The 55,955-nt window shown below is 67.7% G+C and carries 54 protein-coding genes and 2 pseudogenes (2 of these 56 cut by a window edge); 34 read left to right on the forward strand and 22 right to left on the reverse strand.

Annotation, left to right across the window (positions count from 1 at the left end; translation table 11 throughout):
• From AWC31_RS20710 to AWC31_RS20725, 5 genes are all read left to right on the forward strand, one after another.
• On the forward strand, positions 1 to 211 hold the end of the coding sequence (locus tag AWC31_RS20710) for a DUF8832 domain-containing protein (RefSeq protein ID WP_085145885.1). The gene continues 671 nt to the left of window position 1, outside the view; the window shows 211 of its 882 coding nt (coding positions 672-882); its start codon lies off the left edge, out of view; it ends in the stop codon at positions 209 to 211.
• Positions 212 to 222: 11 nt separating this feature from the next.
• Complete coding sequence (locus AWC31_RS20715; RefSeq protein WP_085145886.1) at positions 223 to 2,436, forward strand: heavy metal translocating P-type ATPase; 2,214 nt, start codon at positions 223 to 225, stop codon at positions 2,434 to 2,436.
• 44 nt (positions 2,437 to 2,480) lie between these two features.
• Complete coding sequence (gene lpqS / locus AWC31_RS38355; RefSeq protein WP_474626682.1) at positions 2,481 to 2,822, forward strand: putative copper homeostasis (lipo)protein LpqS; 342 nt, start codon at positions 2,481 to 2,483, stop codon at positions 2,820 to 2,822.
• A 96-nt stretch (positions 2,823 to 2,918) separates the two neighbouring features.
• A complete protein-coding gene (locus AWC31_RS20720; RefSeq protein WP_085145887.1) occupies positions 2,919 to 4,016 on the forward strand; it encodes a PLP-dependent cysteine synthase family protein in 1,098 nt (365 codons plus the stop codon).
• The gene (locus AWC31_RS20725) at positions 4,013 to 5,263 is read left to right on the forward strand and encodes an MFS transporter (protein WP_085145964.1); all 1,251 of its coding nucleotides are present in this window, start codon (positions 4,013 to 4,015) and stop codon (positions 5,261 to 5,263) included. The genes AWC31_RS20720 and AWC31_RS20725 overlap by 4 nt, the downstream gene beginning before the upstream one ends.
• On the opposite strand, the gene AWC31_RS20730 is transcribed toward AWC31_RS20725, so the two are convergent.
• Together AWC31_RS20730 and AWC31_RS20735 are read right to left on the reverse strand one after the other, a co-directional pair.
• The gene (locus AWC31_RS20730; protein WP_085145888.1) at positions 5,260 to 6,831 is read right to left on the reverse strand and encodes a class I adenylate-forming enzyme family protein; all 1,572 of its coding nucleotides are present in this window, start codon (positions 6,829 to 6,831) and stop codon (positions 5,260 to 5,262) included. The genes AWC31_RS20725 and AWC31_RS20730 overlap by 4 nt on opposite strands.
• Positions 6,828 to 7,730: an AIM24 family protein gene (locus AWC31_RS20735; protein ID WP_234816931.1), complete on the reverse strand. Its 903-nt coding sequence runs from the start codon at positions 7,728 to 7,730 to the stop codon at positions 6,828 to 6,830. The genes AWC31_RS20730 and AWC31_RS20735 overlap by 4 nt, the downstream gene beginning before the upstream one ends.
• A gap of 117 nt (positions 7,731 to 7,847) precedes the next feature.
• On the opposite strand from AWC31_RS20735, the gene AWC31_RS20740 reads away from it, so the two are divergent.
• On the forward strand, positions 7,848 to 8,051 hold the full coding sequence (locus AWC31_RS20740; protein WP_067850974.1) for a hypothetical protein: 204 nt from the start codon (positions 7,848 to 7,850) through the stop codon (positions 8,049 to 8,051).
• Positions 8,052 to 8,121: 70 nt separating this feature from the next.
• Entirely contained in the window at positions 8,122 to 8,640 is a 519-nt protein-coding gene (locus AWC31_RS20745; RefSeq protein WP_085145889.1) for an ATP-binding transcription factor AbmR, read from the forward strand.
• Here the strand turns inward: AWC31_RS20745 and AWC31_RS20750 are convergent.
• The 4 genes and pseudogenes from AWC31_RS20750 to AWC31_RS20765 all read right to left on the reverse strand — a co-directional run bounded on the left by AWC31_RS20750 (position 8,637) and on the right by AWC31_RS20765 (position 12,662).
• The gene (locus tag AWC31_RS20750; RefSeq protein ID WP_234816932.1) at positions 8,637 to 8,798 is read right to left on the reverse strand and encodes a hypothetical protein; all 162 of its coding nucleotides are present in this window, start codon (positions 8,796 to 8,798) and stop codon (positions 8,637 to 8,639) included. The genes AWC31_RS20745 and AWC31_RS20750 overlap by 4 nt on opposite strands.
• Before the next feature lie 29 nt (positions 8,799 to 8,827).
• Positions 8,828 to 8,968, reverse strand: a pseudogene (locus AWC31_RS20755) (hypothetical protein); the annotation flags it as partial.
• Positions 8,969 to 9,036: 68 nt separating this feature from the next.
• Positions 9,037 to 10,929 carry an ABC transporter ATP-binding protein gene (locus AWC31_RS20760; protein WP_085145890.1) on the reverse strand — a complete coding sequence of 631 codons (1,893 nt, stop codon included), beginning with the start codon at positions 10,927 to 10,929 and terminating at the stop codon, positions 9,037 to 9,039.
• Positions 10,926 to 12,662 carry an ABC transporter ATP-binding protein gene (locus AWC31_RS20765; protein WP_085145891.1) on the reverse strand — a complete coding sequence of 579 codons (1,737 nt, stop codon included), beginning with the start codon at positions 12,660 to 12,662 and terminating at the stop codon, positions 10,926 to 10,928. The genes AWC31_RS20760 and AWC31_RS20765 overlap by 4 nt, the downstream gene beginning before the upstream one ends.
• 118 nt (positions 12,663 to 12,780) lie before the next feature.
• Here AWC31_RS20765 and AWC31_RS20770 point away from each other — a divergent pair, with 118 nt between their 5' ends.
• A complete protein-coding gene (locus tag AWC31_RS20770; protein ID WP_067850982.1) occupies positions 12,781 to 13,374 on the forward strand; it encodes a DUF3558 domain-containing protein in 594 nt (197 codons plus the stop codon).
• Positions 13,371 to 13,931, forward strand: coding sequence for a DUF3558 domain-containing protein (locus AWC31_RS20775; protein WP_085145892.1), 561 nt, complete (start codon positions 13,371 to 13,373; stop codon positions 13,929 to 13,931). The genes AWC31_RS20770 and AWC31_RS20775 overlap by 4 nt, the downstream gene beginning before the upstream one ends.
• 73 nt (positions 13,932 to 14,004) lie before the next feature.
• Here the strand turns inward: AWC31_RS20775 and AWC31_RS20780 are convergent, their stop codons facing one another.
• Complete coding sequence (locus AWC31_RS20780) at positions 14,005 to 14,517, reverse strand: SixA phosphatase family protein (protein WP_085145893.1); 513 nt, start codon at positions 14,515 to 14,517, stop codon at positions 14,005 to 14,007.
• Positions 14,518 to 14,619: 102 nt separating this feature from the next.
• On the opposite strand from AWC31_RS20780, the gene AWC31_RS20785 reads away from it, so the two are divergent.
• The gene (locus AWC31_RS20785) at positions 14,620 to 15,771 is read left to right on the forward strand and encodes a metallophosphoesterase family protein (protein ID WP_085145894.1); all 1,152 of its coding nucleotides are present in this window, start codon (positions 14,620 to 14,622) and stop codon (positions 15,769 to 15,771) included.
• Positions 15,768 to 18,401 (forward strand): AAA family ATPase, encoded by a 2,634-nt coding sequence (locus AWC31_RS20790; RefSeq protein ID WP_085145895.1) that lies wholly within the window; start codon positions 15,768 to 15,770, stop codon positions 18,399 to 18,401. Before AWC31_RS20785 ends, AWC31_RS20790 begins: the two co-directional genes overlap by 4 nt.
• 9 nt (positions 18,402 to 18,410) lie before the next feature.
• Here the strand turns inward: AWC31_RS20790 and AWC31_RS20795 are convergent, their stop codons facing one another.
• Both AWC31_RS20795 and AWC31_RS20800 read right to left on the reverse strand, forming a co-directional pair.
• Positions 18,411 to 19,763, reverse strand: coding sequence for an LLM class flavin-dependent oxidoreductase (locus tag AWC31_RS20795; RefSeq protein ID WP_085145896.1), 1,353 nt, complete (start codon positions 19,761 to 19,763; stop codon positions 18,411 to 18,413).
• A gap of 79 nt (positions 19,764 to 19,842) precedes the next feature.
• Positions 19,843 to 21,057 (reverse strand): acyl-CoA dehydrogenase family protein, encoded by a 1,215-nt coding sequence (locus tag AWC31_RS20800; protein ID WP_085145897.1) that lies wholly within the window; start codon positions 21,055 to 21,057, stop codon positions 19,843 to 19,845.
• Positions 21,058 to 21,159: 102 nt separating this feature from the next.
• On the opposite strand from AWC31_RS20800, the gene AWC31_RS20805 reads away from it, so the two are divergent.
• Positions 21,160 to 22,404, forward strand: coding sequence for an alpha/beta hydrolase (locus AWC31_RS20805; protein ID WP_085145898.1), 1,245 nt, complete (start codon positions 21,160 to 21,162; stop codon positions 22,402 to 22,404).
• Here the strand turns inward: AWC31_RS20805 and AWC31_RS20810 are convergent.
• The 4 genes from AWC31_RS20810 to AWC31_RS20825 are packed head-to-tail and all read right to left on the reverse strand — an operon-like array spanning position 22,394 to position 27,865.
• Entirely contained in the window at positions 22,394 to 24,070 is a 1,677-nt protein-coding gene (locus AWC31_RS20810) for an oligopeptide ABC transporter substrate-binding protein OppA (protein ID WP_085145899.1), read from the reverse strand. The genes AWC31_RS20805 and AWC31_RS20810 overlap by 11 nt on opposite strands.
• A 39-nt stretch (positions 24,071 to 24,109) precedes the next feature.
• On the reverse strand, positions 24,110 to 25,966 hold the full coding sequence (locus AWC31_RS20815; protein ID WP_085145900.1) for an oligopeptide ABC transporter ATP-binding protein OppD: 1,857 nt from the start codon (positions 25,964 to 25,966) through the stop codon (positions 24,110 to 24,112).
• A complete protein-coding gene (locus AWC31_RS20820) occupies positions 25,963 to 26,886 on the reverse strand; it encodes an oligopeptide ABC transporter permease OppC (RefSeq protein ID WP_067859586.1) in 924 nt (307 codons plus the stop codon). The genes AWC31_RS20815 and AWC31_RS20820 overlap by 4 nt, the downstream gene beginning before the upstream one ends.
• Before the next feature lies 1 nt (position 26,887).
• The gene (locus AWC31_RS20825) at positions 26,888 to 27,865 is read right to left on the reverse strand and encodes an oligopeptide ABC transporter permease OppB (protein WP_085145901.1); all 978 of its coding nucleotides are present in this window, start codon (positions 27,863 to 27,865) and stop codon (positions 26,888 to 26,890) included.
• A gap of 123 nt (positions 27,866 to 27,988) precedes the next feature.
• Between AWC31_RS20825 and AWC31_RS37475 the strand changes: the two genes are divergently transcribed.
• The 3 genes from AWC31_RS37475 to AWC31_RS20840 all read left to right on the forward strand — a co-directional run bounded on the left by AWC31_RS37475 (position 27,989) and on the right by AWC31_RS20840 (position 28,974).
• Complete coding sequence (locus AWC31_RS37475; RefSeq protein WP_165766011.1) at positions 27,989 to 28,234, forward strand: hypothetical protein; 246 nt, start codon at positions 27,989 to 27,991, stop codon at positions 28,232 to 28,234.
• An 84-nt stretch (positions 28,235 to 28,318) separates the two neighbouring features.
• A complete protein-coding gene (locus AWC31_RS20835; RefSeq protein WP_207626395.1) occupies positions 28,319 to 28,573 on the forward strand; it encodes a hypothetical protein in 255 nt (84 codons plus the stop codon).
• A 161-nt stretch (positions 28,574 to 28,734) separates the two neighbouring features.
• A complete protein-coding gene (locus tag AWC31_RS20840) occupies positions 28,735 to 28,974 on the forward strand; it encodes a hypothetical protein (protein ID WP_133060197.1) in 240 nt (79 codons plus the stop codon).
• On the opposite strand, the gene AWC31_RS20845 is transcribed toward AWC31_RS20840, so the two are convergent.
• Positions 28,971 to 29,405: a hypothetical protein gene (locus AWC31_RS20845; protein ID WP_085145967.1), complete on the reverse strand. Its 435-nt coding sequence runs from the start codon at positions 29,403 to 29,405 to the stop codon at positions 28,971 to 28,973. The genes AWC31_RS20840 and AWC31_RS20845 overlap by 4 nt on opposite strands.
• A 189-nt stretch (positions 29,406 to 29,594) precedes the next feature.
• On the opposite strand from AWC31_RS20845, the gene AWC31_RS20850 reads away from it, so the two are divergent.
• From AWC31_RS20850 to AWC31_RS20875, 6 genes and pseudogenes are all read left to right on the forward strand, one after another.
• Positions 29,595 to 30,299 (forward strand): response regulator transcription factor, encoded by a 705-nt coding sequence (locus AWC31_RS20850; RefSeq protein ID WP_067859624.1) that lies wholly within the window; start codon positions 29,595 to 29,597, stop codon positions 30,297 to 30,299.
• Positions 30,277 to 31,925, forward strand: a pseudogene (locus tag AWC31_RS20855) (sensor histidine kinase). The gene AWC31_RS20850 and the pseudogene AWC31_RS20855 overlap by 23 nt, the downstream one beginning before the upstream one ends.
• 22 nt (positions 31,926 to 31,947) lie before the next feature.
• Positions 31,948 to 33,798: an ArnT family glycosyltransferase gene (locus AWC31_RS20860; RefSeq protein WP_085145968.1), complete on the forward strand. Its 1,851-nt coding sequence runs from the start codon at positions 31,948 to 31,950 to the stop codon at positions 33,796 to 33,798.
• A 55-nt stretch (positions 33,799 to 33,853) separates the two neighbouring features.
• On the forward strand, positions 33,854 to 35,137 hold the full coding sequence (locus AWC31_RS20865) for a bifunctional glycosyltransferase family 2/GtrA family protein (RefSeq protein WP_085145903.1): 1,284 nt from the start codon (positions 33,854 to 33,856) through the stop codon (positions 35,135 to 35,137).
• Between the two features lie 25 nt (positions 35,138 to 35,162).
• Positions 35,163 to 37,079, forward strand: coding sequence for an ArnT family glycosyltransferase (locus AWC31_RS20870; protein WP_085145904.1), 1,917 nt, complete (start codon positions 35,163 to 35,165; stop codon positions 37,077 to 37,079).
• A 111-nt stretch (positions 37,080 to 37,190) separates the two neighbouring features.
• Positions 37,191 to 37,682 carry a beta-class carbonic anhydrase gene (locus AWC31_RS20875; RefSeq protein ID WP_085145905.1) on the forward strand — a complete coding sequence of 164 codons (492 nt, stop codon included), beginning with the start codon at positions 37,191 to 37,193 and terminating at the stop codon, positions 37,680 to 37,682.
• A gap of 5 nt (positions 37,683 to 37,687) precedes the next feature.
• Here AWC31_RS20875 and AWC31_RS20880 read toward each other — a convergent pair whose 3' ends face one another.
• Positions 37,688 to 38,077, reverse strand: a complete 390-nt coding sequence (locus AWC31_RS20880) for a PaaI family thioesterase (protein ID WP_207626399.1) — start codon at positions 38,075 to 38,077, stop codon at positions 37,688 to 37,690.
• 89 nt (positions 38,078 to 38,166) lie between these two features.
• Positions 38,167 to 38,718, reverse strand: coding sequence for a TetR/AcrR family transcriptional regulator (locus AWC31_RS20885; protein ID WP_085145907.1), 552 nt, complete (start codon positions 38,716 to 38,718; stop codon positions 38,167 to 38,169).
• Between the two features lie 74 nt (positions 38,719 to 38,792).
• On the opposite strand from AWC31_RS20885, the gene AWC31_RS20890 reads away from it, so the two are divergent.
• From AWC31_RS20890 to AWC31_RS20920, 7 genes are all read left to right on the forward strand, one after another.
• A complete protein-coding gene (locus AWC31_RS20890; RefSeq protein WP_067859541.1) occupies positions 38,793 to 39,908 on the forward strand; it encodes an Rv3169 family protein in 1,116 nt (371 codons plus the stop codon).
• On the forward strand, positions 39,902 to 40,918 hold the full coding sequence (locus AWC31_RS20895; RefSeq protein ID WP_085145908.1) for a phosphotransferase family protein: 1,017 nt from the start codon (positions 39,902 to 39,904) through the stop codon (positions 40,916 to 40,918). Before AWC31_RS20890 ends, AWC31_RS20895 begins: the two co-directional genes overlap by 7 nt.
• A 68-nt stretch (positions 40,919 to 40,986) precedes the next feature.
• A complete protein-coding gene (locus AWC31_RS20900) occupies positions 40,987 to 42,318 on the forward strand; it encodes an MFS transporter (protein ID WP_165766014.1) in 1,332 nt (443 codons plus the stop codon).
• A gap of 581 nt (positions 42,319 to 42,899) precedes the next feature.
• Entirely contained in the window at positions 42,900 to 43,829 is a 930-nt protein-coding gene (cysD, locus tag AWC31_RS20905; RefSeq protein WP_085145910.1) for a sulfate adenylyltransferase subunit CysD, read from the forward strand.
• Position 43,830: 1 nt separating this feature from the next.
• Positions 43,831 to 45,681, forward strand: coding sequence for a sulfate adenylyltransferase subunit CysN (cysN, locus tag AWC31_RS20910; RefSeq protein WP_207626396.1), 1,851 nt, complete (start codon positions 43,831 to 43,833; stop codon positions 45,679 to 45,681).
• Positions 45,678 to 46,406 (forward strand): 3'(2'),5'-bisphosphate nucleotidase CysQ, encoded by a 729-nt coding sequence (locus tag AWC31_RS20915; RefSeq protein WP_085145911.1) that lies wholly within the window; start codon positions 45,678 to 45,680, stop codon positions 46,404 to 46,406. Before cysN ends, AWC31_RS20915 begins: the two co-directional genes overlap by 4 nt.
• A gap of 53 nt (positions 46,407 to 46,459) precedes the next feature.
• The gene (locus tag AWC31_RS20920; RefSeq protein ID WP_085145912.1) at positions 46,460 to 47,056 is read left to right on the forward strand and encodes a cysteine hydrolase family protein; all 597 of its coding nucleotides are present in this window, start codon (positions 46,460 to 46,462) and stop codon (positions 47,054 to 47,056) included.
• Here AWC31_RS20920 and AWC31_RS20925 read toward each other — a convergent pair.
• Positions 47,053 to 47,433 (reverse strand): winged helix-turn-helix transcriptional regulator, encoded by a 381-nt coding sequence (locus AWC31_RS20925; RefSeq protein ID WP_085145913.1) that lies wholly within the window; start codon positions 47,431 to 47,433, stop codon positions 47,053 to 47,055. The genes AWC31_RS20920 and AWC31_RS20925 overlap by 4 nt on opposite strands.
• 130 nt (positions 47,434 to 47,563) lie before the next feature.
• Here AWC31_RS20925 and AWC31_RS20930 point away from each other — a divergent pair, with 130 nt between their 5' ends.
• The 3 genes from AWC31_RS20930 to AWC31_RS20940 are packed head-to-tail and all read left to right on the forward strand — an operon-like array spanning position 47,564 to position 49,801.
• Entirely contained in the window at positions 47,564 to 48,568 is a 1,005-nt protein-coding gene (locus AWC31_RS20930) for a zinc-binding alcohol dehydrogenase family protein (RefSeq protein WP_085145914.1), read from the forward strand.
• Between the two features lie 55 nt (positions 48,569 to 48,623).
• On the forward strand, positions 48,624 to 49,289 hold the full coding sequence (locus tag AWC31_RS20935; protein WP_085145970.1) for a pyridoxamine 5'-phosphate oxidase family protein: 666 nt from the start codon (positions 48,624 to 48,626) through the stop codon (positions 49,287 to 49,289).
• 41 nt (positions 49,290 to 49,330) lie between these two features.
• The gene (locus AWC31_RS20940; protein ID WP_067858774.1) at positions 49,331 to 49,801 is read left to right on the forward strand and encodes an Rrf2 family transcriptional regulator; all 471 of its coding nucleotides are present in this window, start codon (positions 49,331 to 49,333) and stop codon (positions 49,799 to 49,801) included.
• A gap of 9 nt (positions 49,802 to 49,810) precedes the next feature.
• On the opposite strand, the gene AWC31_RS20945 is transcribed toward AWC31_RS20940, so the two are convergent.
• The gene (locus AWC31_RS20945; protein ID WP_085145971.1) at positions 49,811 to 50,194 is read right to left on the reverse strand and encodes a VOC family protein; all 384 of its coding nucleotides are present in this window, start codon (positions 50,192 to 50,194) and stop codon (positions 49,811 to 49,813) included.
• Between the two features lie 55 nt (positions 50,195 to 50,249).
• Here AWC31_RS20945 and AWC31_RS20950 point away from each other — a divergent pair, with 55 nt between their 5' ends.
• Together AWC31_RS20950 and AWC31_RS20955 are read left to right on the forward strand one after the other, a co-directional pair.
• Positions 50,250 to 50,774: a GNAT family N-acetyltransferase gene (locus tag AWC31_RS20950; RefSeq protein ID WP_085145915.1), complete on the forward strand. Its 525-nt coding sequence runs from the start codon at positions 50,250 to 50,252 to the stop codon at positions 50,772 to 50,774.
• Complete coding sequence (locus tag AWC31_RS20955) at positions 50,774 to 51,790, forward strand: nitronate monooxygenase (RefSeq protein WP_085145916.1); 1,017 nt, start codon at positions 50,774 to 50,776, stop codon at positions 51,788 to 51,790. The genes AWC31_RS20950 and AWC31_RS20955 overlap by 1 nt, the downstream gene beginning before the upstream one ends.
• A 2-nt stretch (positions 51,791 to 51,792) precedes the next feature.
• On the opposite strand, the gene AWC31_RS20960 is transcribed toward AWC31_RS20955, so the two are convergent.
• Complete coding sequence (locus AWC31_RS20960) at positions 51,793 to 52,566, reverse strand: AraC family transcriptional regulator (RefSeq protein ID WP_085145917.1); 774 nt, start codon at positions 52,564 to 52,566, stop codon at positions 51,793 to 51,795.
• Between the two features lie 82 nt (positions 52,567 to 52,648).
• Between AWC31_RS20960 and AWC31_RS20965 the strand changes: the two genes are divergently transcribed.
• Positions 52,649 to 53,398, forward strand: coding sequence for a sulfite exporter TauE/SafE family protein (locus tag AWC31_RS20965; RefSeq protein WP_165766012.1), 750 nt, complete (start codon positions 52,649 to 52,651; stop codon positions 53,396 to 53,398).
• 1 nt (position 53,399) lies between these two features.
• Here the strand turns inward: AWC31_RS20965 and AWC31_RS20970 are convergent, their stop codons facing one another.
• The 3 genes in view from AWC31_RS20970 to AWC31_RS20980 are tightly spaced (at most 32 nt apart) and all read right to left on the reverse strand, a layout consistent with a single transcriptional unit that may run on beyond the window.
• A complete protein-coding gene (locus AWC31_RS20970; protein WP_067858758.1) occupies positions 53,400 to 54,284 on the reverse strand; it encodes a DUF4097 family beta strand repeat-containing protein in 885 nt (294 codons plus the stop codon).
• Between the two features lie 32 nt (positions 54,285 to 54,316).
• Positions 54,317 to 54,961 carry a response regulator transcription factor gene (locus AWC31_RS20975; RefSeq protein ID WP_067858756.1) on the reverse strand — a complete coding sequence of 215 codons (645 nt, stop codon included), beginning with the start codon at positions 54,959 to 54,961 and terminating at the stop codon, positions 54,317 to 54,319.
• A protein-coding gene (locus AWC31_RS20980; RefSeq protein WP_085145919.1) for a sensor histidine kinase crosses the window boundary here: on the reverse strand, positions 54,949 to 55,955 show its 3' portion. The gene runs 301 nt beyond the window's last position; 1,007 of the gene's 1,308 nt are visible here — the last part of the coding sequence; its start codon lies off the right edge, out of view; the stop codon is at positions 54,949 to 54,951. The genes AWC31_RS20975 and AWC31_RS20980 overlap by 13 nt, the downstream gene beginning before the upstream one ends.

The raw sequence follows: 55,955 nt of genomic DNA on the forward strand, positions 1-55,955 counted from the left end.
GCACGTGCATCCGATGGGTGACCCCGCCGACCCGGCCACCCCGGCCGGTCCGGGGATCGGGTTCCACACCGGTTTCCCGAGCGCCGGTGAGTACCGGCTCTATCTGGACTTCAAGCACCGCGACGTGGTGCGAACGGCCGAATTCACCCTATCCGTGCCGGCCACCGGGCAGCAGGGAACTGCGCCCGACGGGCACGGCCACAGCCACTGAGAGGAGTCGCCATGACGGTCGAACTGCAGATCGGTGGGATGACCTGCGCCTCGTGCGCGGCCCGCATCGAGCGCAAGCTCAACAAGCTCGACGGGGTCACCGCGACCGTGAACTACGCGACCGAGAAGGCGCACGTCGACGTCGCGGGCGAGGTCACCCCCGAGCAGCTGATCGAGGCCGTCGAAACCGCCGGCTACACCGCGCAGCTGCCCGAAGCGGAGACAACCGCCGAGGCGACTGACGAGGACGACCCCACCGGGGCATTGCAGGCACTGCGCACCCGGCTCATCGTGTCGGCCGTACTGACCGTGCCGGTGATCGCCATGGCGATGGTTCCTGCGCTGCAGTTCACCAACTGGCAGTGGCTTTCGCTGACGCTGGCTGCGCCGGTGGTGGTGTGGGGTGCGCTGCCGTTCCACCGCGCGGCGTGGCTCAACCTGCGCCACGGCACCGCCACCATGGACACGCTGATCTCGATGGGCACGATCGCGGCGTTCGGGTGGTCGGTGTATGCGCTGTTCTGGGGCACCGCGGGGGTCGCCGGAATGACGCATCCGTTCTCCCTGGCGATATCGCGTACCGACGGCAGCGGCAACATCTACCTTGAGGTGGCCGCAGGCGTCACGACGTTCATCCTGGCCGGCCGGTACTTCGAGGCCAGGTCCAAGCGCCGCGCGGGTGCCGCGCTGCGGGCACTGCTCGAGCTCGGCGCCAAAGACGTCGCGGTGCGCAGAAACGGTGCGGAGCAACGCATCCCGATCGACCAACTGGCCGTCGGCGACGAGTTCGTGGTGCGGCCCGGTGAGAAGATCGCCACCGACGGCGTGGTGGTCGACGGGTCGTCAGCCGTGGATGCGTCGATGCTCACCGGCGAATCCGTGCCCGTCGAGGTGGCGCCCGGCGATCAGGTGGTCGGGGCGACCGTCAACGTCGGCGGCCGGCTCGTGGTGCGCGCCAACCGGATCGGGTCCGACACCCAGCTCGCGCAGATGGCCCGGCTCGTCGAGGACGCGCAGAACGGCAAGGCCCAGGCGCAGCGGCTGGCCGACCGGATCTCGGGCGTGTTCGTGCCGATCGTCATCGCGCTCGCGGTGGGCACCCTGGGCTTCTGGATCGGCACCGGGGGATCGGTCGCCGCGGCGTTCACCGCGGCGGTGGCCGTGCTGATCATCGCCTGCCCATGTGCGCTCGGACTCGCCACACCCACCGCGCTGCTGGTCGGCACGGGCCGCGGCGCGCAGCTCGGCATCCTCATCAAGGGGCCCGAGGTCCTGGAATCGACTCGCCGGGTCGACACGATCGTGCTCGACAAGACCGGAACCGTCACCACCGGCACGATGACACTGCTCGACGTGATCGTCGCCGACGACGAAGAACCCGGCGAGGTTCTCCGCCTGGCCGGTGCCGTCGAGGACGCCTCCGAACATCCCATCGCCCGCGCGATCGCCAAGGGCGCCAAGGACAAAGTCGGTGACCTGCCGCAGGTCGAAGGCTTCACCAACGTCGAAGGCCTTGGCGTGCAAGGGGTTGTCGACGGACACGGTGTCGTGGTCGGCCGCAGCCGCCTGCTGTCCGACTGGTCACAACCGCTCGGGCCGAAGCTCACCGACGCGCTGAACGACGCGCAGGCGCAGGGCCGCACCGCTGTCGCCGTGGGGTGGGACGGCAAGGCGCGCGGTGTCCTCGTGGTGGCCGATGCGGTCAAACCGACCTCGGCAGAGGCGATCAGCCAACTGCGCGCACTCGGGCTCAAGCCGATCATGCTGACCGGAGACAACGAAGCGGCGGCCAAGGCCATCGCCGGCCAGGTCGGCATCGACGAGGTCTACGCCGAGGTGCTGCCCAAGGACAAGGTCGATGTGGTCAAGCGGTTGCAGGCCGAGGGCGACGTGGTCGCGATGGTCGGCGACGGGGTGAACGACGCCGCGGCGTTGGCGCAGGCCGACCTCGGCCTTGCCATGGGAACCGGAACCGACGTCGCCATCGAGGCCAGCGATCTCACCCTCGTGCGTGGTGACCTGCGCGCCGCCCCTGACGCGATTCGGTTGTCGCGCAAGACCTTGGCCACCATCAAGGGCAACCTGTTCTGGGCCTTCGCATACAACGTCGCCGCATTGCCGCTGGCCGCGGCCGGTCTGCTGAACCCGATGCTGGCGGGTGCCGCGATGGCCTTCTCGTCGGTGTTCGTGGTCAGCAACAGCTTGCGGTTGCGTCGATTCAAATGAGCTCACTGCTGCGATTCGTGGTCGTAGCGGCGATTGCGTGCTGGATGTTGGCGATCGTAGGTGAGTGGAAGCCGGCGTCGCATGATCATGCGGTACACCATCCACACGCCGTCGCGGCGGCCATCGGCGACCAGGCCGCGGTGATCGTGGATCACCCGCACGCTGACGACAACAGTGCTCCACACGCACCGGAGACGTTCGCCAATGTCGTACTTCCACGTGCGGCGACGGTTCTGTCCCTACTCGTTCTGGTGGCCATCGGTATCGGTTGCGCTCTGCTTACGGGTTGCCTCGCCGTAGGACCGTCACGGGGGCCGCCCGACCGCCAGGCCCCCACCCTCACCGGCCGAGCTCGACTCGTCCGGTTCTGTATCTCGCGCCGCTGATCGGCAGCGCCGGGCACGTGCCAAGCGGCACACCGCCCAACGCTGTCCAGACGGGCTGCCACGCGCGCCGTGGCACGAATACAGAAACGATGACGCATGAACCACGTCCTGTTCAAAGACCACCGCACAACACATGCCGGCCTGCGGCGAAACCGCGGCCCCAACACCATGGTCGGACACACTCCGGCCCTCTGGATCTCCGCGCCCTTCACCGGCGACGGCCGCGGATTCTGGGCCAAATTGGAGGGTTACAACCCGGGCGGCATGAAAGACCGGCCCGCCATGCACATGGTGGAACGCGCCCGTAGCCGCGGCGACCTGAAGCCCGGCGCCAGGATCATCGAATCGACCAGCGGCACACTCGGACTCGGCCTGGCGTTCGCCGGAACCGTCTACCACCATCCGGTGACGTTGGTGACCGATCCGGGTCTTGAGCCGATCATCGCGCGCATGCTGACCGCCTACGGCGCCGACATCGAGCCGGTCACCAGGCCACATCCTAAGGGTGGATGGCAGCAGGCCCGCCGCGACAGGGTCGCCGAGCTGCTCGCGGCACACCCGGGCTCGTGGTATCCCGATCAGTACAACAACCCCGACAACGTCGACGCATATCGCCCGCTGGCGCTCGAGCTCGCCGCGCAACTCGGCCGGATCGATGTGCTGGTCTGCTCGGTGGGCACCGGCGGCCATTCCGCCGGGGTGGCCCGCGTGTTGCGGGAATCCAACCCCCGGCTCAAGCTGATCGGCGTCGACACGATCGGTTCGACGATCTTCGGCCAGCCGGCGGCCACGCGGATCATGCGCGGCCTCGGCTCGAGCATCTATCCCCGCAACGTCGACTATGCGGCGTTCGACGAAGTGCACTGGATCGCGCCTGCCGAGGCGGTGTGGGCATGCCGAACCCTCGCGTCGACCTACTACGCGAGCGGTGGCTGGAGTGTCGGCGCGGTCAGTGTGGTCGCCGGCTGGGCCGCGCGAAACCACCCGGCCGACACCACGGTCGCCGCGGTGTTCCCGGATGGCCCGCAACGCTATTTCGACACCGTCTACAACGACGACTACTGCCGCGAACACGGCCTGCTGGACGGTCCGCCGCCGCGGGAGCCCGAGGTGATCGACCGGCCGGGTGACCGGGTGGTCGGATCGTGGACGCGATGCACGACGGTCGTGGATCCCATGGCGGTGCCGCGATGACCGGTCTGATCACCCAGTTCCGCAGCTTCGACCTGCCCAGCCGGCTGTTGATGGTCAACCAGTTCGGCATCAACCTCGGCTTCTACATGCTGATGCCTTACCTGGCCGGGTATCTCGCCGGTCCGCTCGGGCTGGCCGCGTGGGCGGTGGGACTGGTCCTGGGCGTGCGTAACTTCTCCCAGCAGGGCATGTTCATCGTCGGGGGGACCTTGGCCGACCGGCTGGGGTACAAGCCGCTGATCGTGGCCGGCTGCCTGCTGCGCACCGGTGGATTCGGCCTACTCGTGGTGGCCGACACGCTACCGGCGATGCTGATCGCGTCAGCGGCAACCGGATTCGCCGGCGCGCTGTTCAATCCGGCAGTGCGGGCCTACCTCGCGGCCGACGCCGGCGAGCGCCGCCTGCAGGCATTCGCCACGTTCAATGTCTTCTATCAAGCCGGCATCCTGCTCGGCCCTTTGGTCGGAATGGCACTGCTGGCGTTCAATTTCCGCGTGACAGCCGGAGTGGCAGCCGGGGTTTTCGCGATCCTTACGGTGGCACAGTTGTTCGCGTTGCCGGGGCACCGGGCCGAACCTGTGGTTGAGCGCAGCTCGGTCCTGCAGGACTGGCGCAGTGTCGTGGCGAACCGGTCCTTCCTGCTGTTCGCCGTCGCGATGATCGGGTCGTACGTGTTGTCCTTCCAGGTGTACCTCGCGTTGCCGCTGCAGGCCGCGGCACTGTGGCCCGGATCCGAATCCGGCCTCGTCGCAGCGCTCTTCGTGGTGTCGGGTCTGGTCGCGGTGGCAGGGCAGTTGCGTATCACGCGATGGTTCTCGGCCCGCTGGGGGCGTGGCCGCAGCCTCGTGGTCGGGTTGTTGCTGCTGGCCGTGGCATTCGTGCCCCTGGCGGTGGTGCCCGACGCGGGGCGGTTCGGTTCACCCGTGGCCGTGGCGGCGCTGATCCTCGCCGCCGCGCTGCTGGCGCTCGGTTCGGCGGCGGTGTTCCCGTTCGAGATGGACACGGTCGTGGCGCTTTCGGGCGACCGTCTGGTCGCCACGCATTACGGCTTCTACAACACGATCGTCGGCGTCGGAATCCTGCTCGGCAACGTGGCGACCGGAACCGTCATCGGCGCCGCCCGTGCGGCCGGTCTGGCCGAGCTGGTGTGGCTCGGCCTGATGGGAGTCGGGGTGGCTTCTGCCCTGGCGCTGTATGCGCTCGACCGTGGGCGGCACCTGGACGCTCGACTCGCGGCGAGACTCTAACCGGTGGAAGGGAATTCGGCCGCCAAGGACTTCTTGTCGACCTTCTCACCGGCGAGTGTGGGCAGCGGCGCGGTACGGATGAGCCAACGAGTGGGGATGGCGAAGGACGACAACAGGCCGGACAGATGGTGGCGCAACACATCCTCGGTGGGCGGGGTGTCGCCCTCCCGGTAGACGACGACGGCCGCGAGCTCCTCCCCGAGGTCGGGATGTGGCAGCCCGATCGCCGCCGCTTCGACCACCGCGGGATGTGTCGTCAGCGCGGCTTCGACGTGCGGGCAGGCGATGTTCTCGCCGCCCCGTATCACGATGTCCTTGCGTCGACCGTCGATGTAGAGATAGCCGTCTGCGTCGAGATGGCCGAGATCGCCGGTGTGCAGCCAACCTTCGGCGTCGATGATGGGTTCGGATCCGCCCACGTAGCCGCGCATGACGGCGGGGGAGCGGGCCAGCACCTCGCCCGTCCCGGTCTCGTCGGGCGCGTCGATCCGCAGTTCGACGACCGGGTACGGCCTGCCGACCGTACCGGGCCGTTCCAAGAGGTCGCGCCCATCGGCGACGGTGAGAAAGCCGCCGGCTTCGGTCATACCCCACGTGTTGCTCAGGCCGCGTCGGCGCAGATTGGGCAGCTTCACCCGGATCCGGTCCAGGAGCTCGAGCGATACCGGGGCACCGCCCAGCGGCCACGAGCGCAGGCTCGTCAGGTCGAAGCGATCGAAGTCCGGGTGCTCCAGCAGGCGTACGGCCATGGTCGGGACCGCGCCCCAGATCTGGATTCTCTCGGCTTCGATCAGCCGCAGGATCTGTCCGGGGTCAAAGCGGCCCTGCGTCAACACGATCCGGCCTCCGGTGAGGAAGTGCGTGACGAGGCTTGACAGTCCACCGATGTGGAACATCGGCGTGGTGGCCAGGCTGACCACCTGTGGGGCGTCGGCCGGAATCAGATCCGGAAAGCGATTGGTGCGGCCCAGAATGTTCTGCTGGTTGCAGATCACCGAACGGCCGCTCAGTTCAACGGCTTTCGGCATGCCCGAGCTGCCGGACGTGAACAGGATGAGGGCGGGGTCGTCGGGATCGGGCTGCGGTCCCGGTTCCGGTTCCTGATCGCCTGGGTTGTCGATGGCCGCCGCAAGATCGCTCAGCGCGCTCGTCGGCGCGGTGAACACAGACCCGCTGTCGGTCAAAACGTGGCGTGGTTGCAGCAGCGTCACGGCGTGCTCGATCTCCGCGGCGCCCCACCACCGATTGCCGAGCACGGGGATCGCGCCGGTGAGCCACAGCGCCCACAGCGTGACAACCCATTCGGGGCTGTTGAAGCCGAACAGCAGTACTCGGTCGCCGGGCCGGACGCCCAGGCCCGTCAGGTACTCGGCGGCGGGCCCGAGTGCCCGGCGAAAGCCGCTGTAGGTGATTCGCCGGGCACCGTGGACCAAGAATGTGCGATCGGTGAAATGAGCAGTGGCGCCGATCAACTCGGCCGGTGAGCCCGGTGCGCTGCGGTAGCGCAAGCCGGGATGCCCGGCATAGCCGTCGCTCTCGACGCCGGTGTCCCAGGCGGACGTCGTCACTGGACCGGGATGGTCAATCCCTCGGAAGGCTGGACGATCACGAAGCCGTTGCCATGGAATGCCACCTGCAGTGCTTCGCCCGAGCCGCGCCCGATCAGCGCGCCTGCCTTGAAGCTGGTCTTCAGCTGGGTCTGCAGGTGCGACGACCATGCCACCACGGCGTTGGTGTCGGCGAACGTGGGTGCCTCGCCGGCGTTGAGCACCACCGGGGGACCGTCGGTGGTCAGCGCGACCCAGCCGCTGCCGCGCAACGTCGTGTTGAACAGACCACCCGTCGCGATACTGCCGCCCTTGACGCGCTCGATGTTCCAGTCGAGGCTCGACGAGAACGCGAGGACGTTCTTGCCGCTGATCGACAGGCCCGAGTTGGTCAGGTGCAGCAGGTGAACGTAATTGGCCTGATCGGCGAGGAACACGTCGCCCTGCCCCTGGCAGCGCATGAGCGGCAGACCTTCGCCGGTGAGGGCTTTCTTGAGGAACTTGCTCGCGCCGCCACCTTCGAACGCGAAGTCGACGTTGCCCTGGTAGGCCACCATCGAGCCCTGGCGGGCCATGAAGGGCTCACCGAGGCGGACCCGCAGCATCCGGTCGTTCTGGTTCGCGATCGCGGCCGATTCTTTCTCGCTGAACCGGCCGTCGATGAGATCGCCGGTGATCCCGGCGAATCCGTCGCCGCCCTGCGGCTGCGGCTGGGCCTGGTGCTGAGGTTGGTGCTGAGGCTGCTCGGGTGCGGCCGGCGACGCGGGCGCGCCGCTTCCCGGCGGGGGCCCGCCCAGCGGCGCCCGGCCGACCTGGCCTTGGTGTGACACCTGGTCGGTCCAGGCCTGCCCGTCCCACCAGCGGTACTCGTAGCGGCCTTCGGGATCCGGCAGCCAGCTACCAGGGCGGGGACCGTTCACGGATTCACTCCTTGGGTTGAGGTACGACGGGACCGGAATCGACACTAGGCCACCGGCGCCGGTGCGAACACCCTTCATCCGTGCCCGGGGCGTGCCGAACGCTGGCATTCTGGTGGCATGGCAAAGGAAATCGACCCGATCCGTGCACAAGGCGCGCTCGCGGTCTTCAAGCAGCACCCCGGCATGGTGCTGTTCGCCGCTTCACCGGTGCTCGTCGCGCTGGGCGTCGTGTGGTGGGTGTTCGGTGCGGGCTGGGCGGGCCTACTGCTGGTGGCCCTCATCCTGGCCGGCGGCGCAGCGTTGTTGATGAAGCGCGGCTGACCGGACGCCACCATGTTCGCTCATGGCGAACGCCGCCCTAGCAGGGGTGTAACGGTGTAATCATGTAATCATGAAGCGTCAACATCATCGCCACGACGCGGGCGAAGCGGCGGAGTGGTTCGCCGGACGCCTGCCCGAAAGTTGGTTCGCCGGCGATCCGACCGTGATCGTCGACCGTGAAGAAATCACCGTCATCGGCCGCCTACCCGAGCCTGCCGACGGTGAAAGCGAGGCACGCGCCTCTGGGCGGGCCGCCCGATTCCGTGAAGAGACCCGCGGTGAACGGATGCGCATCGCCGACGAGGCGCAGGACCGGTTCGGCCGCAAGGTCTCCTGGGGTGTCGAGGTCGGGACGCCGCCGGAACGAATTCTGTTCACCCACATCGCCGTTCCGGTGATGACGCGGTTACGGCAGCCTGAACGCCAGGTGCTCGACACCCTGGTCGACGCCGGTGTGGCTCGGTCGCGCTCCGACGCGCTGGCCTGGTCCGTGCGACTGGTCGGCGAACACACCGAAGAGTGGCTGGCCAAGCTCCGCGAGGCGATGAAGACCGTCGACGATCTGCGTGCCGAAGGCCCTGGGGTCTAAACGCGCTCGACGCCGACGTAGACCGATCCGAGCGTCGAGGTCTGCGACAGCGGATCCACCGACGTGCCGTCGGCCAGCACGTTGCGGTTCACCCCGTAGGACTGCGGTGCACCGCCGTACGGATCGAAAACCCTTGAACCCCAGCCGTGGTCGATCACCACGACGCCTCGGCGCGGGCGGTCGCTGACCGCCGCGGATGCTCGAGCGCCTGAGCCGCGGTGCGGCCCTTGGCGCAGAAGTCGTGCCGACTGTGCGGGTTGAGCTTGTCGGCCGAGATCTTCTGGACCCGGTTGTCCTCGACCGTCACCTCCAGGCCGCACGACGCCAGTCAGTACCGGCAGAACGTGTGCACGGTCCGGGGCGTCATTACACCGACACTACGGTTTGTAATGGGCGCTAGATCTGCGTCATTTCCCAGTATCGGCCGTGCCGCTCCATCAGTTCCTCGTGGCTGCCGCGTTCGACGATCTTCCCGGCGACCATCACGAGGATCAGATCGGCGTCGCGGATCGTCGAAAGCCGGTGAGCGATGATGAAACTCGTGCGGTCGCGGCGCAACTCGGTCATCGCATGCTGGATCAACAGCTCGGTGCGGGTGTCGACCGAGCTGGTCGCCTCGTCGAGCACCAGCAGGCGGGGCCGGGCCAGGATCGCCCGGGCGATCGTGATCAGCTGCTTCTCGCCGGCGCTGATGCTGCCACCGTCGTCGTCCACGCGCGTCTCGTACCCGTTGGGCAATGTGTGCACGAACCGGTCCACGTAGGCCGCCTTCGCGGCTTCGATGACCTCGTCCTCGGTGGCATCCGGCCGGCCGTAGGCGATGTTGTCGTAGATCGTGCCGCCGAACAGCCAGGTGTCCTGCAGGACCATGCCGATCGAGGAGCGCAGCGATTGGCGGCTGACGGTGGAGATGTCGACACCGTCGACCAGGATGCGCCCGGAATCGACCTCGTAAAAGCGCATCAGCAGATTGACGAGGGTCGTCTTGCCCGCGCCGGTGGGCCCGACGATCGCCACGGTGCTGCCCGGTTCGGCCACCAGCGACAGATCCTCGATCACCGGGGTGTCCGGCAGGTAACTGAAGCTGACGCGTTCGAATTCGACTCTTCCCGTGCGATTGTCGAGTTCGGCTGGGTCGTCGGGGGTCTGCTCGTCGGCGTCGAGCAGATCGAAAATCCGTTCCGCACTGGCTATCCCGGACTGCAGCGTGTTGTACATCCCGGCGACCTGGGACAGTGGCTGGTTGAACTGGCGGACGTACTGGATGAACGCCTGGATGCTGCCCAGCGTGATCTGCCCGGTGGCCACCTGCAATCCGCCTACGACCGCGACCGCGACGTAGCTCAGGTTGCCGATGAACATCGTCGCCGGGCCCACCAGGCCGGAGAAGAACTGCGCGCCGAAACTGGACTGATAGACCTCGTCGTTGAGCTCGGCGAACCGCTGCTGTGCGGCCGCGCGGTGACCGAAGGTCTTCACGATCGTGAAGCCGCTGTAGGTCTCCTCGACGTGGGCGGCCAGTCGGCCGGTGTTGCGCCACTGCGCGACGAACAGTCGTTGCGATCGGCGGGTGATCCATCGGGTCACCCATAGCGACAGCGGCACCGTGACCACGGCGAGCAGGGCGAGCAGCGGCGAGATGGTCAGCATCATGACCAGCACCGCGAACACCGTCAGCACCGCGGTCAGCAGTTGGCTGATCGTCATCGAAACCGACGTCTGGATGTTGTCGACGTCGTTGGTGACGCGGCTGAGCACTTCACCGCGCTGGCGGGAGTCGAAGTAGGACAACGGCAGTCGGTGCACCTTGTCCTCGACCTCGGCCCGCAGGGCCACCATGGTGCGTTGGACCGTGACGTTGAGCAGGCGGGCCTGCAACCACACCAAGAGCGCGGCAAGCAGATACAGGCCGAGCGCGAGGGCCAGCGTGCGCGCCACCGCACCGAAGTCGACGCCCTGCCCCGGTACCACGTTCATGCCGGACAGCAGGTCGGCGAACGTGGAGTCGCCCCGTGCCCGCGCGGCATCGATCGCCTGCTCTTTGGTGAGCCCCGCGGGCAGTTCGCGTCCGATGACGCCATTGAACAACAGGTCGGTGGCGTGCCCGAGGATTCTCGGGCCGATGACGCCGATCGCGATACCGGCCACGCCGAGCAGGATCACCGTGATAGCCAGCGCACGTTGCGGCAGCAGCCGTTTGACCAGTCGCAGCGCCGAACCCTTGAAATCGCGCGTGCGTTCGGGCGGGGCCTGCGGCAGGGCGCCGCGCCGCAGCATCGGGCCCGTCATCGGTGATCTCCGGCGGCGATCGACTGCGATTCTGCGAACTCGGCGTAGGTGGGGCAGTCGGCCAACAGGCTGTCATGGGTTCCGATGCCGACGACGCGTCCGTCCTCGACGACGATCACCTGGTCGGCCTCGACGACGGTCGAGATCCGCTGCGACACGATGACCTTGGTCGCGTCGGCTGACACGTCACGCAGCGCGGCCCGCACCCGCGCGTCGGTGTGGACGTCGAGCGCGGAGAACGCATCGTCGAACAGATAGATCGCCGGCCGGCGGATCACGGCCCGGGCGATCGCGAGTCGTTGGCGTTGTCCTCCGGAGAAGTTGTTGCCGCCCTGCGCCACCGGCATGTCGAGCCCGAGGGCGTGGGCACGGACGAAGTCGTCGGCCGCGGCGACCCGCAGCGCCTCCCACATGTCGTCCTCGGTGGCGTCGGCCTTCCCATACCGCAGGTTCTCGGCGACCGTGCCCGAGAACAGATATCCGCGCTGGGGTACCAGGCCGATCGCCGACCACAACTGTTCGATGTCGAGATCGCGCACGTCGGTCTCGTCGACCCGGACGGTGCCGGATGTGACGTCGTACTGCCGGCAGATCAGCGCCAGCAGCGTCGACTTGCCCGAACCGGTCGAGCCGACCACGGCGGTCGTGGTCGCGCGCGGCACGGTGAACGAAACATCCTGCAGCACTGGGCGATCGGCGCCGGGATAGCTGAAGGTCGCGCCGTCGAGCGTGATGTCACCCGCGATGGCGGGCAGGCGCACGGGTTGCGGCGGACTCGCGATCTCGGCCCGCGTCGACAACACCTGCGTGATGCGGTCCGCGCACACCGACGCGCGCGGGAACATCACCAACATGAAGGTCGCCATGAGCACGGCCATGAGGATCTGCATGAAGTACGCCAGGAATGCGATGAGCGATCCGACCAGCATGTGACCGGCGTCGATGCGCAGACCGCCGAACCAGATCAGCGCGACGCTCGAGATGTTGATGACGAGCGTCGTGACCGGCAGCATGAGCGCCTGCCAGCGGCCGGCGTCGAGCGCGGTGTCCGACAGTGCCTGGTTGGCCTCGGCGAACCGCTGCCGTTCGAGCGGTTCGCGTGCGAACGCCCGGATCACCCGGATGCCCGACAGCTGATCGCGCATGACGCGGTTGATGCCGTCGATGAGGCGCTGCATGCGGCGGAAGATCGGCATGAGATGACGGATGATCCAATAGTTGGCCAGCGCGAGCACGGGCACACTGACCAACAGCAGCCAGGACAGTCCGGCGTCCTGGTGCAAGGCCATGAAGATCCCGCCGATCGACATGATCGGCGCGGTGATCAGCATCGTGCACGTCAACTGCAGCAGCTGCTGTACCTGCCCGACGTCATTGGTGGTGCGGGTGAGCAGCGACGGCGCGCCGAACCGCGCGGTCTCGGCCGCCGAAAACGTCGTGACGTGGTTGAAGATCGCCGACCGCAGGTCGCGGCCGAAGCTCATCGCGGCCCGCGATCCGAAATAGACGGCCCCCACGGCGCACACCACTTGCAGTGCGGTGACGGCCAGCATCACGCCGCCGAGTTCGATGATCCGGCCGGTGTCGCCTTTGGCCACGCCGTCGTCGATGATCGCGGCGTTGACCGTCGGCAGGTACAGCGAGGCCAGGGTGCTGATCACCTGCAGCGTGGCAACCACGGCCAGCAGCCGCCGGTACGGCCGCACGTACTGTCGCAGCAGCGCCCAGAGCATCCCGCTACTGTCGCACACCAGACTGTGTCGGCTCATGTTCGGCCGCTGACGTGTCGAAAGGGCTGAAAGTCCAGGTCAGTCGGCATGTCGGTGGTTGGGCTGTCACGCTGCCGCTACAGTGCATGGCGTGACTGTCAGCACGGCCGCCATCGCACGCACGCGCGGCGCCAGAACCCTGGCGGTGTTGGCCACCGCAATGGTTCCGGTGTTCGCTGCGTGCTCCACTGACGAGCCCGCTTCCCCGGAGGTACCGCAGACCGGGGCGCCGGCCGCGGCCGACGCCAAGCACGGCCCGTTCTTCCCGCAATGCGGGGGTGTGACCGATCAGACCGTGTCGGAGCTGACCCAGGTTCAGGGGCTCGTCAACACCGCGACCAACTCGTCGGGCTGCCAGTGGCTGCAGGGTGGCAGCATCCTGGGCCCGCACTTCTCGTTCACGTGGTTCCGCGGCAGCCCGATCGGCCGCGAACGCAAGACCGAGGAACTGTCGCGCACCAGCGTGGAAGACATCAACATCGAAGGGCACAGCGGCTTCATCGCAACCGGCGAAGACCCGTTGGGCAGGCCCGGCGACATCAACCTGTGTGAGATCGGCATCCAGTTCGACGACGATTTCATCGAATGGTCGATCAGCTTCAACCAGAAGCCGTATCCCGATCCGTGCGAGGTGGCCAAGGAGCTCACCCGTCAGTCGATTGTGAATTCGAAATGAGCTCGCAGAACAAGCTGGGCCGGGGGATCGCGACCGTCGCCGCGGCGCTGGCGGTGTTTGCCGGCTTGACCGGTTGTACGCGCACGGTCGACGGCACCGCGGCCAGAGAAGGCACGGGCGGCGGACCGAGCAACAACAACTCGGAGAAGCAGTACCCGAACCTGCTCAAAGAGTGCGACGTGCTGACCGACGACATCCTCGCCGAGACGGTCGGTGCCGACCCGCTCGACATCCAGAGCACATTCGTCGGCGCGGTGTGCCGCTGGCAGGCCGCCAATCCGGCGGGCCTCGTGGACATCACCCGGTTCTGGTACGAGCAGGGCAGCCTCGACAACGAACGTCAGACCGCGCAGCAGCTTCAGTACCAGATCGAGCAGCGCCGCGTGCAGGGCGTCGAGTCCATCGTGATGAAGCCCAACGGGCTCAACGGGGCATGCGGTGTGGCCAGCGATGCCGCCGGTGTCGTCGGCTGGTGGGTCAACCCGCAGGCGCCGGGCATCGATGCGTGCTCGATGGCGATCAAGCTCATGGAGCTCACGCTCGCCACCAATGCCTGATTTCGGCCGCCTGCTGTCGCCGACTCTGCACTCTGATCGCGAAATCCGCTGAATTCGCGATCTGTACGCATTCTCAGCGCGGCACGTGGAACGTGACCAACTCGGCGCCGCCGAGCGCCAGGTCCTCCCATGGCCCGGCCGGGCGCAGCACGGCGATCGCCGACGTCGGGAACTTCAGCGAAATGTTCTCGGCCGCCGCGGTATTCGTCCCGTCGGACAGGCCGAGCGCCACCGCCGACATCGCCGGCTCATGACCGATCACCAACACCGTGGCCGGCTCGGTGCCGAAATGTGATCGCACGGCGTTGATCTCGCCGATGACCGTGCCGGGTGTCGCGTCGTAGAGGCGTTCGACGTACTCCACCGGTGCGTCGATCCCGGTGCGGGCCAGCGTCTCGCGGGTCCGGGTCGCGGTCGAGCACAGCACCGCGTCGACCTTCGGAGCGTTCGCGCGGATCCAGTCACCGGCAAGCGCACCTTCCCGCACCCCGCGCGGGGCCAGCGGACGGTCGTGGTCGACGACCCCATCGGGATAGTCCGATTTGGCGTGACGCAGGAGGAGCAGGGTCTTTGCTTGGGTCGCCATTCTTCTCAGGCTAGGCCATGCCGACGCAGGTCCCCGGACTTGTCGGGGCCCAGACCTACACTCGCCTTGCCTGATACAACGCACGGAGAGGACGGGCCCGCGATGCGATTTCTGCACACCGCCGACTGGCAGCTCGGTATGACCCGTCACTTTCTCAACGGTGAAGCGCAGCCCCGGTACTCGGCCGCGCGCCGCGACGCCGTCGCAGGCCTGGGTGAACTGGCGCGCCGGACCGACGCGGAGTTCGTGGTTGTGGCCGGTGACGTGTTCGAGCACAACCAGTTGGCGCCGCGTGAGGTCAGCCAGTCGCTGGAAGCCATGCGGGCCATCGGGGTCCCGGTCTACCTGCTGCCCGGCAACCACGATCCGCTCGACGCGTCGTCGGTCTACACCAGCGCGCTGTTCATCGCTGAATGCCCGGACAACGTCGTCGTCCTCGATCGAGCAGGCGTACACGACGTGCGGCCCGGTCTGCAGATCGTCGCCGCGCCGTGGCGTTCGAAGGCTCCGACGACCGACCTGGTCGGTGACGTGCTGGCCGATCTGCCCGCCGACGGCGTCACGCGGGTGGTGGTCGGGCACGGCGGCGTCGACATCCTCGACCCCGGCAAGGACAAGCCGTCGTTGATCCGGCTGGCGCCGGTGGAGGCGGCCCTGGCCCGTGGTGCGGTGCACTATGTGGCCTTGGGGGACAAGCATTCTCGCATGAAGGTCGGCAGCAGCGGCCGGGTCTGGTACTCCGGTTCGCCCGAGGTGACCAACTATGACGACATCGAGTCCGATCCTGGGCATGTGCTCGTGGTCGACATCGACGAGGCAGATCCGCGTCGTGAGGTCCGCGTGAGCTCTGAACGGGTCGGTCGCTGGCGGTTCGTGACGCTGCGCCGCTCGGTCGACAACGACCGCGACGTCGCCGATCTCGACATCAACCTCGACCTGCTGGACGACAAGGAGCGCACCGTGGTGCGGCTCGCGCTGACGGGTTCGCTGACCGTCACCGACAAGGCCGCTCTCGACGCGTGCCTGGACAAGTACGCCCGGTTGTTCGCGGCGCTCACGCTGTGGGAACGCCACACCGAGATCGCTGTTCTTCCTGCCGACGGCGAATTCGACGATCTGGGTATCGGCGGATTCGCCGCGGCGGCAGTCGATGAGCTGGTGGCGACGGCGCGCTCGGACGCCGACGACGCCGACGACGCACGCGCAGCACTGGGCTTGTTGTTGCGGCTGGTCGACCGGGGGAGCGCGGCATGAAACTGCATCGGCTCGTCTTGACCAACTACCGCGGTATCACGCACCGCGAGATCGAGTTTCCCGATCACGGCGTGGTGGTGGTCAGTGGTGCCAACGAAATCGGCAAGTCGTCGATGATCGAGGCGCTCGATCTGCTGCTCGAGGCCAAGGACCGCTCGACCAAGAAGGACGTCAAGCAGGTCAAGCCGACCCATGCCGATGTCGGCGCCGAGGTCACCGCGGAAATCTCCACCGGCCCTTATCGTTTCGTGTACCGCAAGCGCTTCCACAAGCGTGCCGAGACACAGTTGACCGTGCTGGCTCCCGCGCGTGAACAACTCAGCGGTGACGAGGCGCATGAGCGTGTCCTGACCATGCTCGCCGAGACCGTCGACACCGATCTGTGGCAGGCGCAACGGGTGCTGCAGGCGTCGTCGACCGCGCCGGTCGATCTGTCGGGCTCCGATGCGCTGGCCCGCGCCCTGGACGTCGCGGCCGGTGAGGCGGTGACGCTGTCCGGTGACGAACCGCTCCTCGTCGAGCGCATCGAGGCCGAGTATTCGCGGTACTTCACCGCGACCGGCAGGCCAACGGGGGAGTGGGCCGCCGCGGTCAAACGACTGCAAGCCGCCGATGCCGAGGTGGCACGGTGCGCGGCCGCGGTCGCCGAGGTCGACGACGCGGTGCGCCGTCACCAGGAGCTCAGCACCGAGGTGACCGGACTGGCGCAGGAACGCGAGCAGGCGGTGGTGCGGTTGACGGCCGCGCGCACGGCAGCCGAGGCGGTCGCCGCCCTGGTCCAACGGCTCAAAGAGGCCGAGGTGGTTGCCGACGCGGCACAGGTCGCCCACGCCGCGTCGGTCGCCGCCCTGACCGAGCGGCGCCGGCTCCGCGCTGACATCGATGAGCGCACCGCGTCGATCGCCGCATTGGAGACCGAACTCGTCACGGCCGGTTCCGATGCCGAGACCGCGCATGAGGTGCACGAGGCAGCCGAAACCGCGGTCGAGGAGGCGCAGGCCGCGGTGCACGCCCATGCGGACCGCGTCGATGCGGCTCGTGCGGCTGTACAACGGCTTTCCGACCGCGACGAGGCGGACCGGCTCGCAGCTCGCCTTGCGAAGATCGACGCCGCGGCACGCGATTTCGACCGGGTCGACAACGAACTTGCTCACATCACGATCGACGACACGGCGATGCGGGCCATCGAAGCGGCCGCCGCAGCGGTCGACCGGGCGGCCGGTCAGGCCGAACTCGCCTCGGCGCGTATCGAACTCGTCGCCGAGGCCGACCTCGATGTCCGGGTCGGCGACGCCGAGGTGGCCCTGCAGGGCGGGGTGGCGTGGTCGGTGGCCACCACCGCCCAGACCGAGGTGGACGTGCCTGGCGTGCTGACCGTGCGGGTGCTGCCCGGCACGCCGGCGGCCGAAACGCGCGCCAAGCTCGACAAGGCGCAGGGTGTGCTGGCCGCCGCGCTGGCATCGGTGGGCGCCGAAAGTGTCGAAGGTGCACGTGAACTCGACAGCCGCCGCCGCGAGCTGCTCGGAAGCCGGGACCGGTTGCGTGCCACGCTGGACGCGTTGACGGGCGATGACGACGTGGCGGCGCTGCGGTCACGGCTGGCCGTCCTGCGCGAGGACCAACCGGCTGAGGCTGGATTGTTCGAATTGGAGGGGCCGGCCGACATCGCCTCGGCCCGAACCGAACTCGATGCTGCGGTGGCAGCGCACCGCCAAGCCGTCGCGGACTGCGAGACCAGCCGCAAGGTGGTCGCCGCCGCGGCCCGGCGGCTGACCGAGAAGAACACTCGGCTCAGTGTGCTGCGCGAGAAGCTGACTGCCGCGCAGGCCGAGTTGACCGTCTGCAGCGGCCGCCTTGAGGTGCAGCGCGCCGCGACCACCGACGACGACCTGGCCGTCAAGGCCCAGGCCGACGACGAGCAGGCCAAAGCCACGGCGGGCCGGGTCGCCGCGCTACGCGACGAATTGTCGTGCACGGCACCGGATTCGGTGACCGCCGAGCTCGACGACGCCACGCGCAGCGCCGAGGTGCTCAAGATCCGGCACGAGGCGGCCCTCGAGGGCCTGCGGGACGTCACGGCACAGCTGAAGGTGTACGGAACTCAAGGACGCAAAGGGCTGCTCGACGCCGCAGAAACCGAACGTGAGCGCGCGAAATCCGAGTATTTGCAGGCTCATCGCCGGGCGCGCGCGGCTGAACTGTTGCGGTCGGTGATGGCTCGGCACCGTGACGCGACCCGCCAGCGCTATGCCGATCCGTTCCGGCTCGAGGTGCAGCGCCTGGGCCGCCTGGTGTTCGGCGAGGACTTCGAGGTCGACGTCGACAGCGATCTGCGCATCTGCACACGCACGGTGTCCGGTCGCACCGTGCCCTATGAATCTCTGTCGGGCGGTGCCAAAGAACAGCTCGCGATCGTTGCGCGGCTGGCCGGTGCGTCACTGGTCGCGAAGGAGGACAGCGTGCCCGTCATCATCGACGATGCGCTCGGCTTCACCGACGCCGACCGGCTGACGAAGATGGGCGCGGTGTTCGACGCGGTGGGCGGTGACGGTCAGGTGATCGTTTTGACCTGCAGCCCTGAGCGTTACGCAAGCGTGGGCGGTGCCCACCACATCGAATTGATCGCCTAGCGGGGCTGGTTACGCCACTGCGTGCGCGACCTCGTGGGGTTGTGAAAGGCCCGTCAAGCCCAGGTGATCGCGCAGCGTGTCACCGGTGTACTCGATGCGGAACAGGCCGCGGCGCTGCAGCTCGGGCACCACGTAGTCGACGAAATCGTTGAAGGTGCCCGGGGTTTGAGCCGCCGACACCATGAACCCGTCAGCCTCGCCTGCCCGGAACGACTCCTCGATCTGATCGGCCACCTGCGCGGCGGTACCGACGAACTGCGGCAGCAGCACGCCCTGGGCGTACCACTTGCCGACATCGCGCAACGTGAGATTGTCGCGGTTGGCCACCCGGCGGGCCGTGTCGAACAGACCCTGCGTGCCCGTCACCTGAACGTTCTCCACGGGAGCATCGAGGTCGTATCGGGAGAAGTCGTGGTCGGTGTGCACGCTCAAGGTGATGAGCCCGGAGATCGGATCGGCCAGCTCGTTGTGGAAGGCCTGCTTTTCGCGGGCGATCGACTCGGTCTCACCGATGAACGGGATGAACGCCGGGAAGATGAGCACGCCGTCCGGGTTGCGGCCGAAATTCGTTGCGCGGGACTTGATGTCGTCGTAGTAGGCCCGCCGGCCCTCCGGCGTCGGGTCGATCTCGAATATCGCCTCGGCCCATCTGGCGGCGAAGTCGCGCCCGGTGTTGGACGACCCGGCCTGGATCAGAACCGGCCTGCCCTGCGGTGAGTGCGGCACGTTGAGCGGGCCCCGGCTGCGAAAGTACTGACCGTCATGGTCGACCTGCCGTACCCGCGATGGGTCGGCGAACACCCCGTCAGCCTTGTCGAGAACCAACGCATCAGGGTCCCAGCTGGACCACAGTTCCAACGCCGTGCGGACGAACTCCTCGGCCCGCTCGTAGCGGAACTCGTGGTCGAGATGCTCATCGTGCCCGAAATTCTGCGCCTCGCCCTGCGTCAACGAGGTCACGATGTTCCACGCCACCCGGCCACGGGTGATGTGGTCGAGGCTCGCGAAGATGCGGGCCAGCTCATACGGGTGAAAATAGGTGGCGGACTTGGTGATCGCCACACCCAGCTTCGAGGTCACGGCGCCGATGCTGGCCGCGACGATCGACGGGTCGAGCGTCGCGGTGGCCTGGGTGCCGCGCCGCAGCGGTTCGCTGATGTCGTCACCGAACCGGACCGGGGCGGCCAGCAGATCGGCGAAGAACACGAAGTCGAACTTGCCGCGTTCGAGGATCCGCCCGATGCGGTGGTAGTACTCGGGCGTGGTGAACGCGGTGTCACTGCCCGGATGACGCCAGGCGGCGTGGCTGTGGGTCACCTGCGAGGCGATCTGGAACCCGCCGAGGTGCAGTTGCCGTGTCAAAGTCGTTCCCTTTCTTGTGATTTGTGCACCTCCAGCGGCGCTGACCGCCGCCGGAGGTGCACAAATCGCTGGGTGGTGATCAGAAGTACGCGTTGGCGGGAACGGGGGTGCCGTGCAGCAGGTTCTGCCCGATCACGCGGGCTTTGTACGCCACGGGGTTGTGCAGGGTGATGGTGCGGATGTTGCGCCAATGCCGATCGAGATTGCGCTGCCGGCTGGCCGCGCTGGCGCCGCCGAGTTCGAGCAGCCGCGTGGCGGCCTCGGGCGCGACGTCGTCGAGGTGGACTTTGACCTTGGCCACCTTGAGTTGCGCATCCGCCGCGAGCTGAGCATCGGGCACCCCGTCGACCGCCGAGTCCGTCGCCGCGCCGATCGCCGCGGCCGCGTCGAGCACGGCCGCGCGGGCCACGTAGGCCGTGCTGGCCAGCACGCCGAGCTGGCGTTGCAGCAGCGGATCCTCGGTGGGCTTCTCGGCAATCGCGTGGTTGAAGTTGCGATCGCGCGAGCGCAGCAGGGCCACGCCGTCGTCGACGACATTGGCCAGGATGCCCGCGACCACGGCATGGATGAACAGCTGCAGTGATGCGTACTGGACGGTCGGCGTCGGCTCGGCGTCGTAAGGCGTGTCCACCAGCACCTCGTCGTCCGCGACCGCGACGTCGGTGAACGTCGTGGTGCCGGTTCCGGTCCGGCGCTGCCCGAAGCCGTCCCAGTCGTCGACGAGCCGCACGCCGTCGCGGTCGGTCGGCACGAGGACGCTGGCCACCGAGTCATGGTCGGTGGTCGCGGCCACCGTCAGGTAATCCGAGAACAGCGTTCCGGTGCTGTAGTACTTCTCGCCATTGAGCCGGAAGCCGCCGGCCGGGTCGGGCAGCAGGCGAGTGTTGAACACCAGGCTGCCGACGGCCAAGGAGCCTTTCTCGCTGAACGCATTGCCGAAGATCTTGCCCTCGGAAACTTTGCGCAGCCAGTGTGCCGAGATCGGGTCGTCAGCGGTGCGCAGGCGCTCCTCGGTGAACCAGAAGTGGGTTCGGAAGATGTGGGCGACAATCGGGTCGGCCTGGGCCACGTCGATCACGGCCGAGAACAGCTGCGGCACGGTGAATCCCGCGCCGCCAAGGGATTCCGGCAGGCGCAGGGCGCCGAAGCCGGCCCGCTTGAGTGCGTTGACCTGGTCGAAGGGATTCTCGTCGTTGAGGTCTCGCTCCTTTGCGCCCGCGGCGATCTTGGCCAGCAGATCTGACCACTCCGGGGTGCCGGGCAGGATTCGTATCACGTTCTCAACGGTCGTCATAGCAACGTTGTATCGACACCGGGTACGCCGAGCACTGCTTTGGATCAGCTCGAACGAAAGGCTCTCGCCCGAGGCTGCCCCGCGCGGGCAGAATGGAGCGCGATGACGATGAACGCCAAGCGCAGGCGAAGGCACGACAAACTCGCCGCGCTACCGGGGGTGCGGGCGGTACGTCGGCCGGTATCGCCGGGATCCGACGAGCAGTTCGACCTGTACTACGTCCGCACCGGCCGTAAGTCCGCGCGGCCCGTGGTCATCATTCCCGGTGGTCCCGGCGTCGCGTCCATCCAGCAGTACCGGGGGCTGCGGCGCCGTGCCGCGACCGCCGGCCTCGACGTGATCATGGTCGAGCACCGCGGGATCGGGATGTCGCGGCACACCGATTCCGGTTCGGACTTGCCACCGGCGGCCATCACGATCGATCAGGTCGTCGACGACGTCGCGGCGGTGCTCGACGATGCCGGGGTGCGGACGGCGGTCGTGTACGGCACCTCGTACGGCACGTACATCGCCGCCGGCTTCGGCGTGCGCCATCGCGAGCGGGTCGCCGCGATGGTCCTGGACTCGCCGTTGCTGTCCACCGACGACATCGAGGAGATGCGAACCGCCATACGCGATCTGTTGTGGAACGGGTGCGATCCGCAGACCGCGAAGATGGCGCCCAAGGTCCGCCGTCTGGTTGCCGACGGTGTGTTCAAGTCGTCAGGTGGTCAGCTCGCCGGTTTGTTGTACGGCTACGGCGGTGCACGGCTGCTCGACCGCCAGCTCGATCTGCTGCTGCATGGGCACACACTGGTGTGGTCGGCCTTGCGACGGATGGGCCGATTGTCGATGCGCAAGGCCCCATACCGCAACGAGGCCGACCTCGTCGGGCGGATTGCGTTCCGCGAGTTGAACTATGCCGGTGTGCCGGACGGGCTGCCGCTCGACCCCGCGCTCGAGCTGGGTGAGATGGCAAGCAGCACAAAGTTCTACGAGCCGTTCGACACCGAGCCCTACGATCTGATCGCCGAGATGCCGAAGTTCGACTGGCCCACGGTGGTCGTGTCCGGCGGGCGCGATCTCACGACGCCGCCTGCGGTGGCCGAACGGGTCGCGTCGTTGATTCCCGATGCCGTGCTGGTGCGCCTGCCGTCCGCCGCGCACAGCATTCTCGACACGCGCGAACGGGCCGCCTTCGCAGTGATGCGCGCGATATACTACGACGCCGCAGAACAACTTCCGGCCACGGCCCCCGAACTCGACGCCCTACCGGGGCGCACCCCGGTACGGCTGCTCGTGTCAGCGATCTCCGCGGCGACCGCACTCGAATCGATGCTGCCCGTCCGGCGGTCCGCTACTTCATAAACCCGATCTTGGTGTAGTCGAGGTCGCCGATGCCGGCCGGCCCATAGTTGGCCAGGTTGCTGCGCACCGCGAGGTTGCCCGGCGACTGGAACAGCGGGAGGCTGAAACCCTCGGCCCAGATCAGCTGGTCCATCTCGTTGGCCAGGGTCCGGGCTTTCGCCGGATCGAGTTCGTTGAACGTCTCCTCGGCCTTCGCGTCGATCTCCGGGCTGCTGATCCTGCCGAAGTTGCTCTCCGCGCCGGTGGTGTAGATCTGGTTGAGGCAGCACAGGGAGAACGCGTCACCGACCCACGAGAACTGGGCGATGTCGAAGTTCCCGGGAATGATCCAGTCGGTGAAGAAGCCCGCGCCCGGCTTGGCGTCGATCTCCAATTTGACGCCGATCTGCGCGAGCCCGTTCTGGGCGACCTGCGCGATCTGGCGGGTGCTCAGCGAGTCGTAGAGCACATCCCGGATCACGAGCTGCTTGCCGTCCTTCTCGCGGAACTGCCCGTTGAGTTTCCAGCCGAGCGCGTCGAGTTCGGCTTTTGCCTTCTCCGGATCGAACGCCACCACCTCGCTGTTGTCCTGGTAGCCCTCTTGCCCGGCGACGTAGATGTGGTTGTTGAGCGTCGTCGGGGTGTCGACCAACCCGCGCTGGCTGATGTTCGCGATGGCCTGGCGGTCGATACCCTTCGCGACCGCGAGCCGCAGCGCCTTGTCCGCGAGGATCGAACCGGGCGCGCCGTTGAACGTGAAGTGGTACCAGCTCGGTGACGGAGCCCGCCGGATCGAGACTCCCGGGGTGTTGCGGGCGATGGTCAACTCATCGAGCGAGGCCACGCCCGTCGCGTCGAGTGCGTTGTTCTGCAGTGCCGGAACTCGGGCCGCATCGTCGAGCACCGAGTAGGTGATGCTGTCCAGCAGCGGCGGGTTGCCCCACCATTTCGGGTTGCGGGTCAACGTGATTCGCTGTGCGCCCCGGTCGAGATTGGACACCATGAACGGGCCTGCCGACGGGCCGGGGCCGTTCAGCTGACCCTTGTTGAACACCTCCGGGTTGGCAGTGCTGCTCTTGGGTAAGAGCATGGCGTTGCCGGCGAACATGCCCCGCCACTCCGAGTACGGCTGGGCGAACGTCATGACCGCCTGCCGGTCATCGACCCCGCGGGTGACCGATGCGACTCGATCGGCACCGAGCGGGACGGCGGAGATGAAGGCTTTGTCCTTACCGCTGGTGGCGTGGATCTGTGACGCGATGTCCTCCCACGTGATCGGGGTGCCGTCGGTCCACACCGCCTTGGGGTTGATCGTGTAGGTCACGACCTGCGGGCTGGTGCTCGTCAGTTCGATGCTGGTGAAGTAGTCGGTGTTGACGGTGGTCGAGCCGTCCGGTCCGACGCGGAATGCGCGGGGGAGGGTCACGCGCATGAGCGCCCCGAGGGTGGCTTCGTTTCCGTCGATGTGCAGGGTGTTGAAGTTGGGCGGAAACGCGGGCAGTGCCAGGCGCAGGTTGCCACCCTGCCGCAGGTTCGCCGGGTCTTGCGGATTGATGTCGTTGGTCGCGCCCACCTCGGCCTCGCCGCCGGCGGACGGGACCTCTTGGTTGCCGCCGGTACACGCGCTCAGCGTGAGCGCGCTGACGAGGGCCACGACGGCGAAGCGACGGAGTTTGATCCCGTTCATTCCGCCGATGCTAGAGGCAACCGCCGCCACCGTGCGGCATTACCCGGACGTGGAGTCGCCGTCGCCGGGCTTCGGTTGCGGCACCGCGGCCAGCAGCCGGCGGGTGTACTCGTGGCGCGGGTTGACGAAAACGCTGTCGCCCGAACCGTGCTCGACGATCGCACCCTTGTACATGACCGCGACGTCATGCGCGAGGTGCTTGACCACCGACAGATCGTGGGAGACGAACAGGTAGGACAGTCCGAACTTGTCCTGCAGATCCAGCAGCAGGTTGATGATGCCGGCCTGGATCGAGACGTCGAGCGCCGACACCGGTTCATCGAGGGCGATGATCTTGGGTCGGGTGGCCAGCGCGCGGGCGATGCCGATGCGCTGTTTCTGACCTCCGGAGAATTCGGCCGGATAGCGGCTGGCATCCGTCGCGCGCAGGCCTACCACGTCCAACAGCTCGGCCACCCGGTCCCGGATCTCGGTCTTACTGAAACCGTTGGCCGCCAACGGCTCTGACAGCACATCGAAGACCGGGAGCCGGGGATCCAGGGATGCCACCGGGTCTTGGAACACCACCTGCAGGTCGGTGCGCAGACTTTGGCGAGAGCGCCGGTCCAGGGCGGCGACGTCGGCGCCGAGCACTTCGATCGAACCAGCCTGCGGCGCGGTCAAGTTCAGGATCTGATGCAGGGTGGTGGATTTGCCCGAACCCGATTCCCCGACGATGCCCAGCGTGCGGCCCTGGCGCAGTTCGAAGCTGATGTTGTCGACCGCCTTGACCTCGCCGACCTGACGGCGGAACACCACGCCCTTGGTCAGCTTGTAGGTTTTGACCAGGTCACGAACCCGCAGGACCACCTCGGTGTCAGCGGGCGGCCTGCGGTCCTCGTCCTCGGCCGCGGGCACCTGATAGATCTCGGCAGCGGTGTGCCGGGCCACCTCGTCGGTGCGGATGCACGCGGCATGGTGGTTCGGTGAGACCTCGATGAGCGGCGGTTCGCCGGCCTCGCACTCTTCGATCGACAGCGGGCAGCGCGGTGCGAAGGGGCAGCCGTGCGGTAGGGCGGTCAGGGCGGGCGGTGATCCGGGTATCGGCACCAGCCGGGCGCCCTGCGGCGCGTCGAGTCGCGGTACCGATCCGAGAAGCCCGACGGTGTAAGGCATTCGGGCGTGCCGGTACATCTCGGCAACGGTCGCGTCCTCGACCGCCCGCCCGGCGTACATGACGAGCGCGCGGTTGGCGAACTCGGCGACCACGCCCAAGTCGTGGGTGATGATCAGCACGCCCGCGCCTGTCACATCCCGGGCGGTCTTGAGCACTTCGAGGATCTGCGCCTGCACCGTGACATCGAGTGCGGTGGTGGGCTCGTCGCAGATCAGCAGATCGGGGTCGTTCGCGATCGCGATGGCGATGACGACGCGCTGGCGTTCGCCGCCCGAGAGCTCGTGCGGGAACGCGCGGGCGCGCTTTTCCGGCTGCGCGATGCCGACGAGCTCGAGCAGTTCCACGGCCCGGGTCTGCGCCGCACGCTTGCCGAGCTCGCGGTTGTGGATCTGCAGTGCCTCGGCGATCTGGTCGCCGACGGTGTAGACCGGGGTCAGCGCCGACATCGGGTCCTGGAACACCGTGCCGATGGCCTGGCCGCGAATCCGCGACATCTCCTGATCCGAGCGGCCCACCAGTTCCTCGCCGCGCAGCCGGATCGACCCCGACACCTCGGCGAACTCGGGAAGGAGACCGACGACGGCCATCGCGCTGGCCGACTTCCCCGCGCCGGATTCGCCGACGAGCGCGACGACTTCGCCGGCGTCGACGTGAAAGTTCACCCCCCTCACCGCATGCACGGCGTCGGCGTCGGTGGGAAACGTCACGCGCAGGTCGGCGACCTCGAGCAGCCGGCTCATGAGCGCCGCCTCTTTCGCCGCAACTGGCCGCTGCCCGGGTCGAGCGCGTCACGCAGCCCGTCGCCGACCAGGTTGGCGCACAGGATGATCAACACCAGCACGCCGGCCGGGAACAGGAACACCCACGGGAACGTCGTCGCGGACTTCGTGCCGTCGGCGATCAACGTGCCCAACGACACGTCGGGTGGCTGGATGCCGAAACCCAGGAAGCTCAAGCCGGTTTCGGCGAGGATCGCCAAGCCGACGTTGAGGGCGGTGTCGATGATCAGCAGGGACGCGACGTTCGGAACGATGTGGCGCACGATGATCCGCCAGCTGCTCACACCCATATACCGTGCCGCGACGACGAATTCGCGCTCGCGCAGGCTCATCGTCATGCCTCGCACGATCCGCGAGCTGATCATCCAGCTGAACACCGAGAGGAGGATGATCAGCCAGAAAACCCGATCGGACTGACTCAGCCGGGGCGTGACGATCGCGATCAGGATGAAGCTGGGCACCACCAGCAGTACGTCGACGATCCACATCAGGGTCCGATCACGCCAGCCGCCGAAGTATCCGGCGATCGATCCGACCGTGGCCGCGATGATGGTCGAGATGAAGGCCACACACACGCCGATGAGCATGGATTTCTGCATGCCACGCAGGATTTGGGCCAGGATGTCCTGACCAAGCGCGTTCGTGCCGAACCAATGGTCGGCCGAAGGCGGTTGTTGCAGTGCGTAATAGTCGAGGTCGGTGTAGCTGTACGGCAGCAGGGGCGGCAGCGCGTAGCAACTGACGAACATCACCGCCAGCACGATGAGCGACACCACCGCGGGCCGGTTGCGCAGGAAGCGGCGAAGCACCAGCGTGCGACGCGTGGCGAATTCCTCGGTGTGCAGGCCGGAGCGGGCCGACGTGGTGGAGGCATCGGTCATGTCAGCCCACCCGTACTCGTGGGTCCAGCATCGCGTAGATGATGTCGGACAACAGACCGGCCAGTAGCACGACGGTGCCGGTGAAGACCGTGATTGCGGCGATGATGTTGGTGTCCTGGGTGGCGATGCCCTGAACCACCCATTCACCCATGCCGTGCCAGCCGAAGATCTTCTCGACGAACACCGAACCGGTGACAAGACCGGCCACCCCGTAGGCGAAGAGCGTGGCCATCGGGATGAGCGCCGTGCGCAGGCCGTGCTTGAACAGCGCTTGGCGCCGGGTCAGGCCTTTCGCTCGAGCGGTGCGGATGAAATCTTGGCTCAGCACGTCGAGCATCGCGTTGCGCTGGTAGCGGCTGAAACTGGCGATGGCGCCAAGGGCGAGCGTCAGCGTCGGCAAAACCAGATGCTGCAGCCGGTCCACGAACCGCGGCCAACTACCGCCGATCGCATCGGGCGACGTCTCGCCCGTGTACTCGAACAGCCGAAAACCGAGGATCGAGTTCACGTCCAGCGCGGCCAGGATCAGGAGGTTGGCGATCACGAACGTCGGGGTGCTCAACACCAGCAACGACACCACGGTGACCGCGCGATCCGAGAGCCGGTACTGCCGGATCGCGCCCCACGCGCCGACGACGACACCGATCACGGTGCCCGCCACCGAACCGAGCACCAACAGCCGCAGGCTCACGCCGATCCGCCGCCAAAGTTCGTCGGCCACCGGCTGGCCGGTCACCGTGGTGCCGAAATCACCGCGGATCGCCCCGGACGCCCAATCGAGATAACGGACGGGGATCGGTTTGTCGAGGCCCAGCTCGGCGGCCTTCGCGTCGATCGCGGATTGAGGTGGCCGCGGATTGCGCGACAGCAGGCTGTCGAGGGGTTCGAACGAGAACGAGGTGAGCGTGAACGTGAGGAACGATGCCAGCGCCAGCAGCAGGAGGTAGTTGAGCAGCCGACGCGCCAGGAAACGCGTCATGCGGTCGGTCCTGCCATGGGAGACAGGGTAGAGCAGCCGGTTGTCGCCGGCTGGCAACGGCGTGCTGGGCAATTGTCAGCCGACACCCAGGTCGGGCGGAGAAAGCCCACGTTCACTGATGCCATGAACGTCTTCGAACGCAACAACGTGAAATTGCTCGCGGCGGCCGCGGGCGGTGCGGCGATCGTCGCGCTCGGCGTGTTCGGCGCCGCGACGGGCGGCTCGGCGGCAACGCTGGCCGGCTCCAAGATGAACATCGGTCAGACAAGCGTCGAGTCGACGCCACCGACGGCGCCGATGATCTCGATGGCGGTCCCGAAGATCAAGGGTCCGGCGCCGTTGCCGTCCGAGGAAAAGGCCGCCGAGTAACGGTTTCAGCTCCGGCGGTTGCGGCTACCCGGTCAGCAGACTAGGGCGAAAAGCCGAATACGAACTGCCGGAGGTGAATCTCAGGTGAATTCAGCAAAGAATCGTCGGAAACTGAAGGTGGCATCGGCCGGTGTCGGGGCCGCCGCGGGGTTGGCGATGGCCGTCGCGGGCGTCGGGCTGAGCGGAGGCTTGGCCGGCGCGCAGAACGAGGTCGAGCCCCCCGCACTCACCACGGGTGAGACGGTCACAGAGACGGTTCCCCCGACCTCGCCGGAAACGTCAGTGGCCACCCCGTCGGTCAGCGCCACCACGCCCTCCGGGTTTGCTGAACCGCACTGATCATGTCGGGTTGGGAGCCTCCTGGGGTGGACAGCCCGCGCTCGGCCTGCTTATGGTGGCGGCCGAGCGCCCGGGGGGACACTGCGCTCGGCGTGAAACTGTTCGACGGGCCATCCCGCTGAACGGGGGGCCCTGACCGGAATCCGAAATGGGTGGTCAGAGTGACTGGAGAACAACGCAAAAAGCAATATCGGCTTGTGCTGGCAGGTGTCGGCGCGGCCGCCGTGGTGGCCATGGGCGCGTTCGGTGCGCTGTTTGGCCAAGCCTCGGGCCTCGGTGCGGAGCCGGGCGGTGAGATCGGCGAAACCATAACGGAGACAACGGCTCCGACGGAGCTCGAGACGTCAGTGGCGACACCGCCGGTCGAGGTTGAGCTGCCAGACGGCTACGGTATGGGCTAGCCCCTTTCGCGGGGTTCACCGATGCTTGTCACGGTGGCCGTCGTACCGGTGCGGGTGGCTCTGACCAATACCTGGTCGGCCACCGCGAACGGTGGTGCGGCGGCCGCGGGCAGCACATAGGTCTGGCTGAAACCGTCCGCGCTGCGGACGGTCATCGACGCGGTGGACAGCGCGGTGATGGTCCCGGTTTGGGTCAGCGAGGTCGTGTAACCGCCGCTTCCGTCGGCGAGCACGGCCTCGCTGTGCACCGTTGCTGGATCGTCGTCGTGGTGTCCGGCGGCGGCCATCGGCGGTGGGCCGCCGTGGCTGCCGGGTGGGCCGCCGTGCCCACCCATCCCCGGGTTGTCCGTGGCGGCGTAGATCGCTGCGCCGCCCAGTCCGGCGATCGCGACCGCCACACCCACCGCTGCGAGGGTCTGTCGGATGCTCATGTGACCAACGGTGCCGATGTCGGCTGTGAACCCGCTGTGCATGCCGTCAGCGTGCGATATGTCGGGCACGCCGGCGGGTTTTTCACAGCCCGCACATAGAAACGGCACAGGCTGAGCCCATCGGCTGGGCGAATAATCGGTGTCGTGGTGACGACCAACAGCTCCGAGACCGAGTCCGGGCGCGCAGTCATGCGCCGCGCGGACGGCAATCCCATCCGGGTCCTCGTGGTTGACGACGAACCCGTGCTCGCCGAGCTCGTGTCGATGGCGCTGCGGTACGAGGGCTGGGATATCGCCACCGCCGGGGACGGGGCCAGCGCCATCGCCTCGGCCCGCGAGAATCCGCCGGACGTGGTCGTGCTGGACGTCATGCTGCCCGATATGAGCGGCCTGGACGTTCTGCACAAACTCCGCGAACAGATCCCCGGCCTGCCGTTGCTGTTGCTGACCGCCAAGGACTCGGTCGAAGACCGGATCGCGGGGCTCACCGCGGGTGGCGACGACTACGTCACCAAGCCGTTCAGCCTCGAAGAAGTGGTCCTGCGTTTGCGTGCTCTGCTGCGGCGTACCGGGGTGACCAGTGAGGACGGCGGCGCCAAGATCGTCGTCGGCGATCTCGTGCTCGACGAGGACAGCCATGAGGTGACCCGTGGGGGCGATCCCATCTCGCTGACGGCGACCGAGTTCGAACTTCTTCGGTTCATGATGCGCAATGCCAAGCGCGTGCTGAGCAAGGCCCAGATCCTCGACCGGGTGTGGAGCTATGACTTCGGCGGCCGCTCCAACATCGTCGAGCTGTACGTGTCCTATCTGCGGAAGAAGATCGACAGCGGCCGCGAGCCGATGATCCACACGCTGCGCGGTGCGGGGTATGTCCTTCGACCTCCGCGCTGACGCGCCCGGCGGCACCCGGTGGTGGGCGCCGCGCACCTGGACGCTGCGGGCCCGTCTCGTGGTCACGCAAGTCGCCCTCCTGGCGGTGGTGTGCGCCAGCATCGGCGTGGCGACAGAGTTTGCGCTGCAACGCTTCTTGATGCACCAGCTCGACGATCAGGTTATCGAGGCGGGGCGTCGATCGGCGGCGATATTCGAATTACCGCCCCCGCCAATGGGTTTCCCGCCGCCGATGGCAGGGCCGGATAGAGGGCCGACGCGCGTGATAATCGCGCCGGGGCCGTCCGATGGCATGCCGCCCGGCCACCACGTGCGCGTGCTGTTCGACCCCGAACAAGGCCCAGGGCCAGGCTTTCTCAACGCACCCGGCCAGGCCGCGCGCACCGTCGGCGCGGTGATCGTCCCGGGCCGCCCGGTCGATGCGGGCGTCATCACCGCGGACGGTGAGCGTGAGGTGGTCAGTGCGGCCGCGGCCGAACAGCTCGCACAGATAGCTCCCGACCGTACGCCCGAAACGGTCGACCTCGATGGGCTCGGGCGGTACCGCGTGATCGGGTTGCACCCGCGGCACGGCGGCGCGCAGACGATCGTGACCGGACTGCCGACGGCGGTGGTCGACGACACGCTGCTGTGGGTGCTCGGCATGTTCTGCGTGCTGGCCGCGGTCGCGTTGATCGCCGCGACCACCGGCGGAATACTCATCATCCGCCGCCAACTCGCGCCGCTCTCAAGGGTTTCGGCGGCAGCGCGGGAGGTCGCCAACCTCGAGCTCGACCGCGGTGAGGTGCGGTTGCCGACGCCCATCGTCCGGGTCGACCCGGCCGTCGCGCACACCGAGGTCGGCCAGCTCGGCACGTCGCTGAACCGGATGCTGGACCGCATCGCCAGCGCCCTGTCCGCCCGGCATGCCAGTGAGACCCGGGTACGCCAATTCGTCGCCGATGCCAGCCACGAGCTGCGCACCCCGCTGGCCGCGATCCGTGGGTACACCGAACTGGCGCAGCGCAAGAGCGATGAACTGCCCGGCGACGTCGCCCACGCGATGAACCGCGTCGAGTCCGAAACGGCGCGGATGACCCAGCTGGTCGAGGACATGCTGTTGCTGGCGCGACTCGACGCCGGCCGTCCGCTGGAACGCGAAACCGTGGACCTGTCCCGGCTCGTCGTGGACACGGTCAGCGACGCGCACGTCGCGGGTCCGGAGCACCAGTGGGCACTGGATCTGCCGGAGGATCCGGTGGTCGTCGACGGCGACGAGGCCAGACTGCATCAGGTGCTGGCCAATCTGCTGGCCAACGCACGCACGCACACCCCGGCGGGCACGGCGGTGACGGTCGCGCTGGGCACCGACGATACGGGTGCGGTGACGCTTACCGTCGCCGACGACGGTCCAGGAATTCCGGAGACGCTGTTGCCGGAGGTGTTTGAGCGATTCGCCCGCGGTGATTCGTCGCGCTCGCGGCGCGAGGGCAGCACGGGGCTCGGTTTGGCGATAGTCGCGGCCGTCGTCAAGGCCCATGGCGGCACCATCGAGGTCCGCAGCAAGCCCGGCGCCACCGAGTTCGTCGTGCGGCTGCCGGGCAAGTCTCACAGCTGACACACAGTTCGGCCCAATCCGGCACCTAGTCGCCGCCGCGACGATGAAGTGGTGACTCTGGTAGCCGCCGAACCTGTCGTGCGGGTCGACGCGGCCGCGCCTCGACCGGCGAAGCCGATGGCCGAATGCGTCGCGTTGGTGGCACTGCTGGCCGGCACCGCCGTGCTGTACCTGTGGAATCTCTCGATCAGCGGATGGGCGAACGCGTTCTACTCGGCTGCGGCGCAGGCGGGGGCTCAGGACTGGACGGCGATGCTGTTCGGGTCAAGCGATCCGGCGAACGCGATCACCGTGGACAAGACCCCCGCAGCGCTGTGGATCATCGACATCTCGGTGCGGCTGTTCGGGTTGAACCCGTGGAGTGTGCTGGTGCCGCAGGCCCTCATGGGCGTCGCCGCGGTCGCGGTGCTCTACGCCGCCGTGCGCCGGGCCGCCGGGCCCTGGGCCGCGGTGCTGGCCGGTGCGGTCCTGGCGCTGACACCGGTGGCGGCGCTGATCTTCCGGTTCAACAATCCCGACGCCCTGCTCGTACTGTTGCTCGTCGTCGCCGCCTACTGCGTGCAGCGCGGCATCGAAAAGGATGCCAGCCGTTGGTGGTTCGTCGCGGCGGGCGCCGCCGTCGGGTTCGGCTTCCTGGCCAAGATGTTGCAGGCGTTCCTGGTGCTGCCCGCGTTCGCGGCGGCGGCGCTCGTGGCGGGTGACCGACCGCTCGGGAAGCGGATCGTCGACGTCGTCGCGGCCGGTGCCGCCCTCGTCGTGAGCGGCGGGTGGTACCTGGTCCTGGTCGAGCTGTGGCCGTCCTCGGCGCGGCCCTACATCGGCGGCTCTCAGCACGACAGCATCGTCGAGCTGGCCTTGGGCTACAACGGTTTCGGGCGGCTGACGGGCGAGGAGACGGGCGGGCTCGGCAACCTGAACTTCGACGTCGGTGCGGGGCGGTTGTTCGGATCGCAGATGGGCGCCGACATCGCTTGGTTATTGCCTGCCGCGCTGATCTGCCTGGCGGCCGGGCTCTACCTCACCCGTCGCGCACCGCGCACCGACCGCACGCGGGCCGCGCTCATCCTGTGGGGCGGCTGGCTGTTGGTCACCGCGGTGGTGTTCAGCTTCATGAACGGCATCGTGCACCCGTACTACACCGTGGCTCTCGCACCGGCGATCGGCGCGGTGATCGGCATCGGCGCGTCGTTGTTGTGGAAGCAGCGCAAGGACATTCGCGCCGCCACGGCGCTGGCAGGCACGGTGCTGGTGACCGCGATCCTGGCGGCGGTACTGCTGGCACGCCACGACGACCCCTATCCATGGTTGCGCGCGGCGGTGGCGGTGGGTGGGGTGGGAGCCGCGGTATTGCTTCTGATGGCGGCCCGGCTGGGCGATGGTGTGCAGCGGGTCGTCGCCGCGATGGCCGTCGTGGTCTGCCTCGCCGCCCCGGCGGCGTACTCGGTCGCCACCGCGGCAAGCCCGCACAGCGGAGCCATCCCGTCGGTCGGCCCGTCGCGCGGCGGTGGCTTCGGCGGGTTGTTCGCGGCACCGGAGCCGGGGGAGATGCTCACCGCGACGTTGGCCGCCGATGCCGAGGACTACACCTGGGTGGCGGCCGTGGTGGGATCCAGCAACGCCGCCGGCTACCAATTGGCAACTGATGCACCGGTTATGGCGGTCGGAGGCTTCAACGGCACCGATCCCGCGCCCACGCTCGACGAGTTCAAGAGCTACGTAGAGTCGCGCCAGATCCACTATTTCATCCGCAGCCGGATGATGATGGGCGGATTCGGCGGGCACACCCCGAGCGGTAGCCGCGAGGCAGCCGAGATCGCGCAGTGGGTGCAGACCCACTTCACCCCGATCACCATCGAGAACGTCACCGTCTACGACCTCACACAGCGTGCGACGAACACATAGCAGGCGCATAGCTTCGCCCCACGCCGGTCACACGCCACAGCAGAACGATGGAGACATGACAGAGATCGCCGAGCGATTCGACACCGAAGACGCTGACACCGACACACAGGACCGGTTCCATTTCGCATCGCGTCCCAATGCCGCGGTGGCGGCAAAGGCGGCCGGGGTACCGGTGCTCGACGTGGTGGTGCCGGTCTACAACGAGCAAGCGGCGCTGGCACATTCGGTGCGCCGCCTGCACCGCTACCTGCAGGAGAACTTCGCGCTCCCCACCAGGATCACCATCGCCGACAACGCCAGCGTGGACGCCACCCCGCGCATCGCCGCCGAGCTAGCCGCCGAACTGGACGGCGTGCGCGTGGTCCGCCTGGAGGAGAAGGGCCGCGGCCGGGCACTGCACGCGGTGTGGTCGACATCGGACGCACCGGTTCTCGCGTACATGGACGTCGACCTGTCGACCGAGCTGACGGCGCTCGCGCCGCTCGTGGCCCCGCTGATCTCGGGCCACTCCGATCTGGCGATCGGCACCCGGCTGGGCCGCGGCTCGCGCGTGATCCGCGGTGCCAAACGCGAGTTCATCTCCCGCTGCTACAACTTCATCCTGAAATCCACGCTGGCCGCCCGGTTCTCGGATGCCCAGTGCGGGTTCAAGGCGATTCGCGCCGATGTGGCCGAGCGCCTGCTGCCGCACGTCGCCGATACCGGCTGGTTCTTCGACACCGAGCTGTTGGTCCTGGCCGAACGCAGCGGGCTGCGTATCCACGAAGTGCCCGTCGACTGGGTCGACGACCCCGACAGCCGCGTCGACATCGTCGCCACCGCGACGGCCGACCTCAAAGGCATCGGCCGACTGTTGCGCGGGTTCGCCAACGGCTCCATCCCGGTCAACAGCATTGCCGCGCAACTCGGCTCGTCCCGGAACTCAGCCGCACCGGGATCCCTGTTGCGGCAGGTGGTGCGGTTCGGCGCGGTCGGTGTGGTGTCCACGCTCGCGTACCTGCTGTTGTTCGTCGCACTGCGGTCCGGCCTCGGCGCCCAGGCCGCCAACCTCGTCGCCCTGCTGCTGACCGCGATCGGCAACACCGCCGCCAACCGGCGATTCACGTTCGGCATCGCCGGAGCCCGTAACGTCACCCGCCATCACCTGGAAGGGCTGACGGTCTTCGGGATCGCCCTGACCATCACGAGCGGCTCGCTGGGGCTGCTGCACGCACTGACGCCGCAGCCGCACCCGGCCGTCGAACTCGCCGTGCTCGTGGCGGCGAACCTGGCGGCCACCGTCGTCCGCTTCGTGTTGTTGCGCGACTGGGTTTTTCACCCCTCCCGGACACGACGCTGAACCTTCGAAACCGAAAGCTGCTGACATGACAACCATCGCTGACATCGGCCGCGACCCCATCGTGGTGTCGGCCGATCCGCCCCGAGCCGCGCAGCCGCGCTGGGTCCGGCCCGCCTACTGGGCGCTGCTGGCCGGCACCGCGGTGCTGTACCTGTGGGGTCTCGGGTCCTCGGGCTGGGCCAACAGCTACTACGCCGCCGCGGCGCAGGCAGGCACCCAGTCCTGGAAGGCCTGGCTGTTCGGCTCACTCGACGCCGGCAACGCCATCACGGTAGACAAACCGCCCGCCGCGATGTGGGCCATGGGACTGTCCGGCCGGCTGTCCGGCTTCAACGAGTTCACCATGCTGTTGCCGCAAGCCCTCATGGGCGTGGCGGCGGTGGCCGTGCTGTACGCCACGGTCAAGCGGACAAGCGGTCCGGGTGCGGGTCTCATCGCGGGTGCGGCGCTGGCCGTGACGCCCGTGGCGACCTCGATGTTCCGCTACAACAATCCCGATGCCCTGTTGGTGTTGCTGCTCGTGGTGGCTGCGTACTGCATGGTGCGCGCGATCGGACCGGTGTCGGCAAGGGCCAGCACGCTGTGGGTCGCGCTGTCGGGATGTGCGCTGGGATTCGCGTTCCTGACCAAGATGCTGCAGGCGTTCCTCATCATCCCCGGCCTGGCGTTGGTGTTCCTGGTCGCCGCGCCCATCGCGTCGGTGTGGAAGCGCTTGGGCGCGGTGCTGATCGGCGGGGTCGCGATGGCGATCTCGGCCGGCTGGTATCTCGCTCTCGTCGCGCTGTGGCCCGCCGACTCACGGCCATACATCGCCGGCTCGACCGACAACAGCTTGTTGCAGTTGGCATTCGGATACAACGGCATTGACCGCATCGTCGGGCAGAACCAGCCCGGCGGTGGGCCGGGCCACGGCCCGGGCGGCGGTGGGCCCAACCTGTTCTTCGGCGGCGAAGCCGGCATCGGCCGCATGTTCGGACTGTCCATGGGCACCGAGGCCTCGTGGCTGCTGCCTGCCGCGTTGGTCGGCCTGGTCGCCGTGTTGTGGTTGACCCGCCGCACCGCGCGCACGGCGGGTGTTCGTGCCGGGGCGCTGCTGTGGGGCGGCTGGTTGCTGGTGACGGCGGCCGTGTTCAGCTTCATGGACGGCACCATCCACCCGTACTACACCGTGGCGCTGGCCCCGGCGATCGCCGCGCTCGTCGGCATCTCGGTCGTCGAATTGTGGCGGCGACGTGAGCATCTCGCCAGCCGACTGGTGATGGCCGGGATGCTGGCCGGCACCGGAGCGTGGGCTTTCGTATTGCTCAACCGCACTCCCGAGTGGCTGCCCGCATTGCGCTGGATCGTGTTGATCGGCTCGATCGTGGTCGCGGTGGCGCTGGCTGCCGCGGCACACCGGCCGGGCCGGGCCGGTGCGGCCGTGGCGCTCGCCGCGATCGTCTTCGGGCTCGGCGCGCCCACCGCGTACTCGATCGAGACCGTGCTCAACGGGAACAGCAGTGGTCCGATGGCGATGGCGGGCCCCAAGCGCGACTGGGGTTTCGGTGGCCCGGGTGGGCACGGCGGCCCGGGCGGACCTCCGCCGGGCATGGGGAACCGGGATGACTCGGCACTGGCCGACCTCATCGCCGGTGCCGACAACCGTTGGGCCGCAGCCAGTGTCGGGTCGATGATGGTCAGTGACCTCGAGCTCAAGACCGGTGAGTCCCTGATGGCGATCGGCGGGTTCACCGGTGGCGACAACTCACCGACCCTCGCGCAGTTCCAGCAGTACGTCGCCGACGGTGACGTCCGGTACTTCCTGGATCGCGAAGGCGGCTTCGGTCCGCCCCGCGAGGAGCGTGGCAGTGCCGGTGAGATCACCGACTGGGTCAAGCAGAACTTCACGAAGACCGAGGTCGGCGGAACCGCGGTGTACGACCTGCAAGCACCGCATGCCTGACCCCAAACCGCGGCGGCCGTCCTGCTACCCCCCGAGCAGGACGGCCGTCGCCTTGGATCCACCTGATCCATAGTGGTGACGAACGGCCCATGGGGGTCTAGCCTGCGGCTCATGTCAGTCACCGATCAGTACCTGGCCAACAACGCGGAGTACGCCAAGCAGTTCAGCGGACCGCTACCGCTGCCGCCGAGCAAGCACGTCGCGGTCGTGGCGTGCATGGACGCCCGCCTGGATGTGTATCGCATCCTCGGCCTGGCCGACGGCGAGGCGCATGTCATTCGCAATGCCGGAGGCGTCGTCACCGACGACGAGATCCGGTCCCTTGCCATCAGTCAGCGGTTGCTGGGAACCAAAGAGATCATCCTGATTCACCACACCGATTGCGGCATGCTGACTTTCACCGACGACGACTTCAAACGCGCCATCCAAGACGAAACAGGCATCAAGCCCGCGTGGGCGGCCGAGGCGTTCACCGACCTCGAAGAGGACGTGCGCCAGTCCCTGCGCCGCATCGAGGCCAACCCGTTCGTCACCAGGCATGAATCGTTGCGCGGCTTCATCTTCGACGTCGCGACCGGCAAGCTCGACGAGGTCCACGCCTGAGAGGTTCAGCCGACCTTGTACGTTGCAATCGCCTTCGCGATTGCGTCGCCGCCGGGCGTGACGATGTCGACATCGCAACTCACGATCGACCTGCCCTGCCGCAGCACCCGGCCGACGCCGAGCAGGTCGGTGGACCGGGCCGGGGCCAGATAGCTGATCGACATCGAAACCGTCACGCCCCGAAGTGAATCCGGCACGTCGGCCCCTGCCCAGGCGGCAGCCATCACGGTGACATCGGCGAGCGTGGCGATCGCGCCGCCGTGCACCATGTCGGCGAGCGTGACGTTCGACGGATCCCACGGCATTCGCAGCCGCACCTCGGGTCCGTCGAGCGACTCCGCGACGATGCCCAACTTCGCGACAAACGGTGACTCCGGCAGGAATTGCGCCATCACGTCAGATCCGGTCTGGGTTGTCATCCATCGAAGTCTTGCCACCGGCGTTCGGCGGTTCAATTACCTCCGGGGTAGTCCTTCTCTCCGAGTCAGCCGCGCGCCAGCACGACCAATGCGTCGGCGGTGCGGTCGCAGTATGCATCGCGGTCGACGAGCCCTCGCGTCATCGCCCGCACCACGGTGGACGCCACGAGGAAATCGAACACGACGTCGGCCCGCGCGGCGTCGCCGAGCAGATCAGCCATCAGCGCCCGCACATCGGTCTCGGCGCGCAACACCAGTCGTTCGTAGATCGTCTCGTCCCGGTGATAGGCCGTCAGCAGGCCCGGCAGCGCCGCCCGGGTCACGGGGTTGGCCAGCCAGTCGAGGAACACCGCGACCCACCCCCGCAGATCTGCACGCAGGTCGCCGGACGGGCCGGGGACCGGCACGGGCGCCGCGTGACCGAAAGCGGCATCTTCCACCAGGGCCTCTTTGGTCGGCCAGCGTCGGTAGATCGTCGGTGCGCCGACACCCGCGCGCCGGGCGACGGCCAGCACGGTCGTGCCTTGGTAGCCCTCCTCGACCAGCAGTTCACGGGCCGCGGTCAGCACGGCGACATCCTTGGCGGGGTCGCGGGGCCGCCCGGCTGCAGTGGTCATCGCAAAAACCTATCCTCATCGGCTCGCGCCTGTTACGTTACGGCCTATAACGTAATTATCTCCCGGGAGGTCGCATGCTCACGCCGCACGACGAACTGCTCTGTCACCAGTTGCCGACCACGTTCGACCACGTCGCCCAATCCGATCTGCGGTGGACCGAACGCATCGTGATGTACGGGTTCGACCGCTCGGGCGAGGTCAACGTGATGACGGGCCTGGCGCGCTATCCCAATCGCAATGTCACCGACGCGTACGCGATGATCACCAAGCGCGGCGGCGAGGCCCGCGTCGTGCGCATGTCGACCGAACTCAATCCCGAATCGGGCGCTCTCGGAACATATTCCGTCGGCCCGTACACCTACAGCGTCGAGGAGCCGCTGCGAACCGTGCGAGCCGTGCTCGAACCCAACGAGCAGGGGGTGAGCCTCGATCTTCGGTTGCGCGGTCAGTTCCCGACCTATGAGCAGACGCCCGCGTTCCACCGCAGCCGCGGCCGCGTCAGCGAAGATGCGCGCCGGTTCTACCAGAACGGCGACCTGGAGGGCTGGATCGAGATCGACGGCGAACGCATCGAGATCGACACGTCCCGGTGGTGGTTCGGCCGCGACCACTCGTGGGGCATCCGTAACGGACCGGGTGGCGGAAGCTTGCCGGAGGGTGTCCACCTGCAGCCTCAGGAGATTCCCGACGGCACCCTCTACTACATGGGGATCTTCGAATTCGAGGACGAACTCGTGCATTTCGCGCAGCGCGAGACCAGCACGGGGGACCGGTGGCAGTTCGAGGGCGAAATCCTCTACCCGCTTGCGACCGAACGTCCGGCAGCCACCATCATCGACGTCGAACACGACCTGAAGTTCCGCGACGAGCTCCGGGTCATCAGCGGCGGCACCTTCACCGTGCACCGTGGTGACCGCAGCACGAGCACCATCGAGGTCACCCCGATCACCGACTTCTGGCCCGGACTGGCCGGCTACATGGAAGTCGACGGATATGCGTCCGGACATTGGCGTGGAAAGGAATTCATCGACGGATTCACGGCCGACACCACGGATCTGAGCGTCATCAAGCCCGTCAGCTTCCTGTCCGAGACACTGTGCGAGGTCCGGATGGATGGAAAGACCGGCCATGGCCTGGTCGAGATGGTGTTCGTCGGGGCCTACCCGCGCTACGGTTATACCGGGTGGTGAGGCCGGCCGCCGAGGAGCTCCCCGCAGCCCTCGAAACCATTGCCCGCCAACGTGTTCCCGGTGCCGCGCAGGCGCGGGTGAAGAACTGGAGCCCGAGCCCGGGCGGCTTTTCCACCGAGACATTCCTGTTCGAGCTCGACGGGCTCGACGACGGGCACAGTCTCGGCCTGGTGTTCCGGCGCCCGCCGGAATTTCAGATCCTGCCTGACTACGATCTGCGTCGGCAGTGTCTCGTCATGCAACGGCTGGCGTCATCACCCATTCCGGTGCCGACTGTGCGCTGGATCGACGCCGAGGGCGACGCCCTCGGCACCCAGTATCTCGTGATGGATCGCATCGACGGCGTGGTCGGAGTCAGCGACGTACCGCCCTACCACGGGGCCGGAATCTTCGCCGAGACCGACGATGCGGGCCGGGCCGCGCTGTGGAACGGATGCGTGGACATGATCGCGGCCGTGCACCGGCTCGATCCGCAGGAGTACCGGCTGGGGTTCCTCGGCAAGTCGAGTCCGGCTGCCCTGCGCGACTTCCTGCGTTATGCGATCGGCTGGGCCTACGGCGACAAGCCGATTCACCCGACCTTCCGCCGAGCGCTGGACTGGCTGGACAACCATCTCTACACGCCTGACCGCGTCGGACTGTGCTGGGGTGACAGCCGGATGTCGAACGTCCTGTACCGGCCCGATCTGTCGCCGGCTGCAGCGCTGGACTGGGAGATCGCCTACCTGGGTGATCAGGCAGCCGACGTCAGCTGGCTTCTCATGACCGATTGGGTCAGCAGCCCGCTGCCCGACAACGCGCCGGCGCCGGGAACGCCGAGCCGAGAGGAGACCATCGACCGCTACGAGCACGCAGTGGGCCACGAAATCGGCAACATCGCGTTCGGTGACGTCACCGCGCCGCTTTTGCTGGCTGTCGCGCTGATCCGGCTCAATCACCGGTTCGACCTTCCAGGCGTGGACCTCGCCGACATTTGCGCGCGGCGTATCGACTTCGTGCTCGGAAGCTGAGGAAGATCAGGGAACTGCTTTAGATTGCTCGGGTGTCCACGCCCGAGCATCCACCCTTTCCCCGCGGTATGGCTCTGCTGGTGGCGGGCGCGTTGTTCATGGAGATCCTCGACGCCACGATCATCACGCCGGCCATCCCGCTGATCGCGTCGTCGTTCGGTGTCGATGCCGTCGACGTCAACGTCGCGATCTCGGCGTATCTGGTCACCGTGGCGGTCCTCATCCCGGCCAGCGGCTGGATGGCCGACCGCTTCGGCATCCGTCGCGTATTCATCGCCGCCATAGCGGTTTTCACGGTCGCGTCGGTGGGATGCGCCCTCTCGGCGTCGTTGCCCATGCTTGTCGGCATGCGGGTGTTGCAGGGCGTCGGTGGGGCGATGATGGTGCCCGTCGGCCGGCTCGCGGTCCTGCGCTACAGCGACAAGTCCGACCTGGTGCGGGCCATCGCGTTGCTGACGTGGCCGGCCTTGGCCGCGCCGATACTCGCACCGGTGCTCGGCGGGGCAATCGCGACGCTCGGCAGCTGGCGGTGGATCTTCGCGGTCAACATTCCGATCGGGCTGATCGGATTCCTTCTGGCGCTGCGGCTCATTCGCGGCGAGCCGGCCGCCGCACCGCGATCCCTGGACTGGCCCGGGCTCCTGGCACTCGGTTCCGGGATTGCTGCCGCGCTGATCGCACTGGAGAACGTCCGGATGTCCGGCACCGATTGGCTGCTGGTCGGCCTATGCGGGGTGGGCGCTGTGGTGCTGTTGTCGGCAGCCGTCTGGCGGCTGCTGCGGGCAGAGAACCCGCTCGTGCAATTGCGTGTACTCAAAGTCCGCACGCTGAGGATCACCGTGCAGGCGGGGTCGCTGTACCGGATGGTGATCACCGCCGTGCCGTTCCTGCTGCCGCTGCAATTCCAGCTGGAGTTCGGCTGGACGCCGTTTGTCGCGGGCCTCATGGTGGCCGCACTGTTCGCGGGCAACCTCACCATCAAGCCGCTGACCACCCCGCTGATGCGGCGGATCGGAATTCGCAACGTCCTGCTGATCAATGGCATCGCGTCGGTCGGCTGTTTCGGCCTGCTGGCCCTACTGCAGCCAGGCATGCCCGTCGCCGTCATGGCCGTCGTCCTCTATGTGAGCGGCGCACTGCGGTCCATCGGCTTCACGGCTTACAACAGCCTGGCGTTCTCCGACGTCGACGGGGATCAACTGACCCACGCCAACACACTCAACGCGTCCGTGCAGGAACTCGCGGCCGGCCTCGGCATCGCCATCGCCGCGCTGTTGCTCAGCCAGCTGACCTCATATTCAGCGACGTTTCTCGTCCTCGGCGCCTTCCTCGCGTTCACCCTCATCGAAACCCTGTGGCTCCCACGCAATGCCGGCGCGCATGTGAGCGGGCACCGCTGACGCAGTCCGTTGCTTGGGGCTGGGCTTTGGGCTTTGGGCGCCGCGCCGGGCCGCGCTGGCTCGTGATTGTCACGCTGGCGTGGCTCTCGACGCCGACGGTCACTCTGGCGTGACAGTGGGGGTGGATGGCCACGTGTTGAGCCCGTGATTGTCACGCTGGCGTGGCTGTGGGGGCCGGCGGTCACTCTGGCGTGACAGTGGGGGTGGATGGCCGTGGGTTGAGCTCGTGATTGTCACGCTGGCGTGGCTCTCGAAGCCCGCAGTCACTCTGGCGTGACAGAGGGGTGGATGGCCGTGGGTCGGGCTCGCGATTGTCACGCTGGCGTGGCTCTCGAAGCCCGCAGTCACTCTGGCGTGACAGTGGAGATGGATGGCCACGTGTTGAGCTCGCGATTGTCACGCTGGCGTGGCGGTGGGGGCCGGCGGTCACTCTGGCGTGACAAACGCGGGCTGGCATCACAAACGCGGCCCACGCGATTGCACTGCTCACACACCGAACGTTGACACTGCCGCTCCAGGCCGGTTACATTCCAGGTCATGCTTGCAATTCTGGCCATTTCTACCAACTTAATGGGGAAGCAATGACCACGGCAGAGCCGATCGAGACACAACCCGGCACGTACGAGCTGAGCCATCTGCGCTCGCTGGAAGCCGAGGCCATCCACATCATCCGCGAGGTCGCGGCCGAGTTCGAGCGGCCGGTGCTGCTGTTCTCGGGCGGCAAGGACTCGATCGTCATGCTGCATCTGGCGATCAAGGCGTTCGCGCCGGCTCGGCTGCCGTTCCCGGTCATGCACGTCGACACGGGACACAACTTCGACGAGGTGATCGAGACCCGTGACCGCCTGGTGGCCGAGAACGGCGTGCGCCTGGTCGTCGCGTCGGTGCAGGACGACATCGACGCGGGCCGGGTCGTCGACAACGGCCCCTCGCGCAACCCGCTGCAGACGGTGACGCTGCTGCGTGGGATCCGCGAGAACAGGTTCGACGCCGCATTCGGCGGTGCGCGCCGCGACGAGGAGAAGGCGCGGGCCAAGGAGCGGGTGTTCAGCTTCCGCGACGAGTTCGGGCAATGGGACCCCAAGGCGCAGCGCCCCGAACTGTGGAACATCTACAACGGCAGGCACCGCAAGGGTGAGCACATCCGCGTGTTCCCGCTGTCGAACTGGACCGAGTACGACATCTGGGCCTACATCGGCGCCGAGAACATCACGCTGCCCGCAATCTATTACGCTCACACCCGCCCGGTGTTCCAGCGCGACGGGATGCTGCTCGCGGTGCACCCGTTCATGCAGCCCCGTGACGGGGAAGACGTCTTCGAGACGAGCGTGCGGTTCCGCACCGTCGGCGACGTCACGTGCACCGGATGCGTGGAATCGACCGCGGCGACGGTCGAGGACATCATCGCCGAGACCGCCGTCTCGCGTCTGACCGAACGCGGCGCCACGCGCGCCGATGACCGCATCTCCGAGGCCGGGATGGAAGACCGCAAGCGCGAGGGATATTTCTGATATGGCGACACTGCTCAGGATCGCGACCGCCGGTTCGGTCGACGACGGCAAGTCCACGCTGATCGGCCGGCTGCTCTATGACTCGAAGGCCGTCATGGAGGATCAGCTCGCCGCCGTCGAGCGCACCTCCAAGGAACGCGGTAACGACTACACCGACCTCGCACTGGTGACCGACGGTCTGCGCTCTGAGCGCGAGCAGGGCATCACGATCGACGTCGCCTACCGCTATTTCGCCACGGCCAAGCGGAAATTCATCATCGCCGACACCCCCGGCCACATCCAGTACACACGCAACATGGTGACCGGAACGTCGACCGCGCACCTGGCGATCGTGCTCGTCGACGCACGGCACGGGCTGCTCGAACAGTCCCGCCGCCACGCCTTCCTGGCGTCGCTGCTGGGTGTGCAGCACATCGTGCTGGCCGTCAACAAGATGGACCTGATCGACTGGAATCAGGAGAAGTTCAACGACATTCGCGACGAGTTCCATGCGTTCGCGGCCCGGCTGGACATCCACGACGTCACCACCATCCCGATGTCGGCGCTCAACGGCGACAACGTGGTGACGAAGTCGGACAAGGCGCCGTGGTACGACGGGCCCGCGCTGCTGAGCCATCTCGAGGACGTCTACATCGCCGGCGACCGCAACCTGGTCGACGTGCGGTTCCCGGTGCAGTACGTGATCCGTCCGCAGACCGTCGACCATGCCGACCACCGCAGCTATGCGGGCACCGTGGCCAGCGGCGTGATGCGCGTCGGCGACGAGATCGTCGTGCTGCCAAGCGGAAAGTCCAGCACGATCACCGCGATCGACGCACCGACCGGTCCGGTCACCGAGGCGTTCCCGCCGATGGCGGTGTCGGTCAGTCTGGCCGACGACATCGACATCTCCCGCGGCGACGTGCTCGCGCGGGTCAACAACCAGCCGCACGTGTCGACCGAGTTCGACGCGACCGTGTGCTGGATGGCCGACGGGTCGGCACTGGAGCCGGGGCGCGAGTACCTGGTCAAGCACACCACGCGGACGACGCGGGCCCGGGTCGCCTCACTGGATTACCGCCTCGACGTCAACACGCTGCACCGGGACAAGTCCGCGACGGCGCTCAAGCTCAACGAGCTCGGCCGCATCACGCTGCGCAGCCAGCAGCCGCTGATGCTCGACGAGTACTCCCGCAACGCCGCTACGGGGGCGTTCATCCTGATCGATCCCGACACCAACGGGACGGTCGCCGCGGGCATGGTGCGCGACACCACGCCCGTCGCGAACCGGGCCGCGAGCCCCAACACGGTTCGCCACCAGTCGCTCGTGTGTGCCGACGACCGGCTCTCCAAGGGACGCACCATCTGGTTCACCGGCCTGTCGGGTTCGGGCAAGTCGTCGGTGGCGATGCGCGTCGAGCAGAAGCTGCTCGAACGTGGTTGCCCGGCATACGTTCTCGACGGGGACAACCTCCGCCACGGGCTCAATGCCGACCTCGGTTTCTCGATGGCCGACCGGGCCGAGAACCTGCGCCGGCTGGCGCACATCGCCACGCTCATGGCCGATTCCGGTTTGACCGTGCTGGTTCCCGCGATCAGCCCACTGACCGAGCACCGCGAGCTCGCCCGTGCCGTGCACGCCAATCAGGGCTTCGAGTTCTTCGAGGTGTTCTGCGACACCCCGCTGGAGGACTGCGAGCGGCGTGACCCCAAGGGGCTGTACAAGAAGGCCCGTGCCGGTGAGATCACGCACTTCACCGGGATCGACAGCCCGTACCAGCGGCCGAAGAGCCCCGACCTGCGGCTGGTTCCCGATCGCGACGTCGACGAACTCGCCGACCAGGTCATCGAGATGTTGGACAGCCGCCGGTGAACGACCACGAACTGGCTGCCCGCCTGGCGACGCGCGCCGGCGATCTGCTGCTCGACGTCCGCGCCGACTTCGCCGACGCGTCCGCCGAGGAGCGAAAAGCCGCGGGGGACAAGCAGTCCCACGATTTCCTGATGGAAGAGCTCGCGGCGAAGCGTCCCGGCGATGCGGTGCTGTCCGAGGAAGGTGTCGACGATCCGGTCCGCCTCACCTCCGAGCGGGTCTGGATCGTCGACCCGCTCGATGGCACGCGGGAGTTCTCCGAACTCGGCCGCGACGACTGGGCTGTGCACGTCGCGCTGTGGGAGAACGGTGAACTGGTGGCGGGCGCCGTGGCCCTGCCCGCGCAGAACACCACGCTCTCCACACCCGAGGTCGCTGCGCCGCGCGCGTTCGACGGCCCGCCGCGGATCGTGGTGTCACGGACCCGGCCACCGGCGATCGCACTCGCGGTGCGCGATGCGCTCGGCGGCACACTGGTCGAAATGGGCTCAGCTGGTGCGAAAGTCGCGGCGGTGATCCGCGGCGTCGCCGATGTGTACGTGCACGCCGGCGGTCAGTACGAGTGGGATTCGGCCGCACCGGTCGCGGTGGCGCGGGCAGCGGGCCTGCACACCTCGCGCATCGACGGGTCGCGCCTGGTCTACAACTCGGCCGACCCGCTGTTGCCCGACCTGGTGGTGTGCCGGCCCGAGCTCGCCGAGCGGGTGCTCGCCGTAACCGGCTAGGTCGTTACCGAGAACAACGAAATGGCCGGTTAGCCAACGGGTACGCTGGCTTGATGACTCGTCCAACGCTGCGCGAACTCGCCAGTCTGCCGGCCGCGCCGGCTCGGCTCGCCGACTCCACGCTGGTCCTCATCGACTGCCAGAACACCTACACCCAGGGCACGATGGAACTCGAAGGCGTGCAGGCCGCACTGGTCGAGGCCGCGCAACTGCTGGACCGGGCTCGCACGGCGGGCATCCCGGTCATCCACATCCAGCACTCCGACGGGCCGGGCTCGCTCTACGACATCGACGGCGAGAGCGGTGCGATCGTCGCGTCGGTGGCACCCCGCGAGGGTGAGCCGGTTGTGGTCAAGAACTTCCCGAATTCCTTTGTGCAGACCGATCTTCAACAGCGGCTGCAAGAGGTCAACGCCTCGAATCTGGTGCTTGCGGGCTTCATGACGCACATGTGCGTCAACTCGACCGCGCGTGGTGCGTTCAACCTCGGTTACGCGCCCACCGTCGTGGCCGCCGCCACCGCCACCCGTACGCTCGCAGGCCCGGACGGGGAGCCCGTGCCTGCCTCCGCGCTGCAGGCGGCGAGCCTGGCGGCGTTGTCGGATTTGTTCGCGGTCGTCGTCCCGCAGACGGTCGACATCCCCGACTAACTCGTCCAGCTCGCGTTGAGCGCAGCGATCCGGTCGATGTTGTCCTCAGCCCAGGCGCGAAGCCGGCCCAGCGGCTCGGCGACGTCGCGGCCCAGTTCGGTCAGCGCATACTCGACGCGGGGCGGCACTTCGGCATAGACGGTGCGCTGCAGCAGTGACGCGGCCTCCAGCCGGCGCAGGGTCTGAGTCAGCATCTTCGGCCCGACGCCGGGGAGCGCGGTGTGCAGTTCGGTGAACCGGGCCGGCCCCTGCTCCAGCAGCCCGATTGTCAACGCGGACCACTTGTTGGCCAGCAGATCCAGCAGTGCGCGGCACGGGCAGGCCTCGGCGTACACGTTGTGCTCGTCGTGCCGACCGGTCGGGCAGGTCGTGGCCACAGCTGGTTCTCCTCACTCCGTCTAGCTGCAAGTATTCCCTTGAGGGCAGTAGGCGTCCTTGCAGGGAACCGCGGGTGCGCGATTAGCATCCGTCGGCGTCAGCAATGCCAACAGATGAGGAGTGGCCACTATGCCCGATATGGCCGCGATCGGTTCCTACTCCGCCTTGCCGATCGACGATCCGGAAGCCCTGAAGGATGTCTCGGTTCCGGTGCCCGAGCTCCGCTCGCATGACGTGCTCGTGCGGGTGGCGGCCGTCTCGGTCAACCCCGTCGACGTCAAACGCCGACGCAGCCTGTCGCCCAGCACCGATCCGGTGATCCTGGGTTTTGACGCGGCGGGAACCGTCGAGGCGGTCGGGTCGGAGGTGACAACGCTTTCTGTGGGCGACGAAGTCTGGTACGCCGGGGATGTCACGCGGCCAGGTACGAACGCCGAATTTCACGCGGTCGACGAGCATATCGTCGCGCGGAAGCCGAAAACGTTGTCGTTCACGGATTCTGCCGCACTACCGTTGACCACCATCACGGCTTGGGAGACGTTGTTCGAGCGGTTTGCCCTCACGGCGGAGTCACGGGGTGACCTGTTGGTGCTCGGCGGGGCCGGTGGGGTGGGATCGGTGTTGATACAGCTGGCCAAGGCGCTCACCGGGGTTCGCGTGATCGCGACGGCCAGCCGCACCGAATCCCGAGACTGGGCGCTGCGTATGGGTGCCGACGAGGTGATCGACCATCGCGACCTGCGCGCCCAGGCGCTGCAGGTGGCACCGGACGGAATCGACTACCTGTTCTCGCCGCACTCGGCAGGCAACATCAGCATCTACGCCGACATCATGCGGCCGTTCGGGCATATCACAGCCATCGACGAGCCGGAGGGTCTCGATCTCGTCGAACTGAAGGCCAAAAGCATTGCCTGGCATTGGGAACTGATGTTCACCCGCCCGATGACGGGTTACGACATGATCGCCCAGCAACGAATGCTCGGCGCGGCCGCCGATCTGGTCGACGCGGGGACGCTGCGCAGCACGTTGACCAACGCGATCGAAACCTTCGACGCGGCCGGGCTTCGGGAAGCGCACGGTCAGGTGGAGTCCGGGCGCATGGTGGGCAAAGTGGTGGTGACGCGCGGGCAATAAACCGGTGGGCGGCCGGCAGACCCGCCTGGCAGAATCACGCCATGCGGAGCGATTCATGACGCAGCCATCCACGCGCATCACCCGGCTCGACGAGAAGCAGAGCACATCGCGAAGCCAACTGGACGAGCTGCTCGACAGCACCCCACTGGCGACCATCGCACTCGTGCGCGATGATCACCCGGTCGTGTTCCCGACCGGATTCGCCCGCGTCGGAGACGAATTGGTGATCCACGGGTCCACCGGCTCGCCATGGCTGCGCGCACTCGCGGACGGCGTGCCCGCCGCGGTGTCGGTGACCGCGCTCGACGGTGTCGTGGTGGCGCGCAGCAGCTTCGAGTCGTCGTTTCACTACCGCAGTGCCGTCTTGTTCGGCTCGTTCGAGCGCATCCCCGACGCCGACAAGGTCGGATACCTCGAAACCCTCACCGATTCCTTCATCCCCGGGCGCGTCGCCGAGTTACGGGCCAGCACCCGCAAGGAGTTGGCCGCCACGATGGCGATGCGCCTGCCGATCGGCGGCGACAACTGGTCGCTCAAGGTCAGCGACGGATGGCCGGAAGATCCTGACGAGGACATCGCCGCGGGCGCGTGGGCCGGTGTGGTGCCGTTGACGGTGCAGTACGGAGCACCTCGGGTTGCGCCGGACGTCGCGGCGGGGACCCCGGTACCGGCGTCGGTGCGAGCCATGACGGGGCCCCTGCGGAACACGCCGTCGCGGTAGCCCTGGGCTGCCCGCGTGGCGCGGCTGGCAGAATCGGGCCTATGCGGATGTCGGCGAAGGCGGAGTATGCCGTCCGAGCCATGGTCCAGCTGGCTGCCGTCGGCGACGGCGATCTGGTGAAAACCGATGATCTGGCCAAGGCCCAGGGCATACCGTCGCAGTTCCTCGTCGATATCCTCTCCGACTTGCGCACCGATCGGCTGGTTCGCAGCCACCGGGGTCGCGACGGGGGATATGAGCTGGCTCGTGCTGCGGAGGAGATCAGCATCGCCGATGTGCTGCGCTGCATCGACGGTCCGCTGGCCAGCGTGCGTGACATCGGCCTGGGGGACCTGCCGTATTCGGGCCCGACCGCGGCACTGACCGATGTTTGGCGGGCACTGCGGGCCAGCATGCGTTCAGTGCTTGAGGAAACCAGCCTGGCCGACGTGGCATGCGGCAAGTTGCCGTCGCACGTGGCGAAATTGGCGGGTGCATACCTCAGTCAGGAAGAGCAGCGCGGGCACGGTTAGCCCGCTCGCTCAGCCGCCGTACGGCCGGGTGATGATCTCCAGGTAGTGGCCCGAGGGATCCTGGAAGTACACCCCGCGCCCGCCGTCGTTGTGGTTGATCTCGCCCGGCCGCGTACCGCGGGGATCGGCCCAGTGCTGCAGACCCCAGTCGCGGACCCTGCCGTAGATCGCGTCGAACTCGTCTTCGGACACCAGGAATGCGTAGTGCTGCGGGCGGATCTCGTCGTCGGGGGAGGCTTGTGCGTAGTCGAGGGTGACGCCGTGGTTGAGCGTCACGGCGAGAAACGGGCCGAATTCGCGCGGGCTGGGCAGCCCGAACAATTCGGTGAAGAAGACCGCTGACTCCTGCCGATCCTTGGCGGCGACGATGGTGTGGTTGAAGGTGATTGCCATATGTAGCCAGTAAACCCTTGGCTCGTCGCGGTCGGCAAGGTGCAGGATGAGGGCCATGCCGACCGTCGAAACTCTGACCGGTCCACGGCTGAGGCTGCGGGCACCGGTCGTCGATGACGCCGAAGCTCTGTTCGCCCGCATCGCCTCCGACCCCGAGGTGACCCGCTATCTGTCGTGGCGCCCGCACCCCGATGTCGCGGAGACCAGTCGGGTCATCACGTCGCTGTTCAACGTCGGTGCGGAACGGACGTGGCTGATCGAGGTCGGTGGCGAGGTCGTCGGCCTGTGCGGCAGTCGACGCGTGCAGCCGTACGCGGTCGAACTGGGCTACTGCCTGGCCCGGTCGTACTGGCGTCAGGGTTTGATGACGGAGGCGGTGTCGATGGTGCTCGACGAGGAGAGGCGCGACCCGTCGGTGTACCGGGTGTCGGCCTACTGTCATGTCGACAATGCGGGCTCGGCGGGTGTGCTGCGGCGGTGCGGTTTGTCACTGGAAGGAAGGCTCGCGCGCTACGCAGTGTTTCCCAATATCAGCGAGGAGCCCCAGGATGTGCTCCTGTTCGGAAAGGCGGTGCGGTGATGAGTGGATTCGACCTGCGGGGCATGGCGCGGCCGGTGATCGTGGCACCGATGGCCGGCGGGCCGTCGACGCCCGAACTCGCCGCGGCGGGCAGCAACGCGGGCGGGCTCGGGTTCATCGCGGCGGGCTACCTCACTGCTGACGCACTCGCCGATCGGATCTCGGCGGCCCGCGGTCTGACGTCCGAGCCGTTGGGCGTGAATCTGTTTGCGCCCCAGCCCAGTGCGGGCACACCCGACGGGATCGAGGCCTACGCGCGCGCATTGGCCGGTGAGTCGGACCGCTACGGTGTCGCGCTCGGCGAGCCGCGCTACGACGACGACGCATGGTCGGCGAAGCTCGAGGTGGTCGGCGATCTGCGGCCCGAGGTGGTGTCGTTCACGTTCGGCTTGCCGACGGCCGAGGAGATTTCGCGGCTGCGCGCCGCCGGGATCACCACGGTGGGCACCGTGACGACGCCGGACGAGGCGCGGCTGGCGGTGGATCGTGGCGTCGACGCCCTCGCCGTCCAGGGGCCCGCGGCGGGCGGTCATCGCGGCACGTTCGACCCGGCCGCTCCACCTGCGACGCAGCCGCTGGATCAGCTACTTGCCGAGGTGCTGGCGGCCGTGGACGTCCCGGTCGCGGCGGCCGGCGGGCTGGTGACGGCCGCCGATGTCGCGGGCGTAGTGGCCGCCGGTGCGGTGGCGGCGCAACTCGGCACCGCGTTCCTGCTGGCCGACGAGGCGGGCAGCAGCCCCGTGCACCGCGCCGCGCTGCAGAGTGCCGAGTTCACCGAAACCGTTGTGACGAGAGCCTTTTCCGGACGCTATGCGCGCGGCTTGCGCAACCGGTTCGTCATCGAGCACGAGGAACAGGCGCCGTTCGGCTATCCCGAGATCCACTATTTGACGAGCCCGGTGCGCAAGGCGTCCGTGGCCGCAGGCGACCCGCAGGCCACCAACGTCTGGGCGGGTACCGGGTGGCGCAACATTCGCACGGGTTCGGTCAAGGACATCATCGGCGCGCTCACCTGAGTTCATCCCAGCTGCCCCCGCCGCGACATCCGCGACGGCGGCAGCCCGAACTCCGATGTGAACGCCGCCGTGAACGCGGCAGGTGTCGCATAACCGAGCCGGCCCGCCACATCGGTCACCGAGGCGCTGCGCAGCATCGGTACGGCGGCCAGCAGCCGCGCGCGGCGGCGCCAGATCGCGGGGCTGGTGCCGGTCTCGGCCCGGAAGCGCCGATTGAACGCGCGCTCACTGAGATTCAGCCGGGCGGCCCACTGCGCGTTGCCGATCCGCACATCCGGTGAGCCCAGATACTCCCGGCACAGTAAGGCCAGATCCGGTGCCGCGGGCAGCGCCACATGCAGGGCCAGCGGTGCCAGGGCGGCGATCTCGTGCAACAACAGACTGGTGACGGCGCCTTCGCGACCCGCCGGGTCGTAGTCCACGTCGAAATCCACTGCGACGAGGAGCAGCTCGCGAAGCAACGGCGTCACCTGCACCACGGTGCACCGGCTGGGCCACCACGGCACCGCCGCGGGTTCGATGTAAAGGCTTCTGGTGCTCACGTCTTGTGTGCGCATCAAGTGCCGTACGCCGGGCGGTATGAGAACAGCGAGATCGGTGGGCACGGTCCAGGTGCCGTCACGTGTCTCGACCACCATCACCCCGGTGGCGCTGTAGAGGAACTGGGCGCGACGGTGGGAATGCCAGTCGAGGACGAACCCGTCCGGATAGTCCGTGCCGACCGGTAGTACCGCGCGGTCAGCCGCGTCGTAGTCATCGGCCGGCACATTGCGCATGTCACGACTCTATGGCCGAAAGTCGAAAAGATCATTCCCACCTTCGATTGTCGGCCCCTCGTGCATCCGGTGGACTCGAGTGGTGGGTTTCTGGATCCTGGTCGTGGTCGGCGCTCTGTCCGGCGTGACCACCGTGCTGTTCGGATTCGGCGGCGGCTTCGTCACGGTTCCCGTGATCGTCTGGGCCGATTCCGAACTCGGAGACGACGCGATGCGCACCGCGGTCGCAACGTCGGCGGTCGTCGTATTCGTCGGCGCGGCCATCGCCACGGCGTCCACCCGCCGAGAGATCCTGGCCGGTCTGCGCGGCGGGAGCGGCCTGGTGGCATTACTTGCGGTGGGCGGGCTGGTCGGTGGCGTCGCCGCCCGATTCGTGCCCGCCGTGGTGGCCCAGTGGGGTTTCGTGGCCTACCTCGCCCTGACTCTCGCCGACGCCGTTGTTCGCCCCGGCTTCGTTCGGCCTGCGACCGCGCGGGCCGAACCCCGGACTGTCAGTGCGCGCTACGGGCTTCCGGTCGGCGCTGTCGCAGCCTTTCTCGGCGTCGGGGGAAGCGTTCTCACCGTGCCGTTGCTGCGGAGGGCCGGTCGGTCGATGGAATCGGCTACGGCGCTGGCCAATCCGCTCACGCTCGCGATCACCGCCCCTGCGGTGGTGCCACTGGCCGCATCCGTCGACATCACGTCCGCGGCGGCGCTACTGCTCGGCGCCACGCCCGTCATCGTCATCCTGCGACGGACGAGAATCGGGATGCCCGACGCCGTCCACGCTCGGGTCTACCTTGGCCTGATCGCCGCGGTGACCCTCGCGATGGCAGCGGCGGCGCTGAGCTGACCTAGCCGCGATCGAGTCCGACCTCCTCCACCACGACCTCGCCGTTGTCGGAGCGCGCGGTGATCTCACCAACAGCGTTGTCGGGATTGGTGGTTTCGGGCACCCGCACCCTGGTGGAGGATCCCGACTGGGCGCGCACGAGGTACGGCCCGGGTTCTGGCAGGCCGATCACGACGGTGCCGTCGCGGCTGATCGCATTGACCGTGCGCGGGGCGGCATCGCGGAAATCGACGGTGATGTCCGCATCGGATGTGGTCGCGCTGAACTCCTCGGTGACCGCGATGGGATCGCGGGAGACGATCTCACCATTGACGGTGTGGGCTTCGATACGCCGGGCCGCGCCGCTGAGGATTATCGCGCCGTCGGTGGTGCGCGCGATGAGCTGATCGACATCGGCCTGTGCGAACACCGCGCCGATCTCCTGTTCGGTGCGCACGGTGAGCCTGCGCGCCTGCTCGGGCGGCAGCGAGATGACGATCTCACCGCCGCGGGCCCATTCCAGCATGGGAGAGGGGTTGCCGGAGATGCTGATTCGGGCTTCGCCACCGGTGGTGCTCACCGCGAGCCGGTGCTCGCCGCTGCGCGTGGTGTTGACCAGACGCAGATCGGCCTTGGCTTCGCGGGTTTCGCGGTCGGCCGTGATGCGGATCGCGACGGGCACCTGGGCGGTGTCGATGACCAGCGTGCGCATGGTGGCAGGCAGGGCCTGGTGATCGGTGACGACACGAAGGGCGCTGACGCCCCACGCCGCGACGCCGAGCCCGGCCAGTGTTGCGACGACCACCAGCGCGGCCGCTGCGATCAGAAACAGCCGGAACGCGGTGCGCCCACCCGGGGTGAGTTGAGGCGGCGGGGCGACCGGCGGCGGGGTGGTGATGGTGGTCATGATGGAAATCCTTCCGGGAATAAAGATTTCGGCTACGTCTCGAGGTAACGCAGGACCGCCAGGACGCGGCGGTTCTCGCTCTCGTCGGGGGCGAGATCCAATTTGGTGAAGATCGATGCGATGTGTTTCTCGGCCGAACCGACCGAGATGTGCAGGGCGGTGGCAATCGCCGAGTTGGTCTTGCCCTCGGCCATCAACTGCAGAACGTCTTGCTCGCGCGGGGTCAGCTGATCCAGTGCGCTGCGTCGGTGGGAACGAACCAAGATCTGTGACACCACCTCGGGATCGAGCACGGTTCCGCCGCCGCCCACCACCTCGACCGCGTCGAGAAAGGCAGGCACATCCGCGACCCGATCCTTCAGGAGATAACCGAATCCCTTGGTGTCCGAAGCGATCAGATCGGCTGCGTAGCGTTCTTCCACGTAGTGGGAGAGCACCAGGACCGGCGATTCGGGGTTCTGGCTGCGCAGCAGGGCTGCGGCCCGGATGCCCTCGTCGGTGAACGTCGGCGGCATCCGGACGTCGAGGATGGCCAGGTCGGGCCGGTGCTCGTTGACGAGCCGCAGCAGGTTGGTGGCGTCGGGAACACCGGCGACCACCTCATGGCCGGCGTCGGCGAGGATGCGCTCGATACCCGCCCGCAACAGGGCGGAATCCTCGGCGATTACGACGCGCATGGCAGCACCGCCGTGACGATCGTCGGCCCGGTCACCGGACTCGTCACCCCGAACGATCCACCGGCGGCCCGGACCCGTTCGTCCAAACCGCGCAGGCCGGTTGCGTTCTCGCCGGCTTCGATCACCGCGCCGCCCCTACCGTCGTCGAACACCGACACGTGCAGCACGTTGGCGGCATCGTCGAGCCGAACGGTCACCACCGCCTGGGTGGCCTCGGCGTGCTTGGCGATGTTGGTCAGCGCCTCGGCCACCACGAAGTAGGCGACCGATTCCACCTCGTCGGGCAGCCTGCGCGGCAGATCGACATGCAATGTCGTTGGCACTCCCGAGGTTTCGGCGCGCTGCACCACCGAGGACAACGCCGCGTCCAGACCGCGGTCGGCCAGGATGGTGGGGGCGATGCCGCGCACCACATTTCGCAGCTCGACCAGTGCGCTCTTGGCGTCGTCGTGAGCCTCGGCGATCAGCGATTTCGCGGCGGGCAGATCCGTGTCCAGCTTGGTCTGTGCCAGCCCGATCGTCATCGCCAGGGACACGAGGCGCGGCTGCACGCTGTCGTGCAGATCGCGTTCGATGCGGTGGCGTTCGGTTTGAGCCGAGGACACGGCACCTTGCCGTGCGTCGGCGAGTGCACTGACCTGATATTGGAGTGCCGCGGTGGGAGAGGGGGACAGCAGCCACCGGTCGATTGCGGCATCGAGGGCGGGCGCGAAGACCAGGATGGCCGCGGCAGCCGCGACGGCGACGATCGCCAACAGCCAGGCAATCGGCGGTGAGACGAACATCAGACCGGCATCGCCGTCACTCTGGCGGATCGCGGTGGCCGCGGCCGGCCCCACGAACGCGAACAACAGCAACCCGAATGCGATACCGGCGGCCAGCATGTCGTAGAGCATCCGCAGATAGTGGTGGGCGACGCCCTTCCAGAATCGTGCACTGCTGATGTCGAGCCACTGTTGATGCGCCCAGCGCTGCAAGCCCGTGTAGTGCGACA

It is taken from the genome of Mycolicibacterium wolinskyi (genome assembly GCF_002101965.1).
In the GTDB taxonomy this organism is placed as follows: domain Bacteria; phylum Actinomycetota; class Actinomycetes; order Mycobacteriales; family Mycobacteriaceae; genus Mycobacterium; species Mycobacterium wolinskyi.

Excerpts from the sequence above, each read along its gene's own strand:
- AWC31_RS20920 (WP_085145912.1), top strand. The coding sequence starts at position 46,460 with ATGACTCGTCCAACGCTGCGCGAACTCGCCAGTCTGCCGGCCGCGCCG.
- AWC31_RS20970 (WP_067858758.1), bottom strand. The coding sequence starts at position 54,284 with ATGACCACCATCACCACCCCGCCGCCGGTCGCCCCGCCGCCTCAACTC.
- AWC31_RS20930 (WP_085145914.1), top strand. The coding sequence starts at position 47,564 with ATGCCCGATATGGCCGCGATCGGTTCCTACTCCGCCTTGCCGATCGAC.
- AWC31_RS37475 (WP_165766011.1), top strand. The coding sequence starts at position 27,989 with ATGAACGTCTTCGAACGCAACAACGTGAAATTGCTCGCGGCGGCCGCG.
- lpqS (WP_474626682.1), top strand. The coding sequence starts at position 2,481 with ATGTTGGCGATCGTAGGTGAGTGGAAGCCGGCGTCGCATGATCATGCG.
- AWC31_RS20890 (WP_067859541.1), top strand. The coding sequence starts at position 38,793 with ATGCTCACGCCGCACGACGAACTGCTCTGTCACCAGTTGCCGACCACG.
- AWC31_RS20740 (WP_067850974.1), top strand. The coding sequence starts at position 7,848 with ATGGCAAAGGAAATCGACCCGATCCGTGCACAAGGCGCGCTCGCGGTC.
- AWC31_RS20975 (WP_067858756.1), bottom strand. The coding sequence starts at position 54,961 with ATGCGCGTCGTAATCGCCGAGGATTCCGCCCTGTTGCGGGCGGGTATC.
- AWC31_RS20845 (WP_085145967.1), bottom strand. The coding sequence starts at position 29,405 with ATGAGCATCCGACAGACCCTCGCAGCGGTGGGTGTGGCGGTCGCGATC.
- AWC31_RS20785 (WP_085145894.1), top strand. The coding sequence starts at position 14,620 with ATGCGATTTCTGCACACCGCCGACTGGCAGCTCGGTATGACCCGTCAC.
- AWC31_RS20945 (WP_085145971.1), bottom strand. The coding sequence starts at position 50,194 with ATGGCAATCACCTTCAACCACACCATCGTCGCCGCCAAGGATCGGCAG.
- AWC31_RS20790 (WP_085145895.1), top strand. The coding sequence starts at position 15,768 with ATGAAACTGCATCGGCTCGTCTTGACCAACTACCGCGGTATCACGCAC.
- AWC31_RS20760 (WP_085145890.1), bottom strand. The coding sequence starts at position 10,929 with ATGACGGGCCCGATGCTGCGGCGCGGCGCCCTGCCGCAGGCCCCGCCC.
- AWC31_RS20775 (WP_085145892.1), top strand. The coding sequence starts at position 13,371 with ATGAGCTCGCAGAACAAGCTGGGCCGGGGGATCGCGACCGTCGCCGCG.
- AWC31_RS20885 (WP_085145907.1), bottom strand. The coding sequence starts at position 38,718 with ATGACCACTGCAGCCGGGCGGCCCCGCGACCCCGCCAAGGATGTCGCC.
- AWC31_RS20955 (WP_085145916.1), top strand. The coding sequence starts at position 50,774 with ATGAGTGGATTCGACCTGCGGGGCATGGCGCGGCCGGTGATCGTGGCA.
- AWC31_RS20940 (WP_067858774.1), top strand. The coding sequence starts at position 49,331 with ATGCGGATGTCGGCGAAGGCGGAGTATGCCGTCCGAGCCATGGTCCAG.
- AWC31_RS20875 (WP_085145905.1), top strand. The coding sequence starts at position 37,191 with ATGTCAGTCACCGATCAGTACCTGGCCAACAACGCGGAGTACGCCAAG.
- AWC31_RS20870 (WP_085145904.1), top strand. The coding sequence starts at position 35,163 with ATGACAACCATCGCTGACATCGGCCGCGACCCCATCGTGGTGTCGGCC.
- cysN (WP_207626396.1), top strand. The coding sequence starts at position 43,831 with ATGGCGACACTGCTCAGGATCGCGACCGCCGGTTCGGTCGACGACGGC.
- cysD (WP_085145910.1), top strand. The coding sequence starts at position 42,900 with ATGACCACGGCAGAGCCGATCGAGACACAACCCGGCACGTACGAGCTG.
- AWC31_RS20950 (WP_085145915.1), top strand. The coding sequence starts at position 50,250 with ATGCCGACCGTCGAAACTCTGACCGGTCCACGGCTGAGGCTGCGGGCA.
- AWC31_RS20805 (WP_085145898.1), top strand. The coding sequence starts at position 21,160 with ATGACGATGAACGCCAAGCGCAGGCGAAGGCACGACAAACTCGCCGCG.
- AWC31_RS20800 (WP_085145897.1), bottom strand. The coding sequence starts at position 21,057 with ATGACGACCGTTGAGAACGTGATACGAATCCTGCCCGGCACCCCGGAG.
- AWC31_RS20825 (WP_085145901.1), bottom strand. The coding sequence starts at position 27,865 with ATGACGCGTTTCCTGGCGCGTCGGCTGCTCAACTACCTCCTGCTGCTG.
- AWC31_RS20715 (WP_085145886.1), top strand. The coding sequence starts at position 223 with ATGACGGTCGAACTGCAGATCGGTGGGATGACCTGCGCCTCGTGCGCG.
- AWC31_RS20745 (WP_085145889.1), top strand. The coding sequence starts at position 8,122 with ATGAAGCGTCAACATCATCGCCACGACGCGGGCGAAGCGGCGGAGTGG.
- AWC31_RS20935 (WP_085145970.1), top strand. The coding sequence starts at position 48,624 with ATGACGCAGCCATCCACGCGCATCACCCGGCTCGACGAGAAGCAGAGC.
- AWC31_RS20850 (WP_067859624.1), top strand. The coding sequence starts at position 29,595 with ATGCGCCGCGCGGACGGCAATCCCATCCGGGTCCTCGTGGTTGACGAC.
- AWC31_RS20815 (WP_085145900.1), bottom strand. The coding sequence starts at position 25,966 with ATGAGCCGGCTGCTCGAGGTCGCCGACCTGCGCGTGACGTTTCCCACC.
- AWC31_RS20960 (WP_085145917.1), bottom strand. The coding sequence starts at position 52,566 with ATGCGCAATGTGCCGGCCGATGACTACGACGCGGCTGACCGCGCGGTA.
- AWC31_RS20725 (WP_085145964.1), top strand. The coding sequence starts at position 4,013 with ATGACCGGTCTGATCACCCAGTTCCGCAGCTTCGACCTGCCCAGCCGG.
- AWC31_RS20810 (WP_085145899.1), bottom strand. The coding sequence starts at position 24,070 with ATGAACGGGATCAAACTCCGTCGCTTCGCCGTCGTGGCCCTCGTCAGC.
- AWC31_RS20765 (WP_085145891.1), bottom strand. The coding sequence starts at position 12,662 with ATGCTCTGGGCGCTGCTGCGACAGTACGTGCGGCCGTACCGGCGGCTG.
- AWC31_RS20820 (WP_067859586.1), bottom strand. The coding sequence starts at position 26,886 with ATGACCGATGCCTCCACCACGTCGGCCCGCTCCGGCCTGCACACCGAG.
- AWC31_RS20900 (WP_165766014.1), top strand. The coding sequence starts at position 40,987 with ATGGCTCTGCTGGTGGCGGGCGCGTTGTTCATGGAGATCCTCGACGCC.
- AWC31_RS20720 (WP_085145887.1), top strand. The coding sequence starts at position 2,919 with ATGAACCACGTCCTGTTCAAAGACCACCGCACAACACATGCCGGCCTG.
- AWC31_RS20865 (WP_085145903.1), top strand. The coding sequence starts at position 33,854 with ATGACAGAGATCGCCGAGCGATTCGACACCGAAGACGCTGACACCGAC.
- AWC31_RS20780 (WP_085145893.1), bottom strand. The coding sequence starts at position 14,517 with ATGGCGACCCAAGCAAAGACCCTGCTCCTCCTGCGTCACGCCAAATCG.